This is a genomic window from Leptolyngbya sp. AS-A5 (assembly GCF_039962495.1).
In the GTDB taxonomy this organism is placed as follows: domain Bacteria; phylum Cyanobacteriota; class Cyanobacteriia; order Leptolyngbyales; family Leptolyngbyaceae; genus Leptolyngbya.
The window spans coordinates 56089-113759 of the sequence record NZ_JAMPLL010000004.1 but is presented as its reverse complement, the minus strand read 5'-3'; the positions used below and the strand labels follow the sequence as shown (position 1 = coordinate 113759).

Annotated in this window: 50 protein-coding genes, 1 tRNA gene and 2 pseudogenes (2 of these 53 only partly in view); 24 read left to right on the top strand and 29 right to left on the bottom strand. The window is 47.7% G+C overall.

The features are described 5' to 3' along the window. Nucleotides 1–185, bottom strand: partial view of a hypothetical protein gene (locus NC980_RS07380; RefSeq protein ID WP_348253913.1) — the 5' portion only. Its footprint begins 136 nt before the window's first position; 185 of the gene's 321 nt are visible here — the first part of the coding sequence; its start codon is at nucleotides 183–185; its stop codon lies beyond the left edge, outside the window. Between the two features lie 93 nt (nucleotides 186–278). Here NC980_RS07380 and NC980_RS07375 point away from each other — a divergent pair, with 93 nt between their 5' ends. Next, nucleotides 279–791, top strand: coding sequence for a cyclic nucleotide-binding domain-containing protein (locus NC980_RS07375; RefSeq protein WP_190378272.1), 513 nt, complete (start codon nucleotides 279–281; stop codon nucleotides 789–791). A 52-nt stretch (nucleotides 792–843) separates the two neighbouring features. Here the strand turns inward: NC980_RS07375 and NC980_RS07370 are convergent, their stop codons facing one another. Genes NC980_RS07370 through NC980_RS07360 form a run of 3 tightly spaced genes read right to left on the bottom strand, consistent with a single transcriptional unit; the run spans nucleotide 844 to nucleotide 5711 of the window. Continuing rightward, nucleotides 844–1221, bottom strand: coding sequence for a response regulator (locus NC980_RS07370; protein WP_190378271.1), 378 nt, complete (start codon nucleotides 1219–1221; stop codon nucleotides 844–846). Between the two features lie 43 nt (nucleotides 1222–1264). Further along, nucleotides 1265–4201 carry an ATP-binding protein gene (locus tag NC980_RS07365; RefSeq protein ID WP_199298645.1) on the bottom strand — a complete coding sequence of 979 codons (2937 nt, stop codon included), beginning with the start codon at nucleotides 4199–4201 and terminating at the stop codon, nucleotides 1265–1267. A 7-nt stretch (nucleotides 4202–4208) separates the two neighbouring features. Then, nucleotides 4209–5711 carry a hypothetical protein gene (locus tag NC980_RS07360; RefSeq protein WP_206753838.1) on the bottom strand — a complete coding sequence of 501 codons (1503 nt, stop codon included), beginning with the start codon at nucleotides 5709–5711 and terminating at the stop codon, nucleotides 4209–4211. Nucleotides 5712–5869: 158 nt separating this feature from the next. On the opposite strand from NC980_RS07360, the gene NC980_RS07355 reads away from it, so the two are divergent. The 3 genes from NC980_RS07355 (at nucleotide 5870) to bchB (ending at nucleotide 9679) form a co-directional block, all read left to right on the top strand. After that, on the top strand, nucleotides 5870–6793 hold the full coding sequence (locus NC980_RS07355; protein ID WP_190378269.1) for a GAF domain-containing protein: 924 nt from the start codon (nucleotides 5870–5872) through the stop codon (nucleotides 6791–6793). Between the two features lie 220 nt (nucleotides 6794–7013). Next, nucleotides 7014–7790 (top strand): MinD/ParA family protein, encoded by a 777-nt coding sequence (locus NC980_RS07350; protein ID WP_190378268.1) that lies wholly within the window; start codon nucleotides 7014–7016, stop codon nucleotides 7788–7790. A 362-nt stretch (nucleotides 7791–8152) separates the two neighbouring features. Then, complete coding sequence (bchB, locus tag NC980_RS07345; RefSeq protein WP_190378267.1) at nucleotides 8153–9679, top strand: ferredoxin:protochlorophyllide reductase (ATP-dependent) subunit B; 1527 nt, start codon at nucleotides 8153–8155, stop codon at nucleotides 9677–9679. Nucleotides 9680–9848: 169 nt separating this feature from the next. Here bchB and NC980_RS07340 read toward each other — a convergent pair whose 3' ends face one another. Next, complete coding sequence (locus tag NC980_RS07340) at nucleotides 9849–10256, bottom strand: ester cyclase (protein WP_190378266.1); 408 nt, start codon at nucleotides 10254–10256, stop codon at nucleotides 9849–9851. A 172-nt stretch (nucleotides 10257–10428) separates the two neighbouring features. Here NC980_RS07340 and NC980_RS07335 point away from each other — a divergent pair, with 172 nt between their 5' ends. Further along, the gene (locus NC980_RS07335; RefSeq protein ID WP_190378265.1) at nucleotides 10429–10779 is read left to right on the top strand and encodes a hypothetical protein; all 351 of its coding nucleotides are present in this window, start codon (nucleotides 10429–10431) and stop codon (nucleotides 10777–10779) included. A gap of 186 nt (nucleotides 10780–10965) precedes the next feature. Here the strand turns inward: NC980_RS07335 and NC980_RS07330 are convergent. Both NC980_RS07330 and NC980_RS07325 read right to left on the bottom strand, forming a co-directional pair. Beyond that, a pseudogene (locus NC980_RS07330) lies at nucleotides 10966–11375 on the bottom strand (type II toxin-antitoxin system death-on-curing family toxin). Further along, nucleotides 11372–11575: pseudogene (locus tag NC980_RS07325) on the bottom strand (DNA-binding protein). Before NC980_RS07325 ends, NC980_RS07330 begins: the two co-directional pseudogenes overlap by 4 nt. 390 nt (nucleotides 11576–11965) lie before the next feature. Between NC980_RS07325 and NC980_RS07320 the strand changes: the two are divergent. After that, nucleotides 11966–12271, top strand: coding sequence for an RNA-binding protein (locus NC980_RS07320; protein ID WP_190378264.1), 306 nt, complete (start codon nucleotides 11966–11968; stop codon nucleotides 12269–12271). Nucleotides 12272–12481: 210 nt separating this feature from the next. On the opposite strand, the gene NC980_RS07315 is transcribed toward NC980_RS07320, so the two are convergent. Together NC980_RS07315 and NC980_RS07310 are read right to left on the bottom strand one after the other, a co-directional pair. Then, a complete protein-coding gene (locus NC980_RS07315) occupies nucleotides 12482–13174 on the bottom strand; it encodes a response regulator (protein ID WP_190378263.1) in 693 nt (230 codons plus the stop codon). A gap of 265 nt (nucleotides 13175–13439) precedes the next feature. Beyond that, nucleotides 13440–14528 carry a hypothetical protein gene (locus tag NC980_RS07310; protein ID WP_190378262.1) on the bottom strand — a complete coding sequence of 363 codons (1089 nt, stop codon included), beginning with the start codon at nucleotides 14526–14528 and terminating at the stop codon, nucleotides 13440–13442. 269 nt (nucleotides 14529–14797) lie between these two features. On the opposite strand from NC980_RS07310, the gene ggt reads away from it, so the two are divergent. After that, entirely contained in the window at nucleotides 14798–16390 is a 1593-nt protein-coding gene (gene ggt / locus NC980_RS07305; protein ID WP_347272811.1) for a gamma-glutamyltransferase, read from the top strand. Between the two features lie 322 nt (nucleotides 16391–16712). On the opposite strand, the gene NC980_RS07300 is transcribed toward ggt, so the two are convergent. After that, entirely contained in the window at nucleotides 16713–18677 is a 1965-nt protein-coding gene (locus NC980_RS07300; RefSeq protein WP_190378260.1) for an FAD-dependent oxidoreductase, read from the bottom strand. 152 nt (nucleotides 18678–18829) lie between these two features. Here NC980_RS07300 and NC980_RS07295 point away from each other — a divergent pair, with 152 nt between their 5' ends. From NC980_RS07295 to NC980_RS07285, 3 genes are read left to right on the top strand one after another with little or no spacing between them, the layout of a single operon-like run. Next, entirely contained in the window at nucleotides 18830–19666 is an 837-nt protein-coding gene (locus NC980_RS07295) for a FecR family protein (RefSeq protein WP_190378259.1), read from the top strand. Next, entirely contained in the window at nucleotides 19647–21899 is a 2253-nt protein-coding gene (locus NC980_RS07290; protein ID WP_190378258.1) for a CHASE2 domain-containing protein, read from the top strand. The genes NC980_RS07295 and NC980_RS07290 overlap by 20 nt, the downstream gene beginning before the upstream one ends. Before the next feature lie 29 nt (nucleotides 21900–21928). Beyond that, nucleotides 21929–22180, top strand: a complete 252-nt coding sequence (locus NC980_RS07285; RefSeq protein ID WP_242027095.1) for a hypothetical protein — start codon at nucleotides 21929–21931, stop codon at nucleotides 22178–22180. Here the strand turns inward: NC980_RS07285 and arfB are convergent. From arfB to NC980_RS07260, 5 genes are all read right to left on the bottom strand, one after another. Continuing rightward, nucleotides 22177–22596, bottom strand: coding sequence for an alternative ribosome rescue aminoacyl-tRNA hydrolase ArfB (gene arfB, locus NC980_RS07280; protein WP_190378257.1), 420 nt, complete (start codon nucleotides 22594–22596; stop codon nucleotides 22177–22179). The two genes, NC980_RS07285 and arfB, sit on opposite strands and share 4 nt — an antisense overlap. 95 nt (nucleotides 22597–22691) lie before the next feature. Further along, nucleotides 22692–23192 carry an orange carotenoid protein N-terminal domain-containing protein gene (locus NC980_RS07275; protein ID WP_190378256.1) on the bottom strand — a complete coding sequence of 167 codons (501 nt, stop codon included), beginning with the start codon at nucleotides 23190–23192 and terminating at the stop codon, nucleotides 22692–22694. Between the two features lie 321 nt (nucleotides 23193–23513). Further along, a complete protein-coding gene (locus NC980_RS07270) occupies nucleotides 23514–24839 on the bottom strand; it encodes an aspartate aminotransferase family protein (protein WP_190378255.1) in 1326 nt (441 codons plus the stop codon). Between the two features lie 131 nt (nucleotides 24840–24970). Further along, a complete protein-coding gene (locus NC980_RS07265) occupies nucleotides 24971–25489 on the bottom strand; it encodes a hypothetical protein (RefSeq protein WP_190378254.1) in 519 nt (172 codons plus the stop codon). Between the two features lie 292 nt (nucleotides 25490–25781). Continuing rightward, nucleotides 25782–26558: a DUF554 domain-containing protein gene (locus NC980_RS07260; protein WP_190378253.1), complete on the bottom strand. Its 777-nt coding sequence runs from the start codon at nucleotides 26556–26558 to the stop codon at nucleotides 25782–25784. 246 nt (nucleotides 26559–26804) lie between these two features. Here NC980_RS07260 and NC980_RS07255 point away from each other — a divergent pair, with 246 nt between their 5' ends. Next, nucleotides 26805–27026, top strand: a complete 222-nt coding sequence (locus tag NC980_RS07255; RefSeq protein WP_190378252.1) for a hypothetical protein — start codon at nucleotides 26805–26807, stop codon at nucleotides 27024–27026. Nucleotides 27027–27062: 36 nt separating this feature from the next. Here NC980_RS07255 and menH read toward each other — a convergent pair whose 3' ends face one another. Next, nucleotides 27063–27872 carry a 2-succinyl-6-hydroxy-2,4-cyclohexadiene-1-carboxylate synthase gene (gene menH, locus NC980_RS07250; protein ID WP_190378251.1) on the bottom strand — a complete coding sequence of 270 codons (810 nt, stop codon included), beginning with the start codon at nucleotides 27870–27872 and terminating at the stop codon, nucleotides 27063–27065. Nucleotides 27873–27967: 95 nt separating this feature from the next. On the opposite strand from menH, the gene NC980_RS07245 reads away from it, so the two are divergent. After that, nucleotides 27968–28987: a hypothetical protein gene (locus NC980_RS07245; protein ID WP_190378250.1), complete on the top strand. Its 1020-nt coding sequence runs from the start codon at nucleotides 27968–27970 to the stop codon at nucleotides 28985–28987. Between the two features lie 34 nt (nucleotides 28988–29021). Here NC980_RS07245 and NC980_RS07240 read toward each other — a convergent pair whose 3' ends face one another. Beyond that, a complete protein-coding gene (locus NC980_RS07240) occupies nucleotides 29022–29987 on the bottom strand; it encodes a YegS/Rv2252/BmrU family lipid kinase (RefSeq protein WP_190378249.1) in 966 nt (321 codons plus the stop codon). A 135-nt stretch (nucleotides 29988–30122) separates the two neighbouring features. Between NC980_RS07240 and NC980_RS07235 the strand changes: the two genes are divergently transcribed. Continuing rightward, nucleotides 30123–30380, top strand: a complete 258-nt coding sequence (locus tag NC980_RS07235) for a chlororespiratory reduction protein 7 (protein WP_190378248.1) — start codon at nucleotides 30123–30125, stop codon at nucleotides 30378–30380. Here NC980_RS07235 and NC980_RS07230 read toward each other — a convergent pair whose 3' ends face one another. Continuing rightward, a complete protein-coding gene (locus tag NC980_RS07230) occupies nucleotides 30381–31112 on the bottom strand; it encodes a response regulator transcription factor (protein ID WP_190378247.1) in 732 nt (243 codons plus the stop codon). A 234-nt stretch (nucleotides 31113–31346) separates the two neighbouring features. On the opposite strand from NC980_RS07230, the gene NC980_RS07225 reads away from it, so the two are divergent. The 6 genes from NC980_RS07225 (at nucleotide 31347) to NC980_RS07200 (ending at nucleotide 35419) form a co-directional block, all read left to right on the top strand. After that, complete coding sequence (locus NC980_RS07225; RefSeq protein ID WP_190378246.1) at nucleotides 31347–31784, top strand: peroxiredoxin; 438 nt, start codon at nucleotides 31347–31349, stop codon at nucleotides 31782–31784. 161 nt (nucleotides 31785–31945) lie between these two features. Further along, nucleotides 31946–33571, top strand: coding sequence for a C39 family peptidase (locus tag NC980_RS07220; protein WP_190378245.1), 1626 nt, complete (start codon nucleotides 31946–31948; stop codon nucleotides 33569–33571). 137 nt (nucleotides 33572–33708) lie between these two features. Then, nucleotides 33709–34008, top strand: coding sequence for a DUF6464 family protein (locus NC980_RS07215; RefSeq protein WP_190378244.1), 300 nt, complete (start codon nucleotides 33709–33711; stop codon nucleotides 34006–34008). Beyond that, complete coding sequence (locus NC980_RS07210; RefSeq protein ID WP_190378243.1) at nucleotides 33992–35059, top strand: tocopherol cyclase family protein; 1068 nt, start codon at nucleotides 33992–33994, stop codon at nucleotides 35057–35059. Before NC980_RS07215 ends, NC980_RS07210 begins: the two co-directional genes overlap by 17 nt. An 11-nt stretch (nucleotides 35060–35070) precedes the next feature. Next, nucleotides 35071–35307: a hypothetical protein gene (locus NC980_RS07205; RefSeq protein WP_190378242.1), complete on the top strand. Its 237-nt coding sequence runs from the start codon at nucleotides 35071–35073 to the stop codon at nucleotides 35305–35307. Between the two features lie 38 nt (nucleotides 35308–35345). After that, nucleotides 35346–35419 (top strand) — tRNA-Arg (locus NC980_RS07200). Between the two features lie 277 nt (nucleotides 35420–35696). Here NC980_RS07200 and NC980_RS07195 read toward each other — a convergent pair. The 4 genes from NC980_RS07195 to leuC form a co-directional block, all read right to left on the bottom strand. Then, nucleotides 35697–35909, bottom strand: a complete 213-nt coding sequence (locus NC980_RS07195; protein WP_190378241.1) for a hypothetical protein — start codon at nucleotides 35907–35909, stop codon at nucleotides 35697–35699. A gap of 99 nt (nucleotides 35910–36008) precedes the next feature. Beyond that, nucleotides 36009–36539 (bottom strand): hypothetical protein, encoded by a 531-nt coding sequence (locus tag NC980_RS07190; protein WP_190378240.1) that lies wholly within the window; start codon nucleotides 36537–36539, stop codon nucleotides 36009–36011. Nucleotides 36540–37002: 463 nt separating this feature from the next. Next, on the bottom strand, nucleotides 37003–37719 hold the full coding sequence (locus NC980_RS07185; RefSeq protein WP_190378239.1) for an SGNH/GDSL hydrolase family protein: 717 nt from the start codon (nucleotides 37717–37719) through the stop codon (nucleotides 37003–37005). A gap of 389 nt (nucleotides 37720–38108) precedes the next feature. Next, nucleotides 38109–39512, bottom strand: a complete 1404-nt coding sequence (gene leuC, locus NC980_RS07180; protein ID WP_190378238.1) for a 3-isopropylmalate dehydratase large subunit — start codon at nucleotides 39510–39512, stop codon at nucleotides 38109–38111. A 153-nt stretch (nucleotides 39513–39665) separates the two neighbouring features. Here leuC and NC980_RS07175 point away from each other — a divergent pair, with 153 nt between their 5' ends. Next, nucleotides 39666–40286 (top strand): hypothetical protein, encoded by a 621-nt coding sequence (locus NC980_RS07175; protein WP_190378237.1) that lies wholly within the window; start codon nucleotides 39666–39668, stop codon nucleotides 40284–40286. Here NC980_RS07175 and NC980_RS07170 read toward each other — a convergent pair whose 3' ends face one another. The 3 genes from NC980_RS07170 to NC980_RS07160 form a co-directional block, all read right to left on the bottom strand. After that, nucleotides 40287–42638 (bottom strand): HDIG domain-containing metalloprotein, encoded by a 2352-nt coding sequence (locus NC980_RS07170; RefSeq protein ID WP_190378236.1) that lies wholly within the window; start codon nucleotides 42636–42638, stop codon nucleotides 40287–40289. 153 nt (nucleotides 42639–42791) lie between these two features. Continuing rightward, on the bottom strand, nucleotides 42792–43595 hold the full coding sequence (locus tag NC980_RS07165; protein ID WP_190378235.1) for an inositol monophosphatase family protein: 804 nt from the start codon (nucleotides 43593–43595) through the stop codon (nucleotides 42792–42794). A 333-nt stretch (nucleotides 43596–43928) separates the two neighbouring features. Beyond that, on the bottom strand, nucleotides 43929–45062 hold the full coding sequence (locus NC980_RS07160) for a lipase family protein (protein ID WP_190378234.1): 1134 nt from the start codon (nucleotides 45060–45062) through the stop codon (nucleotides 43929–43931). 273 nt (nucleotides 45063–45335) lie between these two features. Here NC980_RS07160 and pyrC point away from each other — a divergent pair, with 273 nt between their 5' ends. After that, complete coding sequence (pyrC, locus tag NC980_RS07155) at nucleotides 45336–46364, top strand: dihydroorotase (protein ID WP_190378233.1); 1029 nt, start codon at nucleotides 45336–45338, stop codon at nucleotides 46362–46364. Nucleotides 46365–46692: 328 nt separating this feature from the next. Then, nucleotides 46693–48966: a DNA helicase RecQ gene (gene recQ, locus NC980_RS07150; RefSeq protein ID WP_190378232.1), complete on the top strand. Its 2274-nt coding sequence runs from the start codon at nucleotides 46693–46695 to the stop codon at nucleotides 48964–48966. A 171-nt stretch (nucleotides 48967–49137) separates the two neighbouring features. Here the strand turns inward: recQ and NC980_RS07145 are convergent, their stop codons facing one another. Together NC980_RS07145 and psbA are read right to left on the bottom strand one after the other, a co-directional pair. After that, complete coding sequence (locus tag NC980_RS07145; protein WP_190378231.1) at nucleotides 49138–50733, bottom strand: B12-binding domain-containing radical SAM protein; 1596 nt, start codon at nucleotides 50731–50733, stop codon at nucleotides 49138–49140. A gap of 639 nt (nucleotides 50734–51372) precedes the next feature. Continuing rightward, the gene (gene psbA, locus NC980_RS07140) at nucleotides 51373–52455 is read right to left on the bottom strand and encodes a photosystem II q(b) protein (RefSeq protein WP_190378230.1); all 1083 of its coding nucleotides are present in this window, start codon (nucleotides 52453–52455) and stop codon (nucleotides 51373–51375) included. A gap of 752 nt (nucleotides 52456–53207) precedes the next feature. On the opposite strand from psbA, the gene NC980_RS07135 reads away from it, so the two are divergent. Further along, a complete protein-coding gene (locus NC980_RS07135; protein ID WP_242027094.1) occupies nucleotides 53208–54038 on the top strand; it encodes a nuclear transport factor 2 family protein in 831 nt (276 codons plus the stop codon). Here the strand turns inward: NC980_RS07135 and NC980_RS07130 are convergent. Both NC980_RS07130 and NC980_RS07125 read right to left on the bottom strand, forming a co-directional pair. Beyond that, nucleotides 54018–54800 carry an MOSC N-terminal beta barrel domain-containing protein gene (locus tag NC980_RS07130; RefSeq protein WP_190378228.1) on the bottom strand — a complete coding sequence of 261 codons (783 nt, stop codon included), beginning with the start codon at nucleotides 54798–54800 and terminating at the stop codon, nucleotides 54018–54020. The two genes, NC980_RS07135 and NC980_RS07130, sit on opposite strands and share 21 nt — an antisense overlap. A 5-nt stretch (nucleotides 54801–54805) precedes the next feature. Then, the gene (locus NC980_RS07125; protein WP_190378227.1) at nucleotides 54806–56317 is read right to left on the bottom strand and encodes a TM0106 family RecB-like putative nuclease; all 1512 of its coding nucleotides are present in this window, start codon (nucleotides 56315–56317) and stop codon (nucleotides 54806–54808) included. Between the two features lie 260 nt (nucleotides 56318–56577). Here NC980_RS07125 and NC980_RS07120 point away from each other — a divergent pair, with 260 nt between their 5' ends. Continuing rightward, nucleotides 56578–57671, top strand: partial view of an aminotransferase class V-fold PLP-dependent enzyme gene (locus tag NC980_RS07120; protein WP_190378226.1) — the 5' portion only. It continues 61 nt past the right edge of the window; 1094 of the gene's 1155 nt are visible here — the first part of the coding sequence; the start codon lies at nucleotides 56578–56580; its stop codon lies off the right edge, out of view.

The following is a 57671-nucleotide window of genomic DNA, read 5'->3' as shown; positions in this document are numbered from 1 at the left end:
GATCGTGCGATCGCCTCATCTTCAGCTAGATAGTTCGCAACCTCGGTCAGATTTGCAGAACGCTGACGCAGTAGCCAGTTCATTAAACCCCGCTCCAGTTCTGGAAGAAACAGTAGATCTGCCATCGTCTTAGTACCGGGTTGTTCCCGCTCAGACGACGAGGATTGGCGAATACCCATCGTCATTTATGCTCCTGTGATCGTGATGTGTCGCGATAGACCTGCACTCAGTATGGGAATGATAGCGGTGAAACTATCGCTCCTGTGAAAATTAGCATTATGGAAAAGCGCACCTATTCGCCGGGTGAAACGATTTACTGTGAAGGAGACGAAAGCGAATCAGTCTATCTAATTAAGGCTGGTAAAGTTGAAATCATTGATACTTATCCTGAGACGGGGAATGTTGTCTCGAAGTCTCTCGGTGTTGGTAAAGTGTTCGGAGAGGTTGAAATCATTGATCGCAAGCCCCGATCGTCCACTGTTAAAGCTGTAGAACCATTAAAGCTTCTGGTCTTCAGTCACACCGAAATCTTGGATATTCTATTTCGCCGTCCTGAAGATAGCTTAGTGATGGCTCGTGATACCTTTGATCGCTTGCGGCAACTCTACAGTACAGATAGTCTAGAGTCGGAAATGGCTAAGCTGCGCGAGGAGATGCACGAGACGATTAAAAAAGCGGTCGTTAGCCATGAAGCCCGTGTTGTGAAAAGTCATAACGGAATGGCAGCGATCGGAATTCCAATCGTGTTATTGGTTGCGATCGTGGTGGGAATTCAAATTTATTTGCATTAGTAGATTCAGTGATTGCTGAAAGCCCCTGATACAAAGGGGCTTTTTGATGGTGCTATAGTCCTAAAATTTGGATTGACTTCTCAAGCACTTCGTCTGGATCAAAAGGCTTCGTCATATATAAGTCTGCCCCTACTTCTATACCTTTCTGTCGATCGAACTCTTGCCCTTTTGCGGTCAGCATAATGATGTAGACATCTTGTAGGTTCAATTCGTGTTTAACAGTCGCGCAAACATCAAAACCGTTTAAGTAAGGCATCATGACATCGAGAAAGACCAATTGGGGAAGCTCGGTCTGGATAATTTCTAGTGCTTCGCGCCCATTCGTTGCAGTCAGTAGCTCGATCCCTTGATCTTCTAACTCTTCTAAAGTCTGCTCCAGCAGCAGACGAATGTGAAATTCATCATCAGCGATCAAGATTTTTTGTGACATGGCTGTTGTTTCTCCAGGAGTTGAGAGGCTTATCGAGGGTGGCTTAAAGCAACGTTGAATCAGATTGATTGTCTGCAATTAAGAGAAGGAAAACGTTTTCGAGTCCTTTTTCAAACTTTAAGGTTTTTACTGCCGTTGAATGTTCCCAAAACTCCGCGTTTGCAATCACCGTGTCGGGCTGAGTAGAGAGCGCTTTTTCAATCAATTCTGCATCGTTTGACGCTTCGATCGCAGTAAATCCCTGAGCTTGTAGCACTTCGACCAGGGTTTTCGTCGCCAATTCATTTTCATCCACTACGAGGACTTTGCGACGAGAGTTTCCTTGAGCAATCAGCGAATCGACTTCATGTAACAATAGCTCTGTGTTGATAGGCTTGGTTAGATAGCGATCGACTCCAATCTGCAAGCCACGCTCTTTGTCATCTACGATCGACAAAATGATGATAGGAACACCCATCGTTTGCGGGTCATTTTTCAGCACCGCGGCAACATCGAAGCCTGATATATCCGGCATCATCACATCAAGAATGATCAGGTGTGGCTTGTGCTGTTTGGCGATCGCGACCGCTTCCCTACCATCTTTCGCTTCTAAAATCTGATAGTCTTCTGCTTCTAGGTTTTGCCGCAATAGTTCTCGAATCGGCGCTTCATCATCAACGACAAGGATCGTTTTATGCGAGCGATGGGTCTCAGAATCCTGGTGAATCACTTGTTCTCGAAGCTGCTGCACCAGCGTACTGAAATCGATTTTTTGAACCTGGTTTGATTCGATTTGAATTGGCAGCGTAAACGAGAAGGTGCTACCTTTTCCGAGTTCACTCTCAACCCAAATTCTCCCCTTGTGGTGTTCGACAATCTGTTTACAAATGGGCAACCCTAATCCTGTTCCTGTTGGCTTGTCGGTTAAGGTGTCACCAACTTGCTTAAATTTCTCAAACACTTTTTCATGGTCTTCCGCCGCAATTCCAGTACCGGAATCAATCACACTAATACAAACATCATCTTCAACGCGAATCGCTTTACAGAGAACAGCGCCCTGATCCGTAAATTTGACAGCATTGGAAATCAGATTGATTACTACTTGAACAATACGATCATGATCGCTCATCACTTTCGGCAATGGTTCAATTTGCCGAATCAGCTCAAGATTCTTGGCTTGAAACAATGCAGAGGTGGCTGCGATCGCACGTTCAATGACTTCGCCCACATCTAGAAGCTCCATCTTCCAATCGACTTTGCCCGCTTCCATTTTGGCAATATCTAACACATCATTAATTAGTGAAGTCAGGCGCATTCCTTCTGACACAATGATGTCAATGTTATCTTCAACCTGACGGATAGTTCGCTGCATTTTTCGGTCTTCGCTCACTACGGCTGGAAAGACTACTTCATCGAGTTTCTTTTTGATGATTTTGGCAAAGCCTAACACCGAAGTTAACGGCGTTCTAAGTTCGTGAGAAACTGTTGAAATGAAATCAGTCTTCATCTGATCCACTTCTTTTTCAGAGGTAATGTCGCGAATGAGGATCACAGAGCCGATCGAGGAGCAGCGTTGACCCTCAGACTGTTCAACTTTCAAAATCGCAGTGGCAACTGCTTTACCAATACCACCACGATTGAGGGCAAGCTCAGCCGTAAAAACCTGACCTGGATGCCTCTGAGTTTGAGCAATTAAATCCGTAATTTCTTGACTAAACAGGGCTGTACAGTTCGGCTGAGCTAAGTTTGTTAAATCGATGTCAAACATCTTGGACAAAGCAGGATTACAGTGCGTGATTTTGCCAGTGATATCGGTGACCAATAATCCATCGACTAGATTATCAATGATGGCACTGAGATAAGCGAGAGCATCTTGAAGTTGAGTGCTAGTTTGAGCGATTTGTTTGTTTAACAAAGCTTCCTGAATCGCCCGATCGCGGGTTTCGCTTAGTTGGCGCACTCGTTGTAGCGCAACTAGAGTTGCCAGTCCTAACAATGTTCCAACAACTGAGGCAAGCAAGTTGAGGGCATTGAGTTGCTGCTCTAGATTCTCTCGCGGAATCACTAGTGCCACTGACCATTTTGCTTTTTGAATCGGTGCATAAGCAACATAGACCCATTGATCATCAAGCTGCATCAAATTAACATTGTGCTGTTGATTGACCATTGAACGCGCAATGTTCGCTAATGCTGGATTATTGCTATCTAGAAAGCTTTGAGTGCCCTCGGTCAAATTGGAATCGGGATGTGCGATCGGAACACCTTTCGAGTCTAATGCAAAAGCATAGCTCCCTTTTCCCAGTTGAGTGTTGGCGACTACTTCCGAGACTTGAGCGATCGCAATGTTTCCGGCTAAATTGCCAATTACTGTTGGTTGTTTGGATGGATTGCTGGGAAGATTGTAGAACGCCAAACTACCAGAGCGGATATCAATTCTATCTTTAGGAAGCTGAGCGTAGTTTGCACGAGGAAATGACCATACAGGCGCTGAAATGTTGATTTGACGTTTGCCCGTGGTACGAGAAATGATCATATCTGAGACGTTCGATTCACCCTTCATTGCTCGTTGAAAATATTCTCGATCGTTGAGATTTTTTCCTTTCGCAAATCCCAAACGAGTGGTGTAATATGTTCCGTCTGGATTCACAAGAATAAACATCCAAAAATTAGCCAATCGATCCTTTTCTAACTGCAAATAAGGCTCTGCAATGTCCCAATTCATCGATCGAATTTCGTAGCTATTTGCCAGTGCTTCAACACTACCCAGTTGTTGAGCTAACCAAGTATCGATATCACTGCCTGCTTTTTCCACCTTTAAAAGTGCATTGTTCTTTAGGGTATTGAGGATTAAGCCGCGCACAACCCAATAGCTTCCGAACGCGATGGCTCCGATTGTAACGATCGATCCGCCCACTAAAAGCGTAGAAATAATTCTATTAGGATTGAATTTTGCGCTGTTGAGTGAAAACTTTTTGCGTTGAATCCAGGGTAAATGAATCATGTTGAATTTAGCTACAGGGGTTGTTTGCAGGAGAGTCTAGAGTCAGCGAATAGCAGGTATATAACTCTTTCTGGTCGATATATTTGAAACAAAACCGAATTTGGTCTAAAAATTCCAATTCCAGCAATTTAATTTCTTTCTCTAAATGTTGAAAAACAATATCTAAGCTAATGAAATGACCATCTTTATGTTGACCTAATATAACCAGCACTCGTCCTTTGATTAGATATTGAATTTTTAGAGCAACATTGGGATCTTTAATCTCGGAATGCAGGTATCGAGTAACAATTTGGTTAATGTCTTTCAGTCTATGAAGATGCGATTGCGAATCTTGCACATGCTTCGTCTCAATTGGGAGCGCTTTTTCTTTCAGGTATTCTTGATTTTTTGGCTTCGGTTTAAACGAGCTTCTTAAGCTAACTACAATCGAATTTTGCCACCCGATCGACATCTGCCTCAATAATAGAAATAAACTGAAGATGCCTAAAAGGGCGATGCCTATCAGTCCGAGATGAACTGTTGAGCTAAAGAAGCTGCCACTAGAAAAGACGATTAGAAGAACCGCGATCGAAAAGGGAAAAGACATCGCCAGTAAAGCTGTAGCGAATTCAGTATCAAAGAATAATTTTTGATTCTTTTCCGAACTTTGTTGATTAATTCGAGTTCCATGAAGTAGTGACCATAAGCTACAGGATGCTTGTGGCACAGCAATCATGAGCATCGTGATTTCTGAGGTAGGACGAATTAGCGCGATCGCAGCCGCACTTAACAAAAATCCAGCACCCGCCCTCGCAAGCAACACCATCAAAATTGTGCCCAATCGCAAAGACTTCAAGTTGAGCGAAATCCCTACATAAACTAAAATGAGCGGTGTTGCACAAAGCGCAAGCTTCTGGATTGTATCCAATACAGCAACCGGAAGCGAAACAGACTTGATCCCAGAAGTGGCGAGAATCACACCGAGAACGATCGCAAGATTGACAGGCTCACTCAGCAAAAACAGTCCAATCTGTTGCCAATGAGGTTTTATTTCAGAATTAGAACATTTTGCTTTTCCCTGATACCAAATTATTGCTAACGCATATAAACCAATTAGAACAAAAAATTTATTTCCCATATCTGCTAAAGCTGCCCAAGCTAAACCCTGAGTTCCTAAGAATTGCTCAACAAATGGGTACACCGTTAATCCAGGTGCAAGCGAAGGAAACAATAAAACAAGAGCGCGTCTTTTTGACTTCTCAGTTTTGGGAATGAGAAGATAGGTTAAACCAAAGCCAATTAGCATCAGATAGAGATTGACGGCTAAAGCAAACGAAGGCAAAAGCACTAAATCAAGACGAGTATCAATCTCGATCGTTGATGAAAAGATCGTTGCAGGGAGTGCCGCACTCAGAATAAAAGCTCGAATTGCTCCAACAGAAGTCTCACTGCTGAATTTGGGTTTGAGCAAATAACCCACCATAATCAGAAGAAGAAGTGAGATCGCTTTGTTAATAACTAAGTGTGACACGGGCTTTTTGCACGATCGATGTTTTGAGCAGTTCACTTTCAGAATGCCCATTGCACTCCGAGAAGACCCAAACTTTCAAAAGATTACGAACAGAGAATTCTACTTCTGTGAGAAATGGGCATACTAACCTAACTCAGCCCCACAATGTAGCTCAGCAAATGGTACGAGTTAATTTAAAGCGTGTTCTCAAACAATCAGAAGCAACGATCGCGGCATTAATCAGTACGCTGAATCTGCCTGTACAAATTCAGGATGACTCTGGAAAACTGTTGCAGGGAAAGCCAGATCCGGCTCAAACTGAGAAATATCCTATATTTGCAGGCGAAAGACTGCTTGGTTGGGTTATTGGCGCTCAAGATGCACAAATCATCGCGACTATTTTGACCGACTTTTGTAATCGAGAATTAGAACTCAAAACGTTAGCCGATGAAGTGTTAGACCAGTACCGTGAAATTAACTTGCTGTATAACCTGTCTGAAAAGCTCACAACAAGCTTAGACCTAACGATCGTCTGTCAAACCGTTCTCACCGAAGTCCGTAAATTAATTCCTGCCACGGCTGCTTCAATTTTGCTCACAGATTCAGCGAATAAAGCAATCAATCGCACTTTTAGCTTTGATCACGTCGAACAGTCTATGATCGAACGCTTCACCGCAACTGTTCTTACAACGGCAAAAGGCGAAATTGTCAACGAAGTTGCGATCGATGCAAGGTTCAATCCCTCTTATACCGAATCGCAACTGATTCAAGCGCTCATCACCGTTCCGCTCAAAACCGAGCAAGGCGTAATTGGTGCAATGAATGTAATCCATCACCAAGCAATCCATTACACGGCTCAACACCTTAAATTGCTTTCTACTGTATCGTCTCAGGCAGTGCAAGCGATCGCAAATGCTCAATTCCATCAACAGCAAGTGCAACAAGCAAAAGCCCGCGAAGAAAAACTGAAACAGCAATTACAGGAACTGCGTTCTGAAGTCGATGCTGCAAAGCGATCGCGACAGGTCACAGAAATTACTGAAACTGAGTATTTCCAACAGCTACAGCAACGTGCAGGACAGCTACGAAGAAACCGTCGGTAAACTTTCGGAATGTAATCTATAGCGATTCTAAGTCAGTTGCAAAGTGGCGAGTGGGGTGTCATTCCCTTTTCAGTCCCCTACCCCCTACTCCTTTTAGCGTTCACGGCTCAAACAGGATCGCTATAGTTGAAACTTGATGAGCCAAGTTCTCCTGATAGTTTCATCGCGAGTTTTCCCATACTAATAGCAACCCACTTAGGCATATAAGGCATACAAAGTCATGTCTCAGATCATCTCCATTCATTCGTTTCGGGGCGGCACGGGCAAATCCAACCTCACCGCGAACATTGCCACTGCTGTTGCCAGCCAAGGGAAGCGGGTTTGCATTGTTGATACCGATATTCAATCACCAGGGATTCACGTCATTTTCGGCTTAGACGAAGAGAAGATGACATACTCGCTAAACGATTACCTCTGGGGAAATTGCACCCTTGAGCAGACTGCTTATGATGTAACTAATCACCTGAAAGATGCAAGTGGAGAATCAGCTACGATTGCTGGCAAAATCTTTCTAGTTCCTTCCAGCTTAAAGGCAGGCGAAATTGCTAAAGTTCTGCGCGAAGGATTTGATGTTGGGCTTTTGAATGATGGGTTTCAGGAGCTTTTGGATCGGTTAAACCTGGATTTTCTATTTATCGACACGCATCCTGGTCTGAACGAAGAAACGCTTCTGTCGATCGCAATTTCTGATGCAATGGTTGTGATCCTCCGTCCTGATCGCCAGGATTATCTAGGAACAGCAGTGACGCTAGAAGTTGCTCGCAAGCTAGATGTTCCCAATCTCATGCTGCTTGTGAATAAGATGCCCAAAGCCTTCGATCGCGAGACCATTCGACAGCAAGTAGAAGCAAACTACGAAGCAATGGTAGCAGGACTATTTCAAGAAAACGAGGAAATACTACAGCTTGCTAGTAGTGGCGTGTTTTGTTTACAGTACCCAAACCATCCATTTACGCAAGAAGTTTATGCTGTAGCAGAAAAATTGATGATGTTCTAAAGACTGTTTAGAGCATGAAATGGCTCAGTATTCATGCTGGTGCGTTCTCCTTGGAGACTGATGCCATTTTAACCACCTTGAGTAAGGTAATCATGCTGTACGATCACCGAACTCAAGCCAAAGCCTGATCGGTTTTTCTACAAGATACTCAGTAGAGAAATGTGTCGATAGTCTAAGCAGTGTTAAGAATATCCTGAGTCTGATTTTGCTGTAAGCCTCGCTTGACGGGAGGTTTAGGCTGTTTTAAGCGAAATCCGATCGCGTAACACATCACAAAGCAAGTGCCAACGCATCCAGTTCCTTTGCGACAATGCTAAAGCAGTTCTTATACCCTTCACTGCACGATAAGGGAGACACCCGTTATGAAATTAGCTTACTGGATGTATGCAGGCCCCGCCCATATTGGCACACTCCGCATCGCCAGTTCCTTTAAAAACGTTCATGCCATCATGCACGCGCCGATCGGCGACGACTATTTTAATGTCATGAGATCGATGTTAGAACGCGAACGCGATTATACTCCGGTCACAACTAGCGTGGTCGATCGCAATGTTCTCGCCCGTGGATCGCAAGAAAAAGTTGTGGATAACATTACGCGCAAAGATGCCGAAGAACATCCCGATCTGATTGTCCTAACTCCCACTTGCACATCAAGTATTTTGCAGGAAGATTTGCAGAACTTTGTGGAGCGGGCACAGCTTGAAGCCAAGGGCGATGTGATGTTAGCCGATGTGAATCACTATCGGGTGAATGAACTGCAAGCCGCCGATCGCACTCTGCAACAGATTGTGCAGTTCTATATTGCAAAAGCTCGTAAGAAAGGCGACTTGGTGACTGAGAAAACCGAAAAGCCTTCGGTGAATATCTTCGGACTCACCACGCTCGGTTTTCATCACAATCACGATGCAACGGAACTAAAGAAATTGATGGCGGACTTGGGAATTGAAGTGAATGCGATCGTACCTCAAGGTGCAAGCGTTCACGAACTCAAAACGCTTCCCCGTGCTTGGTTTAACCTGGTTCCGTATCGCGAGACAGGCTTGCTTACTGCTGAATATCTCAAGCAGGAATTTGGGACGCCCTACATCGACATTACCCCGATGGGAATTGTTGAAACGGCGCGTTGTATTCGCAAAATTCAGCAAGTGATCAATGAGCAAGGTGCAAATGTCAATTATGAGCCGTTCATTGATCAGCAAACGCGGTATGTGTCACAGGCAGCTTGGTTTTCTCGATCGATTGATTGTCAAAACCTCACAGGTAAAAAAGCGGTTGTCTTTGGAGATAGCACACACGCTGCTGCAATCACCAAAATTCTTGCGCGTGAGATGGGAATTCATGTATTGCTAGCGGGAACCTATTGTAAGTACGATGCGGAATGGTTTAGAGATCAAGTTGGTGAATACTGTGATGATGTTTTAGTTAGTGAAGATCATGCGCAGATTGCTGATGCGATCGCCCGTCTTGAACCTGCTGCAATCTTTGGAACCCAGATGGAGCGCCACGTCGGCAAACGACTGGATATTCCCTGCGGTGTGATTGCGGCTCCGATTCACATTCAAAACTTCCCGGTTGGATACAAACCATTTGTGGGTTATGAAGGCAGCAATCAGATTGTGGATTTGATCTACAACTCGTTCACCCTGGGAATGGAAGATCACCTGCTCGAAATCTTTGGCGGTCACGATACGAAAGAAGTGATTACTAAATCGGTTTCGGCAGAATCAGATCTCAGTTGGAGCAAGGATGGACTCGCGGAATTGAATCGGATTCCGGGATTTGTGCGGGGTAAGGTGAAGCGCAATACTGAGAAGTTTGCTCGCGATCGTAACATTACCCAAATCACCGCTGAAGTGCTTTACGCTGCAAAAGAAGCGGTTGGCGCATAAAGAGAGATTACCGCGATCGTCGATGATAGGATTGGCGATCGTGGGGTTTCAACAACTGCTCTCTAACGATTGAGCTAACCGGACGGCAGTATCCTTGCAACCTGACAAACCTGACAACGGGTTATGTTCTGTTCCGGTTCAGCGGCTTTCTAGGCGGTATGTCTGTAAGCTACGGCAGCGGAATACCGAGTTGACGCGCCTGGGATGCGGCATCCCTAGCACCCCAACGGCGCTTGATCTTTCCATCTTCTATTTCAAACCATTCTATGGCGATGAGCTCATAGGATTTCCCGGTAGGCTGATTCCCAAACGCCGGTGCCCAGAAAGTCCCTGTCTCGACATATCTTGCTGCCACGATATTGCCTTCAGCAATCAACTCCTCAATCTTAAGCTGCATACCGTAGCCCTCAATAAGTTGACGCCAAACGGGTTCAATCTTTTCGATGAGCCCTTTGCCCATGACACCCTGAATCTCAGCCCCCTCAGCAAGCAACGCCTTCAACTCGTTCAAATCACCCCGGTTAAAGGCTGCTACATACTGGCGAACCACTGCTTTAGCTTCTTCCTCTATCGACATAGATCATCCTTCATTAGTTGCCGTCTAACGTTCTGCTTCACCCACCGCTAGTAATCTCTCGGACTCAATCAATAATGCTGATACGGTTGGCGGGCAAGTGGTTTGTCATAGGGCGACGATATATCCGCTTATTTTGGCTATATTGTAGCTGATTCGCAACAGAAATTAGCTTATGTCTGGGCAAAAGTTCCTACGTTTGGATGGGTTTACTAGAGCAGAACGGCTTGGAATAACTGATCGTGTAAGTGAGGCAATTAATCAAGCAGGAGCCTGGATTACCGATTTCCACCTGTACTCAAATATTCTAATCTGTATTAACTTCCAGGTTCCGATCGCTAATTTGGACAAACTCTCTGCAAAGCTGAAGGAGACAGGGTTAGAGTTGAGCCAAGAGAGCCTGAAGCAGCTCATGCCTGTTCATGACTCGATGCTGAAAGAGCAAGAGCTAGTCGGGACATTGCAAATTACCTTTCTACACAACGAACCCGACTTGCTCCGAGATGTACCTGCTGTTCCAGGGTAAGGATTGGAGAAACTGTGTTCAAACATCCAGACCGGCATTACCTCAGTAAGATTTTTTGCGATTGGCTTATCAACCTTCTGTCCTGTAAAACAGAAAACTTTTAGGAACTTCTACACCCATAACTTAAGCCGCATAACGACCAAGCTGAGCGGCGGTAATCAACATCGAACTCACCACCAATTGCTTTCAACTGTCCGCTGCACTGGGGTTGTTAGCTGGTGCTGTGTGCTGCCGTAGCCACTCCACAAATGCCTCACGTCCTAGCTCACCTGATATGATCGCTAAGACTACACGCTCTTGCTCATCCACAGAGGCATCAATTTCCAATTCATTCAGAATAAGAAAAGTCTCCGTCGCAGCATGACCTGTACGTTTATTCCGTCTACAAATGGGTGATTCATGATGACCGAAAATCCTAATGCTGCTACTTTCTCCAGCAAACTTGGATATAGATCTTCTCCGCCAAACGTCATTCGGGGTTGGGCAATTGCTGACTCTAACAAACTTACATCTTGGATATCTAACGCTCCACCGGATTGATCAAGAATTCTGCGATGCAGTTCTAATATCTCTATTAGCGTCAGATAGTGGATCATGCCAAACGTCGATACAGTTCAGCATTCTTCATCAGTACATAATCGGCTGCATTAACAAAATCGCCTTTTTGTAGATTTAGCCAATCCTCTAGGCTTGCCTTCAAAAGCACTTCAGTCGCAATGCCATGCACTATTGCTAAATCCTATAGCTTTTGGAATTGGCTGTCCGAAAGATCAATTGTGATAGGAGCTACAGAGATCGCTCTCCTAGTGTTTCTCAATCAAGTTTAACATTCACTTCTAACTGATAATCTCGCTATACCGTCCCAGCCTAAAAACGAAGCCAGCTAACGACGAAGCTCACCGGACGTGAATAATTATTGCATCTCAACCACCGCTTTGCGGCGTTCCGGTGCAGCGACTCGTTAGGCTGCCCGCCAGATATAAGTAAAAATACTCACTAAGTAAATATTCGTTGATCTCATAACCTCAAAACACCCAGAAGCTTTTAAACGTGCTAGACTGATTTCAGAGCATAGATATCGGTTAGCAACATTTGTTTCTAGTATTAACGAGTTTTCAAGTTTTTCCATTGACAGACTTCTCTCCGAAAATTTACTCTACACATCCTTTATTTTTGGAGACAAGCTATGTCAATTTATGTAGGCAACCTGTCCTATGACGTTACTGATGCCGATCTGACTTCTGTATTTGCAGAATATGGATCCGTAAAGCGAGTTCAGCTTCCTGTAGATCGTGAAACTGGTCGTATGCGCGGCTTTGGTTTTGTAGAAATGGGCGCAGATTCTGAGGAAGCAGTTGCCATTGAAGCACTAGACGGTGCGGAGTGGATGGGTCGCGATTTGAAGGTCAATAAAGCCAAGCCTCGTGAAGATCGCGGCGGATCATTTGGTGGCGATCGTAGAAGCGGCAATAACTTCTCTCGTGGCTACTAAATATCGAAGCTGAGTTATTAGTCTGCCTGTAGAGGTTAGACCTAACCAAGAAGGGTTCAAGCAGAAATGCTTGAACCCTTCTTGGTTCTAACTCAGCAATTTGGGGCTGCTTAATTCATACCGCAAATCAGCCTAACGGCTCGGGTCAGCGGTTGCCAATACCTCTCATCTCACCCAAGCGGCTTCGGTCAATCCGTTGCACCGCAGTTGTTATACTGCGCGACCTAAGGTAGACAGCACCATTTCAAACAACTCATTTGCATTATTCGCACATCCGATAGCACCATGACGACGTGATTCTGCAACTTGTTCTGGATTCCTTGAACCAGCATAAATGATGAACGGGGTTTGATCACCATTAGACCGTAGCTGGTCGAGGAGCGTATAGCCTGCACGGGAATCAGGAGGTCGCCCCATATCAGAGATGATAGCGTCAAATTTTTGTCGAGAAATTTTCTTCAGGGCTTCCTCTGTCGATGTTGCCAGTACGAAATTAACACCCAAAGCCTCTAGTGCTTGACGTTCATAAATATTGTTGTTGGGGTAATCGTCAACCCACAAAACTGTTGACCTACTTGCACGTCTGATGACGCGAGGTGTAACGACTTCAGAAACAATATCTGCGGCTATTTTTGCTTCTTTCGCAGCACTCTCACGATTTGTATCTCCATCAGAACGAGATGCTGCCGCCGCCGCCAAAGCAGCAGAAACTTCAGCCTGTTTTCTCTTTAAAGAAGCCTCAAATCCAGCTCCTTTCAGGGATAACTCACCCAAACTTGAGAAGAAATCACGTAAGTCTCGACCAAATCGGATCAGAATGAACAGAAGCACTGCTGGCCAGATAAGGACGTTTAGCAGTTTCGTAACGGCATCAAGCAGCTTAACAACATCGTCAACACTCACTGTTCACCCAATTAGAATTTGAATAGAATTTGAAATTTACTCTAACATCAAACACCAACAGATAACTTTTAGGTACGCCCCTACCGAGGACTTAGCAGTATAACGAGTGAGTTGAACCGCACCGAATCAATCAAGCAACACCAACTTTAGTTGGTTGTGCGGTTAACCTCACGACTATTATGCAATCCATTCTCTAGCTGAAGTGGCTTCGGGGGGTTGGTTTCTTAGGCTGCCTTTCACAAAATATTTACAATTTAACGATCGTTCAATGCGGCTTGCGAATTTCTGCCGTCAGTCCGCGATTTTTTAATTCTTGGACTTTCTTTTGGGCAGCTTCTTCACTCAAGGTTGCTGCAAGCTGAATCTTACCGTCAGAGCGGACAAAGGCATCGGGTACCACTTGACGGGCGGTTGCTAAAGATTGATCTCCGGTAAATGGAATTTCAACTTTGTACTGCAAGCTTTCGGCTGCGGTAGGGGGAGAGGGATTCGAGGTCTTTGGAACAGTAACCGAAGGTAGCAGCATCGAAGAGCTTGTCACCGGAGCAGGAGACGGAGACGCAGCAGGAGCAACGATCGCGCTCGGTGCAGCAGGCGATACGGTCGGAGACGGGCTGGGAGAAGGCGCGATCGCAGCAGGTGAAGGCTTCGTTCTGAGTGCTGTTAGCGTGTCGAGTCCCAAGTCGGAAAACTCATCGCGATCGAGGCGCGGAGAAGTCGGAAGGCTGTTGGATGCGGTTTCTTGGGGGGCTGATGTTTCTGTGGTTTCGGGCTGGGTTGTTTTTTGAGCAATGCCACTCAGAGCTGAGGGATTCATAATCACATAGCCCAACATGGCGCTAGAGAGAAGCAGCGTCAGCATCGAGCCAATTCCAAGCGGAGTCGATAAGCTTTGCAGAAATCCGCGCTCGACCTCAACTTTGGCTTCTTCGCGCTTGAGGCTTTTTAGCAATTGCTCAGACGATTCGAGGTAATCCTCGGCAGGCGCTTGCTCACCGGGATTGGCAATCTCAAAGAGGGCGGCACCTGCGGTTTCTGGCTCGTAGGGAATCATTGCGCTCTCGTCGGTGTCTGCTGCTGCAATCGATTGATCCGACATAGAAGAGGTACCGAGATCGAACGAAATCGCTTTTGGAGGGGCTTGAGGGAGGGCAGGCGCTTCAGTGTCGGTTGCTGCTGCGAGTTCGAGCGGTTTTTTCTGTGGTTGCTTTGGACGCAGAACGATCGGGGCAACGCTTAATCCCGCACGTTGCCGACGATAGCGCGTGAGTTCATCTTCTAGGCGCAAATCTAGACAGCTTAGTGCTTGTTGCAGCTTGGGGTTTAGGGGAGTTGCGGATCGACCGTGACGCATAAGGTAGATTCCTCGATTGAAAGCCGTTTTTTTTCGTTTGATGAAGCAAGATTTTGAAAATCTGAGATTTCAGTTTAATCGAGAGTGTTGCGATCGACGCAAAAATATTCAGAGTGAATTGCTGTGTCAGAATTTTGACAATACCGCACCTCTTTACATCCTGCATGATGAAACGCTTTTTTCTTTCTGGTTTGATTGCCATCAGTGTTGTGATTCAAGTGCCGATCGCTCGATCGCAGTCTGTTTCGCTTGATCGCACTCGTCAAGGCATGGTCGCATCCGCGCATCCGTTGGCTTCTCAAGTGGGGCTGAATATTCTCAAACAGGGAGGGAATGCGATCGATGCGGCGGTAGCGACGACGTTAGCAATTTCAGTGGTAGAGCCGTTTAGTGCGGGGATTGGGGGCGGTGGATTTTTGCTGTTTTATCAGGCGCGGAACAATGAGATGAAAGCGCTCGACTTTCGCGAACGTGCCCCGATTAAAGCAACCCAGAATTTGTATTTAGATGCTCAGGGGAAAGTGCGCCCGAATGCGAGTACGGATGGATACCTAGCTGTGGCGACACCGGGAACGATCTCAGGGCTTTATCAAGCGCACCAGAAGTATGGAAAATTGCCTTGGAAGACGGTGGTTGCGCCTGCGATCGTTCTGGCGGAATCTGGATTTGCGGTGAGTTATCGATTCACCCAAGCAACCGAATCGCGCAAACTTCAGAACGCGGAAGCCCGCAAGATATTTACGCGCAATGGCAAGCCGTATCAACCGGGGGAAATTCTCAGACAGACGGAGTTAGCCGCGACTTTGAGGGCGATCGCTCAAGATCCGAATAGTTTTTATCAAGGCAAGATTGCGAGTGAGATCGTGCGGGACATGAGAGCGAATAACGGATTGATGACGCTGGAAGACCTCAAGCAGTATCGCCCTATTTGGCGTGATCCGGTTTGCGGGAATTTTCGACGGGTGCGGGTTTGCTCAATGCCGCCGCCTTCTTCGGGTGGAGTGCATTTGCTTCAGATTCTCAATCTGATTGGCGATACTGATCTCAAATCGATGGGTTGGCGTAATCCTGATGCGTTGCACTTACTGATCGAATCGATGCGACTTGCTTATGCCGATCGTGCCACTTATCTCGGTGATCCGGATTTTGTCAAAGTTCCGACCTCTGCGCTGATTAGTCCTGAATATGCCAAAATTCGCCGCCGAGAAATCGATCCGAAAAAGGCTGCAACTCAAATTAAACCAGGCGATCCAGCAGTTCTACAAAAACTATCGCGAGAATCAACGGAAACGAGTCATTTAACGATCGTGGATCGCGATCGCAATGCCGTTAGCCTCACTTTCACAATCAATCTCGGATTTGGTGCAGGCATTGTCGCTAAAGGAACCGGAATTGTTTTAAACAATGAAATGGATGATTTTGCGATCGCACCAAATATTCCGAATGCGTTTGGCTTGGTTGGAGGTCAAGCGAACGCGATCGCACCCCGGAAAACTCCGCTTTCTAGCATGACTCCCACGATCGTCACCGAAAATGGAAAACTCAAAATGGCGGTCGGTGCGCCTGGTGGCAGTACGATTATCACAACGGTTCTGCAAACGATTCTCAATGTTCTGGTGTACGACATGGATGTGCGTCGAGCGATCGCAACCCCACGCATTCATCATCAATGGCAACCGGATCGATTAATGGTTGAGCAATGGGGACTTGATCCACTCACGATCGCAGAATTGCAACGTCGAGGACATCAAATTCAACAACGCGGAAAATGGGGAAATGCAAACGCGATCGTGATTCTGCCGGATGGGTCGATCGAGGGTGCGGCTGATCCGCGTGGAGAAGGCGTTGCAGCCGGATATTAAGTTCGCGTGAGTTCGACATAAGTTCTTGGCTGCGTTTGGAGCAGTGGGCAGCCCCCTAAATCCCCCACTTGTGGGAGACTTTGAAAGGTAGGAAACCTCCAAAACTTGGGGAATTGCTCTTTATCTAAGTCCCCCAGAATGGGGGATTTAGGGGGCGAACGGACTCAAATCGAAGCGAAAAACTCATCGAACTAAAGAGAGATCGAGTTCCTCAAATTGCTCCCAACTTAAATCGTGAATGACTTTTGCGGCTCTCGGATGAGACGGTAGCAGCGACGTTGCCATTAAATCCTCAACTCTTGTCTATTCCGTATAAAGACTATTATTTCCAGTTCTGCCAATTTGTGTTCAAAATCGATGTTCCTGGAAACGCAGTCGGATTGTTGTTCGCATTCAGGCGCTGTTGCAGTTTCTCTAAATTCGGGCTGGGATTCGGTAAATTCTCAACCAGTTGAAACGGTGCAATGCCAGTTTCCAGCGAAAAAGTAGCCGTGGTTCCCGCCGCCGCCCCCGCAGACCATTCGATCGAATGCACCCGATATGCCGCCGCCGCAATGTGACTCATCGCAATGCTTTTCCCCGTAACCAGCATATTGTCTAGCTTTTGCGGAATCATCGATCGCAGTGGAATCTGGAACGGATAGGTTTCATCTGCACCCTGCCGCTCTCCCTGCCGCTCTTGATTGCCTGGTTTTTCAGGCGGAGAAGTCACCATACAAGGGTGAAAATCAAGAGGGTAATGTCCGGTGCCGACGCTATCTGGATAAATATGCGATCGACCCAGGGTTTTCACAGTTTTCGGGTCAATGCGACCCCGAATCACGTCGATCGTCCGCAATCCCGCGATCGCGGTTGCGAGATTGCGAAACGTGCGATCACCCAGATTCTGATAATACTCCTCGCTAAAATCTTTTCGAGATGCCGTGACTTCATCGATCGCAAAGCCTTCTGCATATCCGTAAGCAGGTCTGCCAATAATCCGACGAGATTCACGCATATACGGATACTTGGATAACCCATGCGCTGTGCCCATTGGGGAATCGAATCCAGTTAGATAGCGCAAATTCGGAAAAGGCTTCTTGGTCGAGAGTTTTGCGTCCGTTGTGCCCGAATGAAACCAGTGGAAAAAGCCGATCGCTTGCTCTTCACCGCCGCGCAGTCCATCCACGCGCAACCCACCGAGCCAGCCATTCGGATTGAGTTGTCCAGAAGCCCGCAGTTGTTCCCGCGACAAAATGTAGTTATCCAGGCTTGTTCCAGGTGCGTAATCGTTGCCCCAATTCCAGTTCTGCATTGAAATATCACCGGGATTCACCGATCGACTCCCCGTACCCGGAATTCGGCTTTGAATGCGACGGTAGGTGAACACCAGTTCAGGTGTCTCTGCATAACGCTGGTCATTAAAGCTGTAGGACTGTGAGTAACGGGGGTAAAAATCGGGAGGTGTCGCAGGTTGTGGAGTTGCAGTTGCCTCCATCGCAAAAGTGTAGGTGTAACCTTGCGGACAGTAAGGATAATCCGTTTCGCTCGACGACGAGGGATTGACATACGATCGAGCATCTAACCCTAAGCGGTAAGGCACATCGGTTAAAGCAACGAGTTCACCGGTTTCGGTCGCCTCGATCACATACCATTTTCCTGAAGCGGGGGGAACGAACTGAATGATTTTCTTTTGCAATAACGGCGAATCTTGCTCGGTATAGCTATCGACGATCGTTTGAGATAGGGGATAGGTATTTAGGGGTGCGGCATTGGGCGCAGGGCGGTGTTGAATCGCACGAATCGATTGAATTTGCGACCCAGTAGTTTCAATCGATTTTGCCACTGTATTTGGAAAGAAATAAAGCTTGCCTTTGCCTTCTTTTTCCGCTTCTCCTAACATCATTCGTAGAATCTCATGTCCCTCTTTCGGCATAAAACAGACCAGACTCACCCAACAAGCACCCGGATTTCTATCTCTGTTTTGCGCCAGAATTCGCTGACGAAAATTGGTATAACCGCGTGGAAAAAATAACTGCGATCGCTGCGTTGCTCGTTCATCGAGTGCGGAGGTTCCTTGAGCCGAAACTTGCCCACCCATCCAGTCAGTAATCTCTGTCAGGCAAACGGTACGCCCTGCCTTTAATGCTTCGTAAGTTGCCGCGACTCCTGCGGTTCCAGCGCCCACGACGAGAATTTCACAGCTGACTTGTTGATCAATTGATCGAGGTGTTGCCGCCTCAACAAGCCGAGCCGAAAGTGGAAAAAATAGACTAAAGCCAATCCCAACTCTTAGAAAGAACTTCATCAGTACGCTGTCCTTGCATTACTTCTGTATCAATTTATTTAATTACGCCTGAGCAATTCGCTTAACAGAATAGAGCGGCTTGAAATGTTACAGACCTAAATATTCTGATGAAATAAAAGATGCATTAATTTAGAAGTATGCAAAAATTTCTCATGAGAGCGTCTATCCTATCTTGCGTTTTTCTAGCCTGCTGTATTCCAACTTTTGCCCTCGCACAAACGAGAGATTTGCGAGTTCGCGCCGATCGCTGGCTACTCGTTCAACGAATGGTTGGCAGTGTAAATTACGATCGCCCCTCTGGATCAAGACCTGCGCGAGTAGGCGATCGACTTCAAGCGATCGGTGAGGGCATCACAACCGGAGTGAATTCGAGGGCTGATTTGCTGCTAGACACAGGGGTCGGAGTCATTAACGTTCTAGAATCAACTCGATTAAGGGTACGGCGATTAGAGGTCGCAGGTAATAACGGTAGAATCACTCACCTCAATGTCACACGCGGACAAGTGCGCTTGAAACTTCGGCGATTTACAAATCGTGGATCTCAGCTAGAGATTCAAACGCCTGCTGGACTCAGTGGAGTACGGGGTACAGATTTTGGGGTTGCAGTACAACCGGACGGTAAGACAGGAATTGCAACCCTAACGGGTGCAGTGGTGACAGCGGCGCAAGGGGGACGAGTTTGGGTGCCGCGTGGATTTCAGAATCTAACGATTCCGGGAGAGCGTCCCTCGCCTGCGGTGCCGTTGCGGAATGACACGACGTTAAGAGCGCAATTGGTCAGGAGAATCGATCGTGGAGTCCGCAAGGTTCAAATTGTCGGTCGTGTCGATCCAGTCAATATCGTCAGAATCAACGAAGTTCCCCAAATTCTTGATCGCAATGGTGCGTTTCGCAGTTCAGGGTTTTTAGCTGTCTCGTTTTTACGGGTTAAGGTGGAAGTAATCACTCCATTAGGCAAATCTCAAACTTATGAACTGGCGCTTGAGTAGAGCTGGATGGCGCTTGCTTCCAGGTGCGATCGCTCTCGGTCTGGTGATGGGTTCGATCAATTTCGGGTGGATCAAGCCGTTTGAGCAAGTGGCGTATTCTGCCTTGTTTCGGTTACGGGGGGAGCGGCAATGGGACGATCGCTTGGTGCTAGTGACGATCGATGATGACAGCATTAAGCAACTCGGGCGATTTCCTTGGAAGAGAACGCAATATGTCAAATTAATTGATCGGTTGACCGAAGCAGATGCAGGTGTGATTGCGATCGACGTTTTGTTTTCTGAATTAACTCCGGAGGATGCTGCATTTGCAGCGGCGATCGCACGATCAAATCGAGTCGTTTTGACGCAAGCAGAGGGTAAAGGCGGTTTACCGTTGCTTCCGGTTCCGCAGCTTGAGGCAGCAACCGTGGCAAGTGGACATATTCGGATTCAGTCAGACGAGGATGGAATTGCACGATCGATTGAGCCGCAGTTCCGTCAGGTTTGGGCATTTGGCATCGCGGCGACGCTGACTTATTCAATGCTGCGAGAGGCGATCGCGCTCCCCGATTTTAGTCAGCGCATTTGGCTGAACTGGGTAGGACGGGCTGATGCAGCGCCACAGTATTCATTTGCGCGGGTGATTCGCGGAGAAATTCCCGATTCGGCGTTTCGAGACAAACTTGTACTTGTGGGAGTGACGGCGACGGCGATCGATGCACATCCAACTCCGTTTGACCGCAATCCTGCTGCAAGCGGTGTGCATGTTCAAGCGACGCTGATCAATAACCTATTGCAGAGAAATCTTTTAACTCCGATACAGCCCCCGTTCGTGCTGTTACTCTTGATCTCTGCGATCGGGAGTCTTAGTTTTAGTTTATTACTTAGCTATTGGCGCACAGAAATTCAACTTGCGATCGCGACAGTTGCGGTAGCAGGTTGGGTTGGAACAAGTCTTGCATTGCTAAACGCAAACTATTTGCCTTCAATTCTTCCGCCAATTGGGTTGATTACGATAAGTATGATCGCGACGGTACTAATTGAGCGATCAAGAATTCACAGGAATTTAGAACAGCAGATCAAACAGATTCAGCAACGCTATCATATCGAATCTGAACCCCAGGATGCGGAAAATTTGGCTCAGTTTGCATCAATGCAAGAGTTAACGCGATTAACAACGCTAGTGGATCAGTTAGGACGATCGCAAGCCACGCAAGCTACGATTGCACGTTGTTTACCGATTGCTTTAGTGGCGTGTGATTTAGAGGGGCGAGTTTGGTTTTGTAATGCGATCGCTGCTTCGATGTTAAACATTCAAGCGGGTCGTTTGCTTGAACCGATTTTAGTTCCGAATTGGATTAATCCTGAACAATGGCAAGCAGTTCTGCAACATCCCTATCGAATTGCAACAGAGCAATTGCGACAAGAGCGCTGGTTTCGGTTTCAGATCGAACCGCTAGAAATTCGCGCTGATGGTATTTTGATTGCGTTAGAAGATATCACTATTTACAAAACGATCGAACTTAATTTAGACTACCAGATTGAAGAGTTACAGCAGCTTAGCGAACTGAAAGATGAATATCTAAGTACCGTTTCTCATGAATTGAGAGCGCCGTTGACCAACATGAAAATGGCATTACAGCTTTTTAAGATTGCAAAGACGGAATCACAGAGAGAGCAATACATTAAAATACTGAATGCCGAATGCGATCGCGAATCCGAATTAGTGAATACGTTACTCGATCTGCAACGTCTAGAGTCCGGACGACAATCGATTGACGTGACCCCGATCGATCTCGAAACTTGGCTGCCTGAACTGCTAGAACCATTTTTTCGTCGCACAGAATCGCGACAACAAACGCTTGAACTTGAGATCAGCCCGGCGCTTCCCGTTTTGCATAGCGATCGTGCAGCACTAGAGCGAATTCTGATAGAACTCATCAACAATGCTTGCAAATACACTCCACCGACGGAGCACATTATCGTGTTTGCAGACTGGATTGCACCTCATGTGGAACTTAGCATCAAAAATTCGGGAGTTGAAATTCCTCCAGAAGCGCGATCGAGAATTTTTGAGCGCTTCTATCGGGTTCCTAACGCTGATCCCTGGAAACAAGGGGGTTCAGGACTAGGGCTTGCGCTGGTACAAAAATTAGTTGAATCGCTACAAGGCACGATCGGAGTCAGTAGCGATCAGGGTTGGACAAGGTTCACGGTGCAACTTCCCATCCAACCTGGTAAAACCTATCAATAGCTAGAGAAGCTTAAAGATCCGATCACACTATGCTGAAGCGTTATTACTTACTTGTTCCTTACCGAGACAACATGGGAGTACCGCAGTCAGGATTCGTTATTTTTCTAGTGTTTGGCATCTTTTGCACGATCGCGGGCATCGCAGCAGGGGCTTATATTCTGAAGCCAAAGGATCAACCGATTCGGTTTGATAAATGGGGATATGTGGTGATCATTCCGATCGTTGTTCCGATTGTCGCTGCATTGTTGTTTGAAGTGCTGTTTTACTATCGAGTGTTCTAATCGCTGTTGGTCACTTTGCCTCTGAGCGCTTTGATGTGTCCTCGCTTAGTTTTGCTGTCGAGCCGCTTCTTTTGAGCACTGCGGCTTGGAATTGTAGGCTTCCGTTTTTTTGGTACGACGATCGCGCTCTTGATCAGGTCTTTTAACCGATCCAAAGCTTCTTCGCGATTTTGCTCTTGTGTACGCTGTGATTGCGCTTTAATCACCACAATGCCATCTTTGGTGATCCGATTGTCATTTCGCTCCAGAAGGCGAGTTTTGATCCGTTCTGGCAGCGAAGAAGCCGCAATATCAAACCGGAGATGAATTGCAGTTGCCACTTTATTCACATTTTGTCCGCCTGCACCTTGAGAACGAATCGCACTCAGCTCAATCTCCGAGTCGGGGATGGAGATCGTTTTAGAAATTTGCAGCATTGTTCCAGGAAGATACGCACTTCCATAGACTAACTAAATCGAATAAGACCTGCAAGAAAGCGCGATCGCGTGGGTTACGATCGCGCTTCATTCATCTATACGAGTTGACCCAGGAAAGCGGCTTTTTCTTCCGCACTAAGCGATCGTACCGAAGACAGCAATTCAGTTGCTTTCGGCGACACTTGAGCATTGGTCGGGATGCTGCTGCTAAATTCTTGACCGAGTTGATACCAGAATGCGATCCGAGAGTTTGCATCTAACGCTTCGTAGCGTGCGAGCGGCGGTTGAGTGCTACCGGGAAGCAGTTCTAACAGAGCTTTGCTCGGATGTGGATCGAGTGCAACGCCATCGAAGTGATCAACCTTATTGGTCAGGAAATCACCAAGCGTTTGGAGTTGTTCATCGTGTCGCTGTGATTTGATTTCATCGATCAGCGTCGAAATTTCGTTGCTAGAAGAGGTACTCAAAGCTGAGGACGGGACTGATCCAGAGACTTCTTTGAATAGCGTTCCGAGTGCGACAAGTTGCTCCTCGATCGGCAGCTTTTGAAATTCTGAGACGGCTCGATCGGTATTGTTTGTATTAATCGAAGTCATAAAAGGAGTCTCCAAAGTGTTGTGAGGAATAAAGTTTCCAAAAAATTCGTTGTCTTACGAATCGTTTTAAGGTTATCTCCCTCACACAGAGCGATCCCCTATAAAAAGGTGGAGACTGAATTAAGTACGACTTGATTAAGTACAACTCGATGATTACTGGCTCATGCGCTTGTTACTAGGAGGATGCTTGAGCAGTCTTCGTCGCTGCCACATCCCGCCCTGAACTGAAAGTTCGGGCTAATCGGCGCAAGTCCATTGGAAATGGACTCAGAACTCTAGACTTGCGCTCAGTCTACTTCTTAATCAAGCTCAATTCAAAATTCATGCTAGCCCCTTTAGCACACTCGTTAAACGCTCAACCATTTCATCAATGTGATGTTTTTCCAAAATTAACGGTGGCGATAACGCAATAATATCTCCGGTCGTTCTAATCAGTAATCCTTGTTCAAAACAATCAACCATTGCATTGTAAGCCCGGACTCCTGGCTGTCCCGGAATCGATGCAAGCTCAATGCCTGCCACTAAGCCCAAATTCCGCACATCAATCACGTGCGGCAATCTTTTCAGCGAGTGCATCGCCTCTTCCCAATAAGGCGATAAATCACGGGCACGATCGAACAAGCCTTCCTCTTCGTAAATATCCAGCGTTGCCATTGCTGCGGCACAAGCTAAGGGATGCCCTGAATAGGTGTATCCGTGGAAAAGCTCGATCGCGTTTTCCTGTCCGTGCATAAACGCATCATAGATATACGATCGTGCAAATACCGCACCCATTGGAACTGCCGCATTGGTAATTCCTTTCGCGACACACATGAGATCTGGCATTACCCCAAAATATTCGGTTGCAAATCCCCGACCTAAGCGACCAAAGCCCGTGATCACTTCGTCAAAAATCAACAAAATGCCGTACTTATCGCAGATTGATCGCAGTTTCTCCAAATATCCCACAGGTGGAATTAACACACCCGTTGATCCCGCCACAGGCTCAACAATCACAGCCGCGATCGTCGAAGGATCATGCAAAGTGACGATGCGTTCTAGCTCATCGGCTAAATGCGCCCCCCAGGTGGGTTGTCCTCGACTAAAAGCGTTCTGCTCTAGATTGTGTGTATGCGGTAAATGATCCACTCCCGGCAACAAACTCCCGAAGAACTTGCGATTCGGTGCGATTCCTCCCACTGAAACGCCGCCAAATCCAACGCCGTGATACCCGCGCTCTCGTCCGATCAATCGGGTTCGGCTCGCCTCACCCCGCACCCGATGATACGCCAGTGCAATTTTTAACGCCGTATCGACTGCCTCTGATCCAGAATTCGCAAAGAAGATGTGATCTAAATCCCCTGGCAGTATCTTTGCTAAGCGATCGGCTAACGCAAACGGAGCTGGATGTCCCATTTGAAACGTTGGCGAAAAATCTAATGTCGCGGCTTGCTGATAAATCGCTTGCACAATGCGATCGCGGCAATGTCCCGCATTCACACACCATAAACCTGCGGTCCCATCCAACACCGAACGACCGTCTACCGTCGTGTAGTGCATATCTTTGGCAGATGCCATCAGACGGGGCTTGGCTTTGAACTGTCGATTTGCAGTAAAAGGCATCCAGAACGCATCTAAGCTTTCTGGTAAGGAAATATTTAAGACCATTGCAAAGTTAGAATTGTAAATGAGGGTAACAAAACTCTCGCGAACAGCAATCACTTATCGCAGTGACCGATGCGATCGACACTCAAATCAAGACTAGCGCGAATGTCGATCGGTAAAGCGAGTGTACATCACTAGCTGTCGGACTTTTTCCGGCCGGTTCCAGTCTTAGTCGTTTTAGCGGTGCTTGCCTTGGACTTGGCAGCCGTTTTGGTCGATGCTTTTTCGGTCGTTTTATCGGCTTTAGCGGTCGATCGGGTGCGCTTGGGTTTTTCGTCTGATTCTTGTTCTGAAGACGCATTCTCTAGGGCATCTGAACCGTCTTGCAACGCTTCAGCACTCATGCTGATCGTGCGACGACGGCGACGAGTTTTTGCACTGCCTTCTTCTTTGCGGGCAGACGATAGATAGTATTTCAGCGTCGAGGGGCTAATTTCTACACCCTTCGAGGAGAGCATCTGCGAAACTTCGCTGTAGTTGTAGCCACGATCGAGCGCGATCGTAATTTGATCTTTGAGTAGGTGAATTGCTTCTCTCAGCGACCAGATTTCCTTCGGCTTTTCCGGTAATTCTTGGAGTGCGGTGGATGCGCTGCTGATCGAATCTTTTGAGACTAGCGTTGATGTGGGTGATCTTCTTTTCGTTACAACCATTGTGTTTCTCCTACTAAATAGACAGGCAGTTTGCTTTGTTTATGTATTCCCATTCTTGGAATCTGAAACAAAATCTTTCAGCCAGTTGAGCAATCCAGACAATGATCGCTCTATTGCTCATCTCGATCGACGATAGTGATGGTGATGCTGTTATCACTATCGTCGTTAATTATAGAGACATTTTTGAATTTGGTAGCAAATCTTAAAAAATTCGGATCAAACTTCAAACATATTAAGCGTCAAGTCATCGGTGATGGATCTTTTATATAGGCGGACATATTACTGATTCTGATTACGCCAACCGTTCGATGATTGCAGAGAACAACGGTGCAAGCAGCAATCCTGGCAAAAATGCAGCAACGCTTAATCGCGCAATTTCCAATAAGTTCAAACCCAGCCCAATCACCATTAATCCACCCACTCCCGAAGTTAACAACACGGCTGGAGCCGTGGTTGGATCGCTAAGCGATTGAGCGAGTAATCCGGCTGCGATCGACAATCCGCCCTGATAAACGACGATCGGCAAAATCGAAAACACTACGCCGATCCCATAACTGCTACTAAGCGCGATCGCAGCGAGTCCATCCATCGCAGCTTTAATCGACAACAGCGTATTGTTTCCCGCTAACCCGTTGTTTAAACTGCCAACGATCGTCATTGGCCCAACGCAAAACAGCAAACTTGCCGCTACCCATCCCTCGGTAAAACTGCCGCCCCCTTTCACCCTGCGTTTAATCTGATCGCCGATCGTATGCAGCCTTGCTTCAAGTTGCCACCACTCGCCCAGCAAGCCACCTAGAACGATCGCAAACAGCCCAATAATCACGCCATCGATCGCGCCGAGTTTGACTTTTAGCAAGCTCGATGCCATTGTGACACCCAAAAACAGCGTTAATAGCCCCAACCCTTGAGTAATAATGCGCTGCATTCGAGCAGGCAAGCTCCCTTGCAGCATCAGTCCTATTGCACTACCGACTAAAACCGTTGCGACATTGATCCAAGTGCCGCTGGTCTTGTCCCATAGGCTCAGCGATGCAAGATGGATTTCCCAAATTGAAGTGATCAGCATTAGCGGTAGCGTTTCCTCTGATGTAAATTGTGCGTGCAATCTCTGTATCGATCGTGCGATGTACTCATTTCGATCGCATCATATCAAACTGCGCTAATTCCTAGGGTGGAATGGTTTCAGATTAAGTTTTACCCAAACGGGGGAGTCATCTTTATCCTGATTCTCGTTATTCTGTCTGCAATTGGATTAGCAATTCATTGAAGCCTAGAGAGTGAATGCAAGCGTAGACAAAAGGAATTGGGAATTATGACCGCTGTAATGACGATGCCAAAGTTTAGTCCTGACCAATTTGTACGCTTCATTGGTGGGCAGGGAAAAGTGCGAGAGTTTCGTGCAGATTCTGGAAACTGGTCGTATTTGGTAGAAATGGAAATGGGCGAAGAACCGGAGATGGGCAGAATTGGCTTTGAGACGATGATTCTGCTGCCGGAAACAGATTTGAATGCGCTAGAGGGAGCGTGGAGCTAGAAGCGCGAAAAGTTTACTGTGTGGTCTGGTGCAGCCTTAGCGATAGGGCTGCTTTTTTACGGGTTCAATCAAGAAGTCTTTGATTTGCTGGATGTACCACTCTGGACTCTCAAAATGAATATTGTGTCCAGTGTTGGACGTGATCGCTAATTCTGCCGTTTCACAGAGCGATGCCATTTCTTGATTCAGAGCGACAAACTTACGATCGCGCTCTCCTGCTATCAACAATAACGGCTGCCGATGCGATTGTAATTTCCCCCATAAGTTCGGCTGCATTCCCGTTCCCATTTCAAGAAGTGATCGCGCAAGTTCAACCGGATTGTTACGCGATCGTTCTTTCAGCATCTGCTCAAATTGTGGATGCACTTTGATCGATTGAAATAACGGCTGATTGTACCAATCGATCAAAAACTGATCAAAATCCGTCCGAATCCGATCGGCTAACTCACAATCGCGCTTGATGCGCTCCGCTCTTTCTCGTTCTGTTTTCAATCCCGGAGACCCTGACTCGATGATTGCTTTCTCAAATCGCTCTGGATAATTTAACGCCAAGTACAGCGCCAATCGTCCTCCCATTGAATAGCCGACCAAATTCGCCCGATCGATTGCTAACTCATCTAGTAAGTTGACGATCGCAGTTGCTGTATTTTCCATCGTGTACTGATCTGAAAATCGAGTTTCACCATGACCCGGAAGATCGATCGTGAGACTTCGATCGCCTAATTGCGCCGTGATCGCATCAAACTCCATACCACTGCCCAGAAATCCATGCAGAAAGACCACGATCGACGAATCGCTCTGCCTAGTTGGGTTAGGAGCCAATCGGAACGACAATTTAGTTTCCATGCACAGAGCTTAACTGCAAGGGGGAACACTATCAATGTCTCGCTTTTTGGAAGTGGGAATCAAGGTCGTAGGACTTTCCCCAGATAATCGCCTCCATGAACTCAGAAGAAGTCTTTCAACTTATCGATCGCGTCTTGCCGTTTGAAGCGTGTCTGTTTCACCAGATTCTGCCGCTCTCCATCCAACATGGCAAACTGTACTTAGGTATGGTGATGCTCAATGATGTTGCCGCGATCAATTATGCTCGACGGATGGTGGGCTACCAAAACTACTCACTCATCCCTCAAAGCCTCTCTTCAGAAACACATCACTCCGTTCTGACCGCCTACCTAAACTACAGCCAAAACCCTCCAGCCCCATCCAGACCACAGCCCACAGCATCCCTAGAAGCAGGCTTCCACGATAAAGACACACTGGTACTTGAAGTTTCTGACGAACAAACCGCATTAGAAACGGATGCACCCGAAGCTCAAGCAACCGTTCAGAATCCCTACACTATCCTTCCCGACTTACCCGTCAGCACCCGATACGCTGAAGAACCGATCGCGCTGCTTGCCCAACTCCCTCCATCACGCTTGCTCAAGGAACTTCTAGGACGAGTCTTAGGCAACGGGATTGGGCGATTGTTCTTTGAACGCCGGGAAAGATACGGTCGAATTCTATGGAGCCAAAATGGAACTATTCAGTCTGTGATCGAAACTGTCGCGCTCAACAAGTTCCAAGCCCTGATCGACGAACTCAAACATCTCACTCGTCTTCCGCTGTCTCCGGTCACTGAAGTTCAGCAGGTCGAAATCGAGCGATCGTATCAGCGCGATCGGGCACTACTGCGCCTGCGAATTACACCGACGGAAGCTGGAGAGCAAGCAACGCTACAAGTCCTCCGGGGTGCAGCTCTAAAGTTTTATCAGCGCCAACAGCTCACAAGCTTAAGCCGCGATGCACTGACGATCGCGACTCGGCTCCAGCAAAAGATCAACGAACTTCATCACACAGCAACACCCCTCACCGAGCAGCATAATGTCGTTCCTGAGATTGACCAAGTGATGCAGATCGTGGAGCAGCAGTTAACCGAACTCAAGCAAATTCGAGATTCTTATACTGAGAAGAATTAGCAGTTTCGCGGGTTTCAAGACTGCCGCAATCTCGTCAGACTGGGGCATCTTTTGGCTCAATCACAAGATCGGGTAAACCGTCGATTTTTTCAGTCGGAATTTCTGCCTCCGGATCGTTCATAAAAACGGTGAGTCCCGCCGGAACACATTCCACCTCGATCGGGGTTGTGCCGATCATTTCACCATCCAGCACTACTTTTTGCGGTGGATTGGTCGTGATTCTAAAGCGCTTCGATCGTAAATAGCCAATATCATCGCGCTCTGCTGGATTGCCGCTGAGGGCAGATTGCAGCAGATGATAAGTCGCAGCGATCGCGCTGGTGCGATTCGCAGGGGCAACGATCGTCAAATCCAGCATTCCATCATCGACAATTAACCCTGCTGGGCCTTGAGCCAGTACCGAAGTGGCAGGAGCGGCATTCGCTACGGTGAGCGCCGAAGCGGTAAACGAGATAATCTTATCGTCGGTTTCGACTTCGGCCTCAAAGTGATCAAGATCCCGCAGCTTGCGGATACCTGCAAGAACATATGCCAGAATTCCCAGCCGATTCTTGGCTTCGCGGCTGGCAAGCTGAATTGTTTCTGCTTCAAATCCAATTCCGGCAAGCAGAATCATCGGGTGCTTGTTGCAGAATGCTACGTCAATTACCTTCGTGTGCTGATTCAGAATCGTTTCGCAGGCAGCTTCGATCGTCGTGGGGATCGAGAGCGCATTTGCAAACGCATTTGCAGTCCCGCGTGCGATCACACCTAAAGGAATCTGCGTGCGGATCACAGCATTCGCCGCAGCAGAAACCGTACCATCTCCGCCTGACACAAACAGCGCGTCTACACCTTCCTTAACGGATTCTGCAGCAAGTTCATCCGCATCGCGATCGGGGGAAGTGAATTTCGTTTCTAAGTCGAACTTTTCGCCTAATAACCGCTGAATTAGCTCTAATTCCTGTCCTGCGTTTCCCTGACCCGCCACCGGATTAAAAATTAAATGTGCTTTCTGCATAGCGATTCAAGAATAATATATCTCCTGAATATCACGCACTGAGAGCAATCGGGGTCTGACTTGTGGGAGATTCTTCGCTCTAGATGAGGGCAGAAGTGCAAAAATGAGAATGCTCTTGATTCTCTAACAAATCTTATGTCTGCGGCAACTATGTATGATGAGGAGCATTTTGTTGTGCTCGAAACGAACCAGTCTGAAGCGATCCTAACCGCGACTGAATTGAGCGAAAAGCTACGATCGATTCTCGCAACTCAGCAAGACGAATTGCCCACAGATATCAAACAAGCGGGTGGGATCGACGAGCAGATCCGCTATCTGATCGATACCACCTGTGAGCTAGGAATGGCTCCCGGTGAGTATTTGCAGTGGTATGCAATTCGGCTCGAAAAGTAATTAACCTGCCATCTGAACTTCTTCGATGCTTTCGCTGGGCAGTTCTAGGCAGTAACCCGCACCATACACCGTTTTGATGTATTTCGGATGCCGGGGATCAGGTTCAAGCTTGGTTCTCAAATGGCGCACATGCACCCGAATGGTTTCGATATCATCATCGGGATCATATCCCCAAACTTCCTTGAGAATTTCGCTCGGAGAAACAGTCTGACCGTGGCGCTGAAGCAAGCAGTGCAGCAGCTCAAACTCTAGATGCGTCAGCTTTACGGTTTTGCCAAACCAGATCGCCTCAAAGCGTTCGGGCACTAGGATCAAAGGGCCATAGCTGAGAATTTCAGAGTGTTTTGCGGCTTGAGGAATGCGATCGGTACGACGCAACAACGCCCGGACTCGCGCCAGCATTTCATCGACTTCAAACGGCTTCTTCAGATAGTCGTCTGCGCCTGCATTGAAGCCTTCCACAATGTTTTGAGTTTGGCTGAGCGCGGTCAGCATCAAGACGGGAATATCGGCGGTGCGCTCATCGCGGCGAATGCGCTGACAGATCGTAAAGCCATCGACTTGCGGCAGCATCAGATCCAACAAAATCAGATCGGGTTGGAGCTGGAGCGCGAGGGCTTGTCCGCGATTGCCATCTGAGGCTTGACTGACATCGTAGCCTGCCATCTCTAGGTTGACTGCGACGAGTTCCGCGATCGTTGGGTCGTCATCAATAATTAAGATTCTGGGCATAATTAATCTCTTCTTACTAAAGGGGGGTGACTGATCAGGAGTAGAGGCTCAAACTTTTATAAAGATTCCTGTTCAGATTATACGTAAGGATCATATTTTCTTCGCTATATGAAGCAAATTTGGGTCAGGAACCTATAAATCGATCGACGCAAACCCCCTGAGTTCTTTGTAATTAAAACGTAGAAGTAGAAGATTACAATTTATGACGGAATATCTTCTAAAGGAGCCATCTCTATGCCGCTCAATGTGGGCGATACTGCCCCCGATTTCACCGTAAAAGACACGAACGGCAACACCGTTAAGCTCTCAGACTATGCAGGTCGAGCGGTCGTATTGTATTTCTATCCCAAGGACGACACGCCCGGTTGCACCAAAGAAGCGTGCAGTTTTCGTGACAATTACACCCAGTACACCAGTCAAGGAATTCCTGTGTTTGGCGTAAGTATGGACGATGAAGCCTCACACCAGCGCTTCACCGAAAAATACAGTCTGCCGTTTCCACTCCTTGCAGATACCAATGGAGCCATCACCCAAGCCTATGATGTCGATGGCGGCGGCTATTCCAAGCGCGTGACTTATGTGGTGGGTGCAGATGGCAAGATCGTTCAAGTGCATACGACGATTCAGACGGATACTCACGCAACGGATATCTTGCAGCAATTAGCCCTGTAGCCCATTATCTTCGATCGAAGCTTAATCTCCTGATCTCCTGCGATCGGGAGATTCTTTTTCGCAAATCGTGCAGCAGAAGTATAGTTGTCAGAACAGGGGCGCATCCGATCGCGCCATGTTTCGTCTTTGGTTTTTGCACACCGTTTTTCAGCGAAAAGAGTATGACAGACACGACGATCGCAGCCAATTCGCTAACTTCAGGAGGCGGGAGTGCGCCTCCAACCTATGCTGGGCCTTTAGAAGTATTGGTGAATAAGCCAGTGGTTCTCAAGGGCAGCTATAATGCTGCTCGTATCAGGCGGATCACATTGATGGCTGAAGATAAAGTGAACCTAGATGTGAAGCTCAACAATGGAACCTGGCAGGTCTCGATGCCGCGAGGATTCTCCACACCCGGAGCGCGTTGGCTGCGGCTCAGAGGATTTGATGCCAGCAATAAGCTCATCGAAAATCGCGTCTTTTACATTACTGTGAGCCGTAATCCGCTAACGGTGGGACAGTCTCTTTCTGTGAAACTGCTGCGAGACACCTTTTTCAAGGTTTCAACCGAGGATTCTGCGCGGCTCAACACTCAGCAAAAGGTATTAGTCAAAGCCGGACAAACATTTCCCGTACTGCGATACGGCTTTATTGATGGGCATTTGAAATTAGAGCTAGGGAGCACAATCGCGCCGATCGGAAATTTTGGTTATTTCTACGAAGACCATGTGCAACTGACGAAAGGAGCACAGATTCTCAGGTTTTCGCTTGATGATGTTCCCGATATTCCTTTAGCAGCACATCTTCTGATCACCCAAACCACCTTTTTCAAAACTTCTCCTGCCGATTCTTCGCTGCTGGCAGCTAATCAAAGAACAAACGTGCTGAAAGGTCAAGTCTTTCAAATTACAGGATATGCCTGCACTCGCGGACATTTTCGAGTGACGCTGAAAGATCCGATCCCCGGTTTTGGCGATCGTGGCTTTATCTTCTGGCAGTATGCCCAGATTGAGCGCAACGGGCGGGAAGTGCCCTATGATTCGAGTGCTTTAACGGTGACAGCGCTACGCGACACCGTGATCAAAAAGCGTCCGGTGGAGTCGTCGGAGCTTCAACCGGATGAACGATCGACCTTTAATGCGAATGAGTTTTACGGGGTCGCAAGCTACATGATTGAAGGCGGACATATCAAAGTGTCACTGAATGAAGAATTGCCGAACTTTGGGAATACGGGCTATATATTCCCGGACTTTGTGCGGATGAGTCGGGGCAATCGCGCCTTTAATCCGATTCCCGGTTCTGTTGAATTGAATGTGCCGTACTTCTCACAGCGAGACAATCCCCGGTTTTACTGGTCTACTTGTAATGTGACGGCGATCGCGATGTGTATGTCCTATCTTGGAACTCGCGCCCGTGAAGGCGGTCAACTTGAAGATGAATTGTTGCAGTGGTGCTTCAACGAAGATGGAGAAGGATCTCAAATCAATCACAACACCTTATCGAAGCTGATCGATGCTTATGGATTTGATGGCACGTTTAGTACCGAGTGGACATTTCGGGACGTGCGAGAAGAACTGATCAATGGTCGCCCGGTGGTGTTGTGTGGCATGTTTACGTCTTATGGTCATATTGTGACGGTGATTGGCTATACGCCGGATGGCTATATTGTGAATGATCCTTGGGGGGATGCTTTAACTGGATATGCAGATACCGAGGGACGTAAGCTGCTTTATCCTTATAACTATACGAATCGCGTTTGCGGCCCCGATGGGAAGGTGTGGGCGCATTTTATCCGGCGTAGATCCTAAGTGATGCGGTCAATAGTGATGCGGTCAATGCTGCTGAGGCGTTTCGCCGAAATGTCTTGGCAGCATTGGAAAAACGATCGAATTCTTCTAGGATCAAATTGATCCCAAATTATTAGACGATCGCTCAAAATAGAATCATGCTTTCAGTATTCCTGATTCTTACGATCGCGCTTGTTCCCTCGGTTCTGACGTTGCTGCTCCAGCATCGGCTAGAGTCTCAAGCTCAGCAGCGCCTTCGAGCAGCGATGGCAGCCGCAGAGCAGCGGCAACTCCAAAACTTGCTTCGCCTCCCCCCGGATCATCACCGCGTCGAAGGGATTGGAACCCTCGTCGGCGATTTTACCTGCATTTATAATGCGCGATCGCCCTATCTTCGATGCGCGGTCAATCCCTCCGGCCCTTGTGAAAATTGTCGATTGTATGCCTCAAAATACTAGCCCCCTGCCGACTCCCCACAGTGGTTATCACTGGAATCGAATTCCTCGCCGCTTTTTTGAGGGGTGGTATTACCGCGTCACCTTACCGGAAATCGGTCAAACGTTTGCGTTTATGTATTCGATCGAAGATCCTCAAGGCGGGCAACCTACAAGCGGCGGTGTGGCTCAAATTTTAGGCATTGATGATGAGTATCTGTGCCGGACTTTTCCTGACCCGAATCGATTTTGGGCAGCACCTGATCGACTGGCTTTAGGACATTGGCGGCAATCGGGCAAACCTCAGCTTTTAGATCCGCAAGCGTTTGATCGCACCATTTCTGAAGGATATCAAGCCACAGAAACCTGGCATCAAGGACGACTGAAAGAGCCAAACGGGAATTTTGCAGAATGGCAATATGCGATCGCGCCTGTGTATGGGTGGGGCGATCGACAATCCACCGCAGGCTTGCTCTCATCGCTCCAGATTTTTGAACCTGGATGGCAAATTCTCATGGCTCATGGACACGCCACAGGTTACATCAACTGGAATGACAAGAAATATGAATTTGTCAATGCTCCCGCCTATAGTGAAAAGAACTGGGGCGGAGCATTTCCGAGTAAATGGTTTTGGCTCAACTGCAACGCGTTCGACAATGAACCAGATTTAGCGCTTACTGCAGGCGGGGGACGGCGCGGAGTGCTTTGGTGGACAGAATCGGTTGCGATGGTTGGAATTCACTATCGGGGTCAGTTCTACGAATTTGTGCCCTGGAATGCCGAAGTGAATTGGGTGATTCGTCCTTGGGGCTATTGGCGCATGGATGCTCGAAACCGACAGTATCGAGTCACCGTGACTGGAACCACAGATTTACCTGGAACACCGTTACGAGCACCGACGATCGACGGAATGCAGTTTGTTTGCCGTGACACGATGCGAGGGAATGTGACGGTGGAACTGTGGGATCAGGCAGAACGTCTGATTGTAAGAGCTACGAGCGATTTATGTGGACTAGAAACGGGTGGCGCTCCCTGGGATGAAACCTGGGCTTCTGGATGTGGACTCAATTTTTAAGGAGGACAATCATGCAAAACTTGCTCGTGTTTGCCGTAGTTGTATTGATGGTTTTAGGGTTGATTTCGCTGGGGGAACTGATTGGGCGATCGCTCAAATCTTGCGATTCCGAACCTGTAGACTATACGCCTGTGAGTGAAGCGATCGGGAACGGACTGATCGGCGCAGAACCCGGTGATGTCTCTCATTTCTTTGGTGCGATCGCGGCTTTCTTTTCGCGCTTTCTCGAACATTTCTTACATCACTAATCCCGTTTTAGATGAGATTGCTATAATGCCACTCATCCGGGGCTGTAGCTCAGTTGGATAGAGCGATCGCCTCCTAAGCGATAGGTCGAGGGTTCGAGTCCCGCCAGTCCCGTAACACTCAAAACCTATATACAGCAAAGCTAAAGCCCGATATGAGCAATCTTAGGCAATCCTTGAAATGCTCTAAAATGGTCGCTATTTTCCAGAGATTTAAGCCCAGAATTAAGAACCGTTGATTTCCACTTCTGTTTCAGCCCATTTTTTGAAATACTTCTAATAACCCAAGTTGCGAGTTCAACGAAGGAGGGCTACTGGCAGAGAAATGGTCATGAAAACTAGCCCGTCCTGGCAGCAATGAGAACGATGCAGGTCGTCGCTGATACTTCTGGTTATGGCATGAAAGCAGCTTCGAGCGTTTGGACGAAGATGAATGCAGTGAATTTGGGCAGAAAGCCATCCATTGTCACAGCATGAATGGACTTCGGGAAGCGCAGCGTAATCTGACTAAAGACCGTTTCGATGGCATGACGGGTCGTTTGCTGGATGTATGCCAAGGCAGGGAAATCGGGACGAGTGGAATTGCGTTTGCGGGCGACCTGCAAGCAAATTTCTTCGGTGTTCTTGAGGTCATCTTCAGCTTGATAGTCGGTGTAGGCGGCATCGACATAGACTTCGCTTTCAGCTTCTCTAGACTCTACCTCTCAATCGCTCCCATTCTCAAAAAGCTTCTCAAACAACGCTGGATGCAAGATTTCACCTTGCCTATCGATGATCACGGGCAACCTCCACCCTGCTAAACGGACTGACTTCCAAGGGGCATTGACAGAAATAGAAGCGGGGTCGAAAGCAGTCAAATCAAGCTGCCCTGCACGCTCTTCACTCTCAAGCACGTTCGAGAGTTCAATCTCATGGCGTTTGGTGCCAAAAAATTCCACCGTGTTCAGGTAAAGGTTCTGTTCGGCATCATCAAAGTCAATGCTAACCACATAGAACTTGCCATACAGCCACATACCACCCGCGAAGACAGCACCGAGACTCCCAACAAAAGCACCGAGCGCGATTCGTTCTGGCAGCGGTTTTAACCTGCCACCATCTCCTGGAGCCTCACCATAATGCTGCACTAAATTGGCACCTGCGTAAGTAGTTCCAATTAAAGTAGCGAGTGACAGCAGCATGATGAAACGGACTTTCAGCAATTGGTTACCAGCGCGAAAGACGGGAATTCTAGCCATGTGATCGAGGATGAATGCTCAAGAGTCTATGTAGTGATATCGTCTCATGCCGGACTGTCCAACCGAATCAAGGCTCATCGTTTGTAACGGTTCAGGAGCCTATCGCGATAACGGAAGTGATCGTTGCTTGATGTAACGATTGCCTGCTACTTGATCCGCTTTGCAGGAAAACCTCTTTCTGTTTGGGCGCGATCGCGCTTCTGTAGGGGGTGCAACTGTTAGCAGAAGCGCGATCGTGCCTTCAGAGGTGGTAACACTTAGATTGCGAGGTGGTAACCCTGTTAAATCCTTGCGATTAGTAGATTTGAGGTATTGCGCTCAGCTAATTAGGATTACGCCTGTTACCACCTTAATTGTAGAGGTGGTAACGCTCAAAAGTATTGATTTTATTGGCGTTTTGACTTGTCGTTACCACCGTGATCGATCATGCAGGGTCTATCCACCATTCATCGCTTGCTGTTAGTTAACGTATCTGCAGGACATAGGGAAGAAAGGCACGTCGTACTTCCGATGCACCCTTGAGACTTGGCTCGATCGTGGCTGTGAACCAGGATAAGTCACCACTCAGAAAATGAGCGTGGAGATCGATTAGTTGCCCATAGCGGTGGGCAATGTCTGCAACCGCCCTGTTCATGCGCTCAAGATTTTTGCGAGCAACTTTTGCCTCAATGCCTAAGAAATTTCGATTGTCATCGCCCAGTGTAGGGTCATACACATTGCCCAGCAGAACTGGACGAATGGGTAAATGCTGCACGAAGCGGTCAAGCGCGTTGGCAAAGGTTGTCATGCCTACGCCCCGATCGCCGATTAATCCACCCAGAAGATCATTACCCCCGATCGTGATTAAAGCAATGGCAGGTTCTTGAACCTGCAATCCCTGGACTTGCAACTGTAGCCCTTCTACAGTTGCACCATCACGGGCACGATGGTCAAGGCGAGCCGGACCGCGTGATGCAAGATCCTGCCCCTGAAATTCGGGAAACAAACGATCATCATTCTGAACGAGCAGTTGCCCTGGGTGAACTCCAGACTCGTTGTATCGTCCACAATCGAGAATCGAATCGCCAAACGTGTACAGCGTTACCATGGTTTGTTCTTGTTTGCAGCCTAACAGGGCTAGGACACTTGTCCCTGCGATCGCTTGCATAAACCGTCGTCGTGGGAATTGAACTGGAGCCATTGCCCTTCCCTATTTGTTTGAGGCTAACACGAAGGAACAACAGGACATACTGATCAGAAGATGGATTTGCAAACTGTGACGGCAAACCCAAATTGAGTACACTCAAAGAAAGCGGTGGTAATGGCTAGGACAAATTTGGGTGAATTGTCTCATTGATTTGGTATTACATCATTATCGTAATTTGCTCTAGTGTTGTAGAAATCAATAATTTGCTGTTCGTAGCTCATTTTAATGTCATTTGTTCCATTCAGGGGCAGGATAGCAACGAAGACAACCCCCCTTTATGCTCTTCAGCCTGAGCCATTGATTGGTGCACCAATCCCTGTATTGTTGTGCAACCGAACCGACCTTTTGACGATCGTTTCGGTTTGCACTGCGTCCCCGTTCCACTACATCAACTCACGCACGTCTGTTACTTTTCCAGTAATTGCGGCTGCTGCAACCATTGCGGGACTCATTAACAAAGTGCGTCCTGATGCTGATCCTTGCCGTCCTTTGAAGTTCCGATTCGATGAGGACGCGCTGATTTGTCGCCCTTGCAGTTTGTCGGGGTTCATTGCCAAACACATCGAGCATCCGGGCTCACGCCACTCGAAACCAGCTTCAACGAAAATGCGATCGAGTCCTTCCTGCTCAGCTTGGGATTTCACTCGTTCCGATCCCGGCACCACAAACGCTTTCACGCCCTCAGCAACGCGCCGCCCTTGAGCCACTCGCGCTGCTTCGCGCAAATCAGAAATTCGTCCGTTGGTGCAGCTTCCGATAAAGCAGACATCGATTTTAGTTCCCTGAAGGGGTTCGCCCGGTTTGAGATCCATGTATTGATAGGCTTCAAGCGCGATCGCTCTTTCGTCGTCCGGCATTACCGCCGGAGTAGGAACCGTTTCGGTTACACCAATTCCCTGTCCTGGAGTAATCCCCCAAGTCACAGTTGGAGTAATATCAGCCGCATCAAAAACAACAACATCATCGTAAACAGCATCGGCATCACTGCGGAGACTGTTCCACCAGGACACAGCTTTGTCCCATTCTTCGCCTTTGGGTGCAAACTCACGCCCTTTGAGATAGTCGTAAGTCGTTGGATCGGGATTTACATACCCGCAGCGTGCGCCGCCTTCGATCGACATATTGCAAACGGTCATGCGCTCTTCCATGCTCATTTGCTCGAAGGTTGTACCTGCGAACTCGTAAGCGTAACCGACTCCACCTTTCACGCCAAGTTTGCGAATGATGTGCAGAATGACATCTTTGGCATATATGCCCGGATTGAGCTTGCCATTGACTTCGATTTTTCTGACCTTGAGCTTAGAGAGCGCTAGGGTTTGAGAGGCAAGCACATCGCGGACTTGACTCGTTCCGATACCGAATGCGATCGCGCCAAATGCTCCATGGGTCGAGGTGTGGCTATCTCCACAAGCGATCGTCATTCCGGGCTGAGTGAGTCCTTGTTCGGGTGCAATGACGTGAACAATGCCTTGACTGCCAGAGCCAACCGGATAAAAGCGAATATTGTTCGATTGAGTATTTTTCTCAAGTTCTTGCAGCATTTCTTCAGCAAGTGAATCGAGAAACGGACGGGCTTGATTGTCGGTCGGAATAATGTGGTCAACAGTTGCGACTGTGCGATCGGGAAAAAGCACTTTCAGTCCACGCTCTCGCAGCATCGAAAACGCCTGTGGACTGGTGACTTCATGAATGAGATGTAGCCCGATGAAAAGCTGAGTTTGTCCCGATGGCAGAATCCCGACGGTGTGCAAGTCCCAAACTTTATCGAACAATGTCCCGGTACTCATGGTAGTGATGTGGTGACGTATACAAGCAAAGATTCATCTTATCGCACAGTGGTAGAGACAGGAGTGATTCAGGTTGGGACAAAATGATCAAAATTTGATAGTACAAAAACTCACATCACTGTAAAATGCCAGTGAATGAGCGAGGAGAAGGCTATGCGATTAGGCAAAGTGGTGAAGTCGAATTCTCATTGTGATTACATTGTGCAGGTAGATGATGTAATGGATTTTGCCGAAGCTCCACTGCCTGATGATTATGGCTTTGGAACATTCGTCAAGCTCGAAGATGAGTCGCGAAATGGGGGTAGTTCGCGCCATTGGGCAGTAGGAATTGTCTACAATTCGCAGTTATTCAATCCACTGTTTCTCAATTCTGGAATTCGCTTGACCAGTGAGCCTGATCCATTGTTCACACCGGATCAAGTGCAAGAAGTTCGGACGTTGCTCTGGACGGTTTTGGTGGGAGAGCTAGATACTCATAACGGTAGACGATACGGAATTCAAGGCATTCCGCGTGTGGTCGTTCCGGTGAATACACCTGTACAGAGAATGACTTGGGAAGAGATCTATCACTTTCATCTGAATAAGATGGGCCGATCGCAGTTCTGTTACTACAGTCATTTACTGCACTGTGGCGGAACGTTCTCGGAACAGTTAACCCATCAAGTGCTAGAAGAACTAATCGAATCCAAGCTATTTCAGGGAGCCGAAGAAAGAGCATTAATTGTGCTGTGCAAAGAGCTTGCCTGGAAAACTACAATGGGCGCAATGAAATAGCTAAGACTTCACCTTTGGATACACAATGCGCTGATGGTTGGATTGTTGCCACACTTGAACAAACACTTGCGCGATCTCACTCATCTGCGATCGTGTGAGTCCCGATTCATCTAATTGACCATCTTTCCATCGTGCGGACAGAATCTTATTGATCATGTTCAAGGCTTCTTCGGGTGTGGCATCTTTGAGCGATCGCAAAGCTGCTTCACAAGAATCGGCTAACATTACAATCCCAGTTTCACGAGACTGCGGTGCAGGGCCGTCATAGCGAAAATCCGCCTCATTGACTTTGATCTCAGGATCAAGTTTCGCTTGTTGTTGGGCTTGATGGTAGAAATACGCGATCGTCATCGTACCTTGATGCTCAGGAATAAAAGCTTGTACTGCCTTGGGTAATCTGGCTCGACGTGCCATCACAATTCCTTCCGTGACGTGCTTTTTAATGATCGCTGCACTCCTCCACGGGTCATTGATCGCATCGTGCTTGTTCATACCACCCATTTGGTTCTCGATAAATCCTAGGGGGTCGTGCATCTTACCAATGTCGTGATAAAGCGTTCCGGCTCTAGTAAGTTCAACATTGCAGCCTAATTCTCGTGCGGCAGCTTCTGCTAGATTTGCCACAAACAAAGTATGTTGAAAGGTTCCGGGAGTCTCAGCAGCTAAGCGTTTGAGCAAGGATCGATTAGGATTTGCAAGTTCAACCAATCGTAAAGTAGTCACAACATCAAACAAGTGCTCTAGATAAGGACTAATCCCGATCGCGACAATGCTCCAAGCTAACCCTAACAATGCTTCAAGTGCAACCCGACCGATCAGACCATACAAACTCATTCCCGACACTGCACCTAACAATAGATAAAGTAATCCTTGAGTCAGTCCTACACCTAATCCCAGCAAAGCTAGCTCCTCACGCGATCGCACTCGCGCCGCCAAAGCTGCCACAATTAATCCTGCTGCTGCACTAGGAATCCATTGCATTGCCCCCAATCCCATGCCGATCGGTAACATCACCGTCAGCAATCCTACTCCGGTCACTGCCAACACCGAGCCGTAAAACGTGCCCATCAAAAACCCGATCGCCGGTAAATTTGTCGAAGGTGCATTAATCATCACCATCAACGGGGTACTAAGACACATCAATCCCACCAGCCAATAGTCTCGATATCGTAGTCCTTTGGGATGATAGCGCTGCTCTAATCTCCAAAAGATCGTGACTGTTCCGGTAACTAGTCCACCAAACACAATCAGACCAAACCAATTGGTTTCGCGCCGACTCAGATTAAAGTAGTCCAGCAAGATGAAATCACGGGCTGAAATGACTTGTCCACTGGTGACGATCGTTTCTCCCTGCCGGATTTCGATCATCACTGGTTTAACGTCTTGCGCCGCTTTTTCAGCTTGCACATGAGTTTGTTCATCATCGCGCGTTAAATTGGGCTTTAGCGAAGCCAGCAACAATTTCGTTGCGATCGCTCTGGTTTCTGGGGGCATTGTGTCTTCGACGTTACGCTCGATCGCGGTTTCAAGCTGGTCTGGAGACAGTCCAGGTGCAATCCCCTGCGCTAGCATCCGATCGACAATTTGCATGACTTCGCTTTGGGTCTTCTGCCACATCGGATCAGAAATCTCTAGCACCGTCGAATCATACGGCGGTTGAATCAGCCCGATCGTCGTCGCATAGCGTTGTCGCACCATCGTAATCTGACGAATCAGGCTAGATAAGCGCTCGGCTGAATTTTGATTGCGGTAGCGAATGAGTTCGATCGTCGCTTGGCGCTGAATGGCATCATTGAGCTGAGTGCTCAGGTGATTCGTGCGATCCTGAGTTGCAGCAATCACTATTTCCCATTCCCAATCTTTCGCTTTGCGTAAGTATTGCTGAGCGGATTCTGAAAGTATTTGCGATTCGATGTATGGAAATTGTCCAAGCTGCTGCCGTAATGTGACTCCTTTTGCGAGCTGGGCTTGTACGGCGTGTCGAGACTGATTTGAGGCGAGCGCATCCAGTCTTAACATTGGCATTAGGGTATCGCGAGCAGTTCTGCGCCGTTCCTCGGTCGCTTGTTGATTTTCAACGGCAGCATCGCTGGGAGCCTCGATCGTTTCAGGAGCGATTTTGCCCACGCTCAACCGGGGTTGATTATAAAACTGTCGTCCCAATGCGCCTGTAAATACGATCGAGGTGGCGATGATCAGGATGGGCGTTGGAATCGCGGGCTTGTGCGCGAGTTGTTTTCGCAGCCCACTAACGCGCTTGAGCGATCGCACGGAGGCAGAGTGATGGAGATGTTTTTCTCCTTCGCTACAAATTCGCTGAAATTGTTGCATCCAAGAGCGAAGGGAATTCATCACGCTGATCACCACCTGTTGTGACTTGTGTTGTTTTGCGATCGCACATGACCTCTCGACTCATTATAGGAGCCATTTGTTAAATGGATTCTGCCGCGATCGATTCTCGTTTACAAGTCTCAGAATTGAGATAGGACTGTTAATTTTAGGGTATCAATGGGCTTGAACGTGCAGCAGTTCAGCACTGAGACGATCGTGAATTCTTCCATTCGTGGCAAGAATTCTTCCGGATGAAAGCTGCATAGAAGTTTGGTCATAGGCAGTCACTTTGCCGCCTGCTTCTTCGACGAGAACAATTCCGGCTGCGATATCCCAGATTGATAATCCCCGCTCCCAATATCCATCCAATCGACCGGCTGCCACGTATGCGAGGTCGAGTGCTGCGGCTCCATCGCGTCGCACGCCTTGAGTAAGGTGGGTCAGATGCGCGAATTCTGGATAGTTGGTGTCTGGAGTTTGTCTTCGATCGTAAGCAAATCCCGTCACCAATAAGCTTTTCTCTAGTTCAGTTGTAGAGGACACGCGGATCGACCGCCGATTACAAGTCGCCCCTAATCCTTTTGCGGCGCGGAATAGTTCTTGATGGATCGGATTAAATACCACACCCACTTGCGGCACTCCTTCGATCAGTAAGCCGATCGACACCGCAACAAACGGGTATTGATGCGCGTAATTTGTCGTGCCATCGAGCGGATCGATCGCCCAGAGAAATTCGCTTTGTCGATCGCCCAATTGCCCAGATTCTTCTGCCAAAATCGGATGCTCTGGCACATGGCGCTTGAGAACCGAGAGAACTGCATCTTCAGCAGCGCGATCGGCTTCGGTGACTAAATCTCCGGGGCGACCTTTTTCGCGAATGTCTTCGAGTTTGCCCCAATGGGTTTGGAGAACGGCTCCGGCAGCAAGAGCGGCTTCGGTGGCGATGTCGAGGAAAATTTCTAATTGACGAGTATTCATAGAATCAAGGCTAAAGTCTCAAGTCATTCTATGATTTTGGGGAGGAGAGCGATCAATATCGCATCATAAATCCAACCGCTTTTGCACTTCAGCCCAAGGCATTGTTTCTCCCGTTGCACCTTGAGCCTACTCCACCGCAGCTTATTCTCAAGTTCCGGTAACGATGAAGTCGTGCGGTGGTAGATCACCTCGAACTCTTACCGATAACCTCCGTTCTGTCCGTACCAATGCGGTGTTAGCTAGCCCGGAAGAATTGTCTGAAAGGCGTGTTTGTAACAACACACCCGACAAGATCGGCGCTCGCCCTTGTTTAAACGCTAGCGGCTCGCACGTCTATACTGACAGATCAACTTCTAAATCGCGAATATATTCAGAAATCTTATGCTCCTCAAGCGTGCGAGGAACATAAGGCTCCACTTGTATTCCTACCAGAGCAGGGACTATGCAGATTAAGCGTGTTGCTTGCGATAACAAAAACTCAAACATCAAGATTAGAAGGACAATTGTATCTCCCAAAAAGCCTATGACTGTATCTCCCAGAAAGCCTTTGACTGCGTTCTCAGTTGCTTGTTTCTTGCGATGGCGATCGCCTGGGAAATAAACTAATTCGTTGATGTGACGGAAATCTAGAAGAACTGGAATTCGCGGTGGTAAACGAGGCACAGTATCAATGTAATTCACAACCCGATGCGATCGCCCTTCAAACTTCTTATTGATCCCTTTAGCTAGGGGTTGCTGAACAGTTCTGGGTGAGCCAAAGGTATACAGTGCTGTCACATGAAAACTCTGTTCATACACCAGCAATTTGTAAGCTGCCAACGTAGCTAAAGCACCGCCCAGGCTATGTCCCGTAAGGTAAAGCGCAATATCGCTAGATTGCTTATATAAGTCAAGCAAGGCATTACTTACCCCCGGTGCACCAAGCCACTCTATCCCTACGTTTGGCTCGTTATAAAGATCTTCAATTTCTTTTCTTACAGCCGTGCCCCAGATATTTTCGATACCTTCTACAAAGCCTCCATGGGCATAAAGATTAGGAAGTTTCTCGGCTGATTCCTTTTGTAATCCTGTATTTTCCAACAGATTTTCATCAGGAAATAATCTCTTAACGAAGTTAATATCGGTCAAGATATCGATCGAGTCTTGCTCTGTTCCCCGAAAAGCCAGCACTGCAAACTTGCCACTCCCATTCACGCCGGGATGACTTGCTAAAAACGCCTGTGTGCCCTTGGTATCAAATAAAAAAATGCGATCAAAGCCCACATCCTTTAACTCAGTGACAACGGTAATTTTATTCTCATAAGCTAGGCTTGAACATTGAGCTAACCACCAGGCAATGCCTACATCATAGGCTGTTTTACCTGCCAGAAAAGGTACTTCTAAAGGCGGAATCTGCGTATCAAATTTACCTCGTTCTAATTGCTCTCGATCTTCAAGCCTGCGAAAATATTTGCAAAGGTAGGTCATAACAATACCCCTTCAGAAATAGCTGTGTTCATCCAGGCGCGTATGTATCGATTGCACCCTAAACGAATGTATTTCACCAATAATCTTAAAGCACCGCTTGAGCCACCGCACTATTTACTTAGAATTATTTACTTAGACTGACTCTTTCTGTCTAATTGCTTAAGTCTAGACCATAGATCGAAAGGAGACAGCAGAATCAAGGCTAAAGGCTCAAGTTATTCTATGATTTTGGGAGGAGAGCCATCGAAATTCAGCCATCTCTATAATTGAAGAATGCAAAAGTTTACGATTACACGACCTGACGACTGGCATCTCCATCTGCGCGACGGTGCAGCGTTAAAAGCAGTGCTGCCACATACAGTGCGTCAGTTTGCCCGCGCGATCGTCATGCCAAATTTGAAGCCTCCAGTCCGCTCGGTGGCTGACGCAGCCGCCTATCGCGATCGCATCCTTGCAGCAGTTCCACAGGGACAATCGTTCGATCCTCTGATGACGCTCTACCTGACGGACAACACAAGTCCTGAAGAGATTATCGCGGCAAAAGCATCTCAGTTTATTAAAGCCGTCAAATATTACCCTGCTGGGGCAACGACCAATTCAGACCTTGGAGTGACGGATATTCGCAGGTGTGATCGCGTCTTTGAAGCGATGCAGCAGGTAGACCTGCCTCTGCTCCTGCATGGGGAAGTGACCGAGCACGATGTTGATATCTTTGATCGCGAGAAGGTGTTTATCGATCGACATCTGATCCCGCTCAAGCAACGATTTCCCAACCTGCGCGTCGTTCTTGAACACATTACTACCTCAGACGCCGTGCAGTATGTCCTCTCTGCAAACAACATTGCTGCAACCATCACGCCCCAACATTTGTTATTTAACCGCAATAGCCTATTCCAAGGTGGCATTCGCCCCCATTTTTATTGCTTGCCAGTCTTGAAACGAGAGCAGCATCGATCGGCGCTTTTGCAAGCAGCAATCTCTGGGAATCCTAAGTTTTTTCTAGGCACCGATAGCGCCCCTCATTCTCGAAATAGCAAAGAAAGTTCCTGTGGCTGTGCAGGTTGCTATTCGGCTTTGCACGCGATGGAGTTGTATGCAGAAGCATTTGAGAGCGTCGATGCCCTTGATAAACTTGAAGCTTTTGCCAGCTTCTATGGTGCAGATTTCTATCAACTTCCACGCAACACTGAACAGATTACTTTGACCAAAACGACCTGGCTTGTTCCTGATGAGCTGCTATTTCCAGAATCTGGTCTTGTGCCCTTACTAGCAGGTCAAGAAATGACTTGGCAAATGGCTTGACCCCAGCATGAAAGCTGCAAGTTGATTTGGATGATCGTGCTCGACTCGATTAATGCTTCAAATCTAATGATGGGTGAGGACGATCGCCACTCCATTTCTCAAGTGTCTGACCCAAGATGAATTTTCTGGTTGAGATGATTTGAGTACGATCGCAGAACTGTCTTGAGAAGATTTAGGAGTTGACATAATTTTGAAGAGCCATTGTTGTCTAGCCCGTCAAACTCCTAAAATTTTCTTGTTATCCTAAACTGGTACTGCTATTCTATTGCAGTTACAGCGCTCCAACACTTGGGGCATTCTAAGCAATAGCGTTGCTGACCCCCGAAATATGTCTACGTCCTTGCCGCTCGCACTCGAATCTCCATCGCTCGAAGAGGCACTCAAACATTACTTTGGGTATGACAGTTTTCGTCCAGGTCAGCGTGAAATTATCGAACACACACTCTCAAATCGCGATCAGTTGGTGATTATGCCAACCGGGGGCGGGAAGTCGATTTGTTTTCAGCTTCCAGCCTTGCTCAAACCCGGATTGATGATCGTAGTGTCTCCACTAATTGCATTGATGCAGGATCAGGTGGAATTGTTACGCGATAACGGGATTGCAGCGACGTTTCTCAATAGTAGTTTGTCGGCAGAAGAACGCCGATCGCGAGGACGCGCTGTAATGGAAGGACGAATTAAGCTGCTTTACGTTGCACCAGAGCGATTGCTAAGCGAGGACTTTTTGCAAGGTGTAATGCCCCATATTACAGAGCGCGTAGGGATTTCAGCATTTGCGATCGACGAAGCGCACTGTGTTTCTGAATGGGGGCACGACTTTCGACCGGAATATCGCCAATTAAGCATTCTACGATCGCGCTATCCCAACATTCCAATCATTGCTTTAACGGCAACGGCGACGCATCGAGTTCGAGAAGACATTGTTCAGCAGTTGAACTTACATGAACCACGAATTCATGTTTCGAGCTTTAATCGAACCAACCTTTATTACGAAGTCCGCCCGAAAACAAAGACTGCTTATCAAGAAGTGGTTAAACAAATTAAAGAAACTCCGGGCGCAGGCATTATTTACTGTTTGAGCCGAAAACGAGTTGAGGAAATCGCTGCAAGATTGAAGCAGGACGGAATTGCAGCACTTCCTTATCATGCAGGACTAGACGCAGAAACCCGTAAAGAGAATCAAACGCGATTTATTCGGGATGATGTGCGGGTGATTGTGGCAACGATCGCATTCGGCATGGGAATTAACAAGCCAGATGTTAGATTTGTGATTCACTACGATATTCCCAAAAATATCGAAGGCTACTATCAAGAATCAGGCAGAGCCGGACGAGACGGAGAACTTTCGACTTGTACCTTGTTTTATAGCTATGCTGATGTAAAAACGATCGAGTACATCATTTCGCAAAAAGTTGATCCAAACATAGGCGATCCGCTTGAAGATGAACAGCGCATTGCAACACAACAATTGCGCCGAGTGATCAACTTTGCAGAAGCAACCGAATGCCGCCGCACGATTCAGCTTTCCTACTTTGGTGAAGACTTTCCCGGAAACTGTGATAACTGCGATAACTGCAAATATCCAAAACCTGTCGAAGATTGGACAGTTGCTGCACAGAAATTTCTCTCTTGTATAGCGCGATTTGATCAACGGGGTCGAACCTTTGGAATGGCACATACGATCGATGTTCTTCGCGGCTCTAAAAACGATCGTGTGATGAAGAACAATCACAACACACTCAGCACCTATGGGATTGGTAAAGATATCAGTGCTGAAGAATGGAAGCTGTTAGGTCGATCGTTGATTCATCAAAGATTAGTGGATGAGACCACAGACGGTTATTCAGTGCTGAAACTAAATGAATTAAGTTGGGAAGTGCTGCGGGGACAGCGTTCTGTGATGGTTGCCATTGATAAACCCAAGCCTGCATTAACGGTTCCGACCATTTCTGTGGTTGATACGCCTGAATCTGAAGCATTGTTCGATCGTTTGCAAAAACTACGAAAGCGGTTAGCCGATGAACAATCCGTTCCGCCTTACGTCGTGTTCTCGAATGCAAGCTTACGGTTGATGTCGCAGCAGCAGCCCCAAACTCGTCAACAGTTTCTTAACATTTCCGGGGTTGGAAGCCGCAAGCTAGCCCAGTATGGGGAAGTCTTTCTGACGGAAATTCGATCGTTCCGCCAGGAAAACGGTTTACCCATTCAGACCGAAACCACACCGGAGCCAACCGTTATTCAGCTTGACCCAAAAGTCACAAAGCTCGACTCGGTTCCAGTTCCGCCGAGTGCGAATGAAGCAACTTACACTCAGCTTTACACGCTTGAACTATTTCAGCGCGGCAAGAAGCCTGCGGACATTGCCGAGGAGCGAAATCTCCGACTTAGTACAGTGATGACGCATTTAGCAGAACTAATCGAGATGAAATATCCGATCGATCTCGATCGCTTAGTCGCACGCGATCGACAAGCTAAAATTCTCGAAGCGGTTCAGCAAGCCGATGAATTCTCACTGGCTAAAATTCGTGAGCGATTAGATGAAACTTACGGATGGGATGAAATTCGACTGGTGCGATCTTGGTGGAATGCCCAGCAGCATTAGACTTTGAAATTCTGAAGAATTTTCCAGACTGTGAAGTGGGGTGTCGTGGTACTGTCGCAAAGCGGTTAGTTGCTGGTTGTGAGATGGAGGTCTGAGAGAGTTACACGAATTTGATCCGCTGGGTTAGCTTTCCCGATCACTTAGATGCTCCTACAACCAACAACGTACCTTCTAGCGAGCGATCTCGCTGGCTACCGCATCTGGTTGAGCTGATTGATGGACTGCTGCCTCGGTTAGATAGCTAGCTAACTGAGTTTCTACTTCACTACGCACCAGCTGACGGTAGTGAAGAAAATGCTCTAGCAAGCCGCAGTTACTCATGTAGGGCACAAATGCCCCTGGATTGCGCCGCAGCATGGAAAAAAGCTGATACCAAAACTGGACACGCGTACTACGCTTGATTCCCTGTCGCCAGCAAATCGTTAGCACCGCTCGTAGTTCCACCCACTCCAACATCTGAAAGGGGCGTTTGTGGGGCGCTGGCTGCATATTCATAAAGTGGCGATACACCCGTGCAAGATAGCGGCTGGGTTCATACAGTTCCCAAAAACAATTGACATACTCCCGCGCCAGGTCGGCGATCGGGCGAGTGGGGATAAAATTCATCAGCCCCATCTGTTGCCCGCTCAGATCTTTGCTTGATGCCAGCAAACGACCTTCCTTTTCCAGCCGATGCCACAAAGCGGTATTTGGTAGGGCATGAAGCATCCCAAACATAGCTTTGGGAATGGCAGTCGCTTCGACAAATTGGATAATGCGATCGCCAGCCCCCGGTTTCTCACCATCAAACCCCAGGATAAAGCCCGCCATCACAGACAAGCCTTTCCGGTTAATGGTTTGCACCGCTTCGACCAGCGAATTGCGCGTGTTTTGAAACTTTTGGGTCATCGCCAAGCTCTCTGTATCGGGCGTTTCAATCCCCAGAAAGACAGCAGTGAAGTTTGCCCGCACCATCAGGTCTAGTAGTTCCTCATCCTGCGCCAGATCAACCGAGGCTTCTGTACTTAACCGGAATGGGTACTTGTGTGCTGCCATCCAGGGGCCCAGTTCACGGAGCAGGAGTTTGACGTTGCGCTTATTGCCAATGAAGTTGTCATCGACTACGAAGACCGATCGCCGCCAACCGAGATCATAAAGAGTTTGCAGTTCTGCCAGCAGTTGAGCCGGGGTTTTTGTGCGTGGCTTCCGTCCGTAGAGAACGATGATGTCGCAGAATTCGCACTGAAAGGGGCATCCTCGCGAAAACTGAACAGACATCTCGATGTAGGCGTTGAGGTCGAGCAAGTCAAAACGGGGGATAGGAGAAGCAGATACATCTGGCTTTTCACCCAAAGGAGCGCGAAGAATCCCTGATGTTTCCCCCCGTTCCAGTGCCTCTACCAGCATTGGTAAGGTAATCTCTCCCTCATCCAGCACCAAAAAGTTAGCGCCAGCATCACGGGCTGCATCCGGTACAGAGGTGACATAGGGACCCCCAACCGCTACTAATTTACCCCGCCGTTTTGCTTCGTGAATGAGATGTAACAAGTCGGGCTTCTGCACAATCATGCCCGATAAAATCACCAAATCGGCCCATTCCCAATCGGCATCTGTTTCCGATCGCACATTACGGTCAATCAGCCGAAATTCCCAGGTCTGCGGCAAGATAGCAGCAACAGTAATCATGCCAAGCGGAGGCAGAGATGCCTTGCGATCGATCAGTTCTAACGCTTTATTGAAAGACCAGAACGACTCTGGAAACAGCGGGTAAAGAAGTAAAACTTTCATTAATCAAAAAACCTCACACCAAGACTGATGACTGGTACGGAGCCACTCAAGCTTACCCCGTCCTGCAAATTTTCGCGATCATGCCAAAACGATCGACTTCGCTGTGATTCCGTCAAGATTAGCGTAAGCTAGAGCATTTCTTGTCAATCGTGACGTGACCAAGCAAATTGAAAGAGACTGAATTTTCCGGCGTTGCTGAATAGCGGTATGTTTTCTTCGTTTAAATGGGTTGCTGTTCTCACCCTAACCCTCTCCCCAGGGAGAGGGAACAAGAGTATTTCTAGCTCCCTTCTCCCTAGGGAGAAGGGTTGGGAATGAGGGCAAACCCGGAATTCATGTCATCATTCAGCAACGCCAATTTTCCCTCATTTCATCCTAAATGGCTCCTCAAGCGTTGTTCAAGGGGTGCCGCCTCAGTGCATCCTGCTAAATGTGCAGCGGACAGTCGTTATCCGTGAATGATGCGGAAAGGATCGCGATCGCCGCTCAACGCTGACGCAAAGCTTAACTTTAACTTTTGTTAAGTGTAAGCTAGTTTAAAGCAAGAAATCCCCCAGCCAAAACTGAGGGATATCTTTCAATCAAGGGTTATGTTGTGGAGAGTTACTTGCAAGAGTAACCTCCACAATTTTTTATCAACTAGCCGTTGATTGCCGGAGCTTGTACTGCAACAGGTGTTTGATCCCCTACAGCCAAGTCAAGCGGGAAGTTGTGAGCGTTACGCTCGTGCATCACTTCCATCCCCAGGTTCGCACGGTTGATCATGTCTGCCCAGGTATTCACCACGCGACCTTGAGAATCCAAAATCGACTGGTTGAAGTTGAATCCGTTCAGGTTGAACGCCATCGTCGAAATACCCAGTGCAGTAAACCAGATACATACGACTGGCCATGCACCCAAGAAGAAGTGCAGTGCGCGAGAGTTGTTGAACGAGGCGTATTGGAAGATCAACCGACCGAAGTAGCCGTGTGCTGCCACGATGTTGTAGGTCTCTTCTTCTTGCCCGAACTTGTAGCCGTAGTTTTGGCTTTCTGCTTCGGTGGTCTCACGTACCAGCGAGGAGGTCACGAGTGAACCGTGCATCGCTGAGAAAAGCGACCCGCCGAATACACCAGCAACGCCGAGCATGTGGAACGGGTGCATCAAGATGTTGTGCTCGGCTTGGAAGACGATCATGAAGTTGAAGGTTCCAGAGATACCGAGGGGCATTCCATCCGAGAACGAACCTTGTCCGATCGGGTAGATCAAGAACACGGCGGTTGCAGCAGACACTGGAGCGCTGTAAGCAACGCAGATCCAAGGACGCATACCGAGACGGTAGGAGAGTTCCCATTGGCGACCGAGGTAAGCGAATACGCCGATGAGGAAGTGGAATACGACCAGTTGGTAAGGGCCACCATTGTACAGCCACTCGTCGAGCGATGCGGCTTCCCAAATCGGGTAGAAGTGCAGACCGATCGCGTTCGAGGACGGAACAACGGCACCGGAGATGATGTTGTTGCCGTAGAGCAAGGAGCCGGCGACGGGTTCGCGGATGCCATCGATGTCTACAGGAGGAGCAGCGACGAAGGCGATGATGTAGCAGATGGTCGCAGAAAGTAAGGTGGGGATCATCAACACGCCGAACCAGCCGACGTAGATTCGGTTATCGGTTGAAGTTACCCAGTTACAGAAGCGCTCCCACACATTGCCGCTTTCGCGTCTTTGTAATGTTGTGGTCATGGTTTTGATGATTACTAAAAAATACAAGAAGTACGATTCGGCAAACTTCGGAATCCGTTATTTACCTGACCTCATCTTATGGATATCTATCTTTATTTTTCTAGTGTCTACTTATGAAATTTTGTGTCTAACTGTTACTTGATTAATCAATCTTATTTAGCAAAAGTTCGTAAGTAGAAGCTAGCGGCTATTTTGACTGCTAAGAAATGCAAACAAAATCGTTTTACTAATACGAAGGCATTGGTTATTAAACCTTAAGTACACCTATCGATAAACTTCTTTACAAAATAAACTTACATTTGTTTGTGAAATAGCTGTTACATAAAGTGGAACGAATAATTAAGTTTATTTGGAGAGTTTTCTTAAGATAGATGAGAGTTTAGCTAACTTCATAGCTCGCATCTTTTCAAAAGCCCTGCGATAAATCAGCCTCCTCTGTGTAACTTCTAATCGCGTCTTTACCCAGAGCTGTAGCGAGACCGAGCTCTGTAGCGAGGATTTGAAGATTTGGTATCACATGATAACTCTTTCCGACTGTGCTTAGTCTAAAGTTAAGCTATGACTCTGCACTAGCTAAAATCATTCCTTTTTCGGCAGATCATCACTGCTATACCGATCGATCTGCTCATCATCCGATCAATACTGTCGGCATCTATCAGGCAGAATGGACACCGCTTGAAGCGTAGAAGTTCGGTTTGCTTTGAATTTCGCGTGTATAGTGATTACAAGTTTGTTGTTGGATGAGTGTGCTTATGCGCTTGAGAGTTTCTGCCCCGCTGAGCGTCCGGTCTCGGCAAATTTTATTTCTACTGAGCTTGGGTCTTGCGATCACGTCAGGATCTGTCGGGAGCGATCGATCCATTGCTAGCACTCCAGCCACCGCCCCCCAAGAACTCAGACAAGCATTAACGCAACTCGATGCTGCTGCAAACCGTAGAAATGTTCAAGAGGTGCTCCAGTTCTATAGTCCAAACTTTACGCATTCTGATGGACTGAATCGCCGATCGCTGGAACAGTCTCTCGCGCAACTGTGGAAACAATACCCGAATCTGACCTATAAAACAGAGCTGACCTCCTGGCGATCGAGTGCAAATGGAATTCAGGCAGAGACCCTCACTCAGATTACAGGAAGTCAGACAAAGGACGGACAGCAGGTCAAATTAAACGCAACTCTGCGATCGCGCCAACAGTTCCAGAACCAGAAGATCGTGCGCCAGGAAGTTCTGTCTGAGAGCAACTTGATTACAACTGGAGAGAAGCCGCCCTTGGTGAAGGTGAATCTACCGGAGCAGGTGCGAACCGGACAGGAATTTAACTTTGATGCGATCGTGCAGGAGCCGCTTGAGAATGACTTGCTGCTGGGTGCAGTGGTGCAAGAGCCTGTCAATGCCAATGGATATCTCAAGCCTGCAACAGTCGATCTAGATTTGCTGACTTCTGGCGGACTGTTCAAAGTCGGTAAAGCACCGAATACTGCTGGCTCTCAATGGATATCGGCTGTGCTGGTTCGGCATGGCGGCATGACGATGGTGACACAGCGATTGAATGTGATTGCGGCAGGATCAACTCGTCCGGCGCGATAAACGATCGTCGACTTTGAGAACTTTCCCGGCTTCAGAAGGGGCGATTCGAGTGTTGACTGCCATACGATAGTAGTGATTGAATTGCTCTTTTGGCACCCAGTTGGGAAGTTCTTCTTTGCGTTGTGTGTTGAATATTTTTTGAAATTGGGGATAAGGTTCTCCTGAAATGGCATCACGGGTCGGGACGATGCAGCGCTGACAGGAATTAATTCCTTGAATTTCGACTTCACCAACCTGAAAGGTGGTCGAACGTTTATTTGCTGAGTAAAGCTGTTCTTCCCAGAATGCCGGAACTTCAGAAAGCTCTAAGTTTGTGCGGAGGCGCGATCGCATTCCTGCAAGCGTCATTCCTTCAAACCAAGAAGCGGCTTGTTTCAGGGTTGCAACGCTGACGATCGTCGGCCCTGGCGATACCGGATCATCTGGAAATCCAGTCGTGAGATCTTGCTTGAGAAATACCCGAAAGCCAAAATAATCACTCAACCAGCCTTCGATGCCGCTCCGACCGTGATCGAGGTGAAAGCTCACCGGACGATCGTTCTGCACCGAGAGCGTCACAATTCGCGCTTTAAGATCGAACTGCGATCGGATTTGGTGAATCCTTGCGGTACGTTTGCCGTTTACCCAGTTGTCGGATTGATCGACAATGCAGAATTCTCGATCGTGTTCCAAGCTGCCGCCCGGTAGAATTTTTGCCTGACTTACCGAAATTGCATCGAGAGACTTGATTGGGTAAATCAGAATTGTTTCAAGTTTTGCCATAGGAATTACACTGCGTAACCTAATTCATTGTGCGCGATCGTTCCGCTGCACGAAGTAGTCGCGTGATTCAAAAAATTCACCAGCCATTCTTTCACCTGATAGGTGGCGCGGCAGTCATCCTCGTTATAAATCAAAATTGACTCTAAATAACTGCGATCGCCTGTCGTTAACCACTGGGCGTACCAATAGATCGACTGCGCCCCATTTGCACTCGAATCGCGCCAGTCAAACCCAACCCAACGAGCAATGTGCTTGAGTGCATAGCTTTCCACAGGAAGCGTCACGGTCTGAGTCACACAATCATGCAAGTCAATAAATCGGGCTAACAACGGTCGAATTAATTCCTCTGGCGTTTCAAACAGCTTTCCAAGTCGTTCAACGGTTTGCACTTCATAGGGGCAAAAATGAAAAATGGGCGCATTCGGATACGCCCATAGTAAGTCAATCAGTTTTTGCCACGCTATTGATTCTTCTTCAGGAGTTTCTGCCAGTAAGGCGTGGAAGGTTTCGGTCTGGCTTATCCGATCGACGACTAATATTCCGTGCAGGTAGACTAGGTTCAAACTTGGCTCGGCTTCGATATCAAAATAAAGCTCGATCGCGGCAGTGGGAATCGTTGGCATTCGGAACGGTCGTTTACCAACGGTGTGAGCGGCAAGACTTTCGCCTAAAAGTGCGGTATCTTGCAGCGTCGATCGCGCCTGTCGAACAATTTTGTGCGCCGTCTCGCTGCCAAAGCCAGGAAGGGGTTCAAGACGGGCAGGAGGCGTTTCTGCAAGAGCTTCGAGGGTCGTGAGATTGAGGGCTTGCAGTTGAACGTAGCGAGGTTGCGTCACCCCTGGAAGTAAAGAAAGATGCTGTTCGGATTTGGCGATCGCGTAACAATGACTAAACCAATGGCACAAACTACAGCGACTCCGAGAGATAAAGACTTCCGGTTCGTGTTGCTGCGCTATAGTTTGAATGCAATTGGCAAGAATCGCCTCCATGCGGGGAACAGTTTCCCATAAGTCCACTGAAAACGCGCCGCGCTCTTTCAAAATTAACCAAGCTTCCTCGACCCAAGCCCCCTGAACTGCTGCGAGTACCTTGGCAAAATACGCCACAACAATTTGATACTCTTGCTTTGGGCGCTTGCTCAATTTAATTTCGCTTGGCACATAAATCCAATCGCCAAAGATGGATTGTCCCGGTTGTTTTTCTAGCAGGTCAGGATTGGCCACGAGCGTAACGCCTGCTTCCTCAGCCAGCAACACAGGCTGATAAATTCGCTCGACTCCTTCCCGCATTAACTTTAAAGTTTCTTCTGCGCCTTTTTGCCAGTCGCCTGATTGATACCTAGGCTCTCGATGCTCTTGGGTCGAAAGGACTTGTCGCCGATTTTCTGCACTATCTTGTATCAGCTTTAGCAGGTAATCGTTAGGGGGGTCTTTTTGTTCCACATTCCCATATCGATCGAGAAAAGCTCGGCGGCTACAGCGTTGATAATTTAGCAGCAGGTCGGCGGTGATGAACATCTCTATAAAGGTAGAAGGTAGCGGACTGCGGCATCAACCAGAGGCATCGATTATGTCTAATTCTAAAGCGAGAATTGCAGAAAGTTAACGTTAATCGTGCTCATTCTCCCTATAATAGCAATTCAAAATTAATGAGGGATTAAGTGATACCTTAATGAAGTTTTATTTCTTGATGCAAAATTAACTGGACTGCCAGGAGTGACAGAGCGCGGCGCTGCTCCTTTTGTTATGTTTAGAAAACAGATCAATCGCCTTCTACCATGTTGTCTCAACTCGATCAGCACCGCAGCGAATTTCCCTATCTCAAAGGCAAAGCTTATTTTAACTATGGTGGACAAGGCACAATGCCAAGACCTGCGATCGCGGCGCTGCATGAAGCCCACGATCGATTTCAGGAATTAGGCCCGTTTTCGAGTACGGCGAATGCTTGGATTGTGCAGGAAGGGAATTTAACGCGGGAGGCGATCGCAAAGGAACTTGGCACAACTGCTGACACGATTACCCTCACTGAAGATGTTTCTGTCGGATGCAATATTGCGCTGTGGGGCATTGATTGGAAGGCAGGAGATCACATCTTAATCAGCGATTGTGAACATCAAGGAATTGTGGCAGCAGTCCGCGAACTTCAGCGGCGATTTAATTTGGAAGTAACGCTCTGCCCCTTGTTGGAGACTCTGAATTCGGGTGATCCTTGTGCGATCGTTGAGCAATTCCTGCAACCCAATACTAAATTGTTTGTTGTTAGTCATATTCTTTGGAATACTGGGCAAGTTTTACCGCTGAAGCAAATGGTTGAAGTTTGTCATGCGCGATCGGTGCAGGTTCTGGTTGATGCAGCACAATCTGCCGGAGTATTGCCGCTGAATCTTACGGAGTTGCAGGCTGATTTTTATGCGTTTACGGGGCATAAATGGTGGTGTGGTGCAGCGGGTGTGGGTGGATTGTATGTTCGCCCTGAAGCGCGAGAAAGATTGAGTCCGACGTTTATCGGCTGGCGGAGTGTGATTACGGATGCTACTGGAAATCCGGTTCGGTTTCAGTCCGATGGTCGCAAATATGAGATTGCCACTTCAGCGATTCCGTTATATTCAGCATTGCGTGAAGCGATCGAGTTTCATGCTCCCTTTGCTCAGGAGCGGTACCCGATGATTTGCGATCGGAGTGCTTATCTATGGCAGCAGTTAAATCAGCTATCAGATGTGAAATGCTTAAAACAAACTGCTCCAGAAGCGGGATTAGTTTCATTTCAGCTAGTAGATGGAAAGCATTCTCAATTGGTTCAGTTTCTTGAGGAGAAAAGTATTTTTTTGAGAGTGATATTAAATCCGAATTGTATTCGCGCTTGCGTTCACTA

What these genes read in the sequence shown, in the direction of transcription:
- NC980_RS07125 (WP_190378227.1), bottom strand. Translation starts at nt 56,317, where the DNA reads ATGTTCATCACCGCCGACCTGCTGCTAAATTATCAACGCTGTAGCCGC.
- NC980_RS07235 (WP_190378248.1), top strand. Translation starts at nt 30,123, where the DNA reads ATGTCTGCGGCAACTATGTATGATGAGGAGCATTTTGTTGTGCTCGAA.
- NC980_RS07265 (WP_190378254.1), bottom strand. Translation starts at nt 25,489, where the DNA reads ATGGTTGTAACGAAAAGAAGATCACCCACATCAACGCTAGTCTCAAAA.
- NC980_RS07285 (WP_242027095.1), top strand. Translation starts at nt 21,929, where the DNA reads ATGCTGAAGCGTTATTACTTACTTGTTCCTTACCGAGACAACATGGGA.
- arfB (WP_190378257.1), bottom strand. Translation starts at nt 22,596, where the DNA reads ATGCTGCAAATTTCTAAAACGATCTCCATCCCCGACTCGGAGATTGAG.
- NC980_RS07210 (WP_190378243.1), top strand. Translation starts at nt 33,992, where the DNA reads ATGCCTCAAAATACTAGCCCCCTGCCGACTCCCCACAGTGGTTATCAC.
- NC980_RS07270 (WP_190378255.1), bottom strand. Translation starts at nt 24,839, where the DNA reads ATGGTCTTAAATATTTCCTTACCAGAAAGCTTAGATGCGTTCTGGATG.
- bchB (WP_190378267.1), top strand. Translation starts at nt 8,153, where the DNA reads ATGAAATTAGCTTACTGGATGTATGCAGGCCCCGCCCATATTGGCACA.
- NC980_RS07320 (WP_190378264.1), top strand. Translation starts at nt 11,966, where the DNA reads ATGTCAATTTATGTAGGCAACCTGTCCTATGACGTTACTGATGCCGAT.
- NC980_RS07190 (WP_190378240.1), bottom strand. Translation starts at nt 36,539, where the DNA reads ATGGCTAGAATTCCCGTCTTTCGCGCTGGTAACCAATTGCTGAAAGTC.
- NC980_RS07255 (WP_190378252.1), top strand. Translation starts at nt 26,805, where the DNA reads ATGACCGCTGTAATGACGATGCCAAAGTTTAGTCCTGACCAATTTGTA.
- psbA (WP_190378230.1), bottom strand. Translation starts at nt 52,455, where the DNA reads ATGACCACAACATTACAAAGACGCGAAAGCGGCAATGTGTGGGAGCGC.
- NC980_RS07205 (WP_190378242.1), top strand. Translation starts at nt 35,071, where the DNA reads ATGCAAAACTTGCTCGTGTTTGCCGTAGTTGTATTGATGGTTTTAGGG.
- NC980_RS07225 (WP_190378246.1), top strand. Translation starts at nt 31,347, where the DNA reads ATGCCGCTCAATGTGGGCGATACTGCCCCCGATTTCACCGTAAAAGAC.
- NC980_RS07185 (WP_190378239.1), bottom strand. Translation starts at nt 37,719, where the DNA reads ATGGCTCCAGTTCAATTCCCACGACGACGGTTTATGCAAGCGATCGCA.
- leuC (WP_190378238.1), bottom strand. Translation starts at nt 39,512, where the DNA reads ATGAGTACCGGGACATTGTTCGATAAAGTTTGGGACTTGCACACCGTC.
- NC980_RS07175 (WP_190378237.1), top strand. Translation starts at nt 39,666, where the DNA reads ATGCGATTAGGCAAAGTGGTGAAGTCGAATTCTCATTGTGATTACATT.
- NC980_RS07160 (WP_190378234.1), bottom strand. Translation starts at nt 45,062, where the DNA reads ATGACCTACCTTTGCAAATATTTTCGCAGGCTTGAAGATCGAGAGCAA.
- NC980_RS07245 (WP_190378250.1), top strand. Translation starts at nt 27,968, where the DNA reads ATGAACTCAGAAGAAGTCTTTCAACTTATCGATCGCGTCTTGCCGTTT.
- recQ (WP_190378232.1), top strand. Translation starts at nt 46,693, where the DNA reads ATGTCTACGTCCTTGCCGCTCGCACTCGAATCTCCATCGCTCGAAGAG.
- NC980_RS07290 (WP_190378258.1), top strand. Translation starts at nt 19,647, where the DNA reads ATGAACTGGCGCTTGAGTAGAGCTGGATGGCGCTTGCTTCCAGGTGCG.
- NC980_RS07275 (WP_190378256.1), bottom strand. Translation starts at nt 23,192, where the DNA reads ATGACTTCGATTAATACAAACAATACCGATCGAGCCGTCTCAGAATTT.
- ggt (WP_347272811.1), top strand. Translation starts at nt 14,798, where the DNA reads ATGGTCGCATCCGCGCATCCGTTGGCTTCTCAAGTGGGGCTGAATATT.
- NC980_RS07170 (WP_190378236.1), bottom strand. Translation starts at nt 42,638, where the DNA reads ATGAATTCCCTTCGCTCTTGGATGCAACAATTTCAGCGAATTTGTAGC.
- NC980_RS07350 (WP_190378268.1), top strand. Translation starts at nt 7,014, where the DNA reads ATGTCTCAGATCATCTCCATTCATTCGTTTCGGGGCGGCACGGGCAAA.
- NC980_RS07340 (WP_190378266.1), bottom strand. Translation starts at nt 10,256, where the DNA reads ATGTCGATAGAGGAAGAAGCTAAAGCAGTGGTTCGCCAGTATGTAGCA.
- NC980_RS07130 (WP_190378228.1), bottom strand. Translation starts at nt 54,800, where the DNA reads ATGGCAAAACTTGAAACAATTCTGATTTACCCAATCAAGTCTCTCGAT.
- NC980_RS07145 (WP_190378231.1), bottom strand. Translation starts at nt 50,733, where the DNA reads ATGAAAGTTTTACTTCTTTACCCGCTGTTTCCAGAGTCGTTCTGGTCT.
- NC980_RS07375 (WP_190378272.1), top strand. Translation starts at nt 279, where the DNA reads ATGGAAAAGCGCACCTATTCGCCGGGTGAAACGATTTACTGTGAAGGA.
- NC980_RS07215 (WP_190378244.1), top strand. Translation starts at nt 33,709, where the DNA reads ATGCTTTCAGTATTCCTGATTCTTACGATCGCGCTTGTTCCCTCGGTT.
- NC980_RS07355 (WP_190378269.1), top strand. Translation starts at nt 5,870, where the DNA reads ATGGTACGAGTTAATTTAAAGCGTGTTCTCAAACAATCAGAAGCAACG.
- NC980_RS07220 (WP_190378245.1), top strand. Translation starts at nt 31,946, where the DNA reads ATGACAGACACGACGATCGCAGCCAATTCGCTAACTTCAGGAGGCGGG.
- menH (WP_190378251.1), bottom strand. Translation starts at nt 27,872, where the DNA reads ATGGAAACTAAATTGTCGTTCCGATTGGCTCCTAACCCAACTAGGCAG.
- NC980_RS07295 (WP_190378259.1), top strand. Translation starts at nt 18,830, where the DNA reads ATGAGAGCGTCTATCCTATCTTGCGTTTTTCTAGCCTGCTGTATTCCA.
- NC980_RS07370 (WP_190378271.1), bottom strand. Translation starts at nt 1,221, where the DNA reads ATGTCACAAAAAATCTTGATCGCTGATGATGAATTTCACATTCGTCTG.
- NC980_RS07230 (WP_190378247.1), bottom strand. Translation starts at nt 31,112, where the DNA reads ATGCCCAGAATCTTAATTATTGATGACGACCCAACGATCGCGGAACTC.
- NC980_RS07165 (WP_190378235.1), bottom strand. Translation starts at nt 43,595, where the DNA reads ATGAATACTCGTCAATTAGAAATTTTCCTCGACATCGCCACCGAAGCC.
- NC980_RS07310 (WP_190378262.1), bottom strand. Translation starts at nt 14,528, where the DNA reads ATGCGTCACGGTCGATCCGCAACTCCCCTAAACCCCAAGCTGCAACAA.
- pyrC (WP_190378233.1), top strand. Translation starts at nt 45,336, where the DNA reads ATGCAAAAGTTTACGATTACACGACCTGACGACTGGCATCTCCATCTG.
- NC980_RS07335 (WP_190378265.1), top strand. Translation starts at nt 10,429, where the DNA reads ATGTCTGGGCAAAAGTTCCTACGTTTGGATGGGTTTACTAGAGCAGAA.
- NC980_RS07260 (WP_190378253.1), bottom strand. Translation starts at nt 26,558, where the DNA reads ATGCTGATCACTTCAATTTGGGAAATCCATCTTGCATCGCTGAGCCTA.
- NC980_RS07300 (WP_190378260.1), bottom strand. Translation starts at nt 18,677, where the DNA reads ATGAAGTTCTTTCTAAGAGTTGGGATTGGCTTTAGTCTATTTTTTCCA.
- NC980_RS07135 (WP_242027094.1), top strand. Translation starts at nt 53,208, where the DNA reads ATGCGCTTGAGAGTTTCTGCCCCGCTGAGCGTCCGGTCTCGGCAAATT.
- NC980_RS07365 (WP_199298645.1), bottom strand. Translation starts at nt 4,201, where the DNA reads ATGATTCATTTACCCTGGATTCAACGCAAAAAGTTTTCACTCAACAGC.
- NC980_RS07240 (WP_190378249.1), bottom strand. Translation starts at nt 29,987, where the DNA reads ATGCAGAAAGCACATTTAATTTTTAATCCGGTGGCGGGTCAGGGAAAC.